A 51,837-nucleotide genomic window follows, 5' to 3' on the forward strand; every position below is an offset into this window, starting at 1 on the left:
AAAATCACTAGGCTTATTCGGCATGGCCCAATTTATCAAAATAATATCAGAGAGTTAAGAAAGTTATTATAGATACTTGACTAATCGTAAGAAAAAGAGCTGCATATGGAACTCAATGATCATCAAGAAAAAAGCCTCATTAGTTGAAGAAGGTCCTAAAGATTTTCATCTATTTAGATAACATGGTCTTCAATACCTTGGTTATAAATATTCAATATTGTAGCAAGATCAATTGTTGTGTTCTCTATCCTTTCAATTATTTTTTCTTCTGCTTTGTAACTTGCATACCGCCGATGATAAGCATGATAACCCCAATTACTGCCAAAATAATCCGAACTTAGAATGGACTCAATGAAAACACTGTTTCACCTTGCAAGTGCAAGCTGAATAACCTTTCATTCAGCCCCACAATCGCCATAAATGGCTTAAGAAACAAACTTAGCGCTAATAATACTATCCCAAAAATAATATTGTTATTCATTTATTCAAAACCTCTTTTCCAATTAAGATAAATGAAAATTAGTACACAATAAACGAGCTATCATTACCTTTCTAGAATTTTATTCGATATTGTCAATGTTTGCTTGATAATATCCACAACAAGTCAAAAATTCGCTGTAATAAAAAAATGTCCACCATCTACCGTATGAAAAGTAGCTCCCCCACCTGCATAATATCTCCAGTCACACATGTCATACATTATAGTACTGTAGTCGTTGCGACCATTAATGAATGTAATATCACAAGCGAACTTCTAATGCGTAATTTAAGCAATAGCTTAAATTATTGTTTTCTGGAGCCTCTCCGCAAATTCTATGCAAATTACCTACTATTCCTTAAAGAAAATAGCTATCTTCTTCATCATTAACACATTAGTGGCAGAAATAATTTTAGAATCTGCTATTCTCATCTCTTGCCACCCCATATTTTATCGTCAACTATTCTGCTGGTTTAGTTTAAGTAGAAAATGTCTCCACTCCTTATTGACGTAAAGTACCTTGTTAGTTGAAAAAGAACCATTATTTTTATGACACATCATTATCCTATTAAGACAAAAGCCAGCATTAATGCTGGCTTTTTCACTTATCTAAAAATTATTTCCTTTTACATCATTTTTTTGAGGTATGGAATCTTACGCCATACAAAATGACTTAGCAAAAAGCTTAGAATGATTCCTAAAAACACCGTTATAAGAAATTTAGTCCAGACTGATATTGGTAGGTCATTAAATGTATATTGAAGGAAGACAACTACTGGGACATGGATGAAATAAACAATAAATACATTGTTCGCTAACATCTTTGACCAACGATTAGCGCCGTTAACTTTCTCTCTAAATAAAATTAGAAGACCGATTACAAGTGAAATACACAGTAACGTCTCAATTAATGATCGAGCCAACGAACCGAAGTTTTGTCCACCCTTTAAAAGAAAAGGATCTATCGTATTTCCTCCAAAATACAAAATGGTCACTATTAATATTCCACTAACAAGCCAGATGTATCCTGCTCTCGCACTCATAGTTAAAAACCATTTGCGATGATAAGCCATAATGCCTAAACAAAAGAAACTCACATACTGTGGTACATGTGCAAATTCAGTTTGAATAAATCCTAAAAAAGCTGTCCAATGATCAATAGGAAACCATATCCTTGTAATAAAAGTCACTAAACTAACGACCAACCACAGGGAGAGAATCTGATAAACCTTAATGTTTCTATCAGACTTTTGTGTGAATTTCTTAGATGTAAAGAAGGTCCAGACCGAAAACACAATCGCATACACAAGTAAATGCTCTAAAAACCATAAATGGCCAAATTGCATATCAGGCCATGATGGCCCAGTCCAATTCGCGGGTTCATTACCAAGTCCAAAAAATATATTAACATAGTAAGATAAAAATGGGATAGGTTCATAATCTCTGAAATTAATGTAATATAAATACATCAAAATAGGAATCATCACGAGAAATCCCAGTAGTAATGGAATACCAATTCTAATAAGCCGTTCTTTTAAAAACCGTTTTGGCCCTTTTCTGGCGATTGATTGAGGGAGAAAATAGGCTGATAAAAAGAAAAACATACTCATAAAAAATGCTGCATTTACAGAGAAAAACCTACCCAACCAGTTGATGGATTCACCATCCAAAAAATACCACCAACCACCTGGTCCATAGGCTTGTCCAGCATGGTGAGCTACTACAAGCATAATTAAAGCTATTTTTATATTATCGATGAAACATAAATGATCACTCTCTTTTTTCACCTTTAAAACTCCTTTCCCATTAAAAATTATACTTTAAATAATAGTAACGTATATTTCACCATTAATGTAAAGAGATTACATTATAGGTTAATAATCTCTTATTCTTGATTAATCATTTTTTTGCATTATCGTCATTCTGTGATATAGATAATAAGTTAGTTCCTACTTCAACTAACCTGCTGCGTTAGTAGAATAAGAGGCGGATAGATTTTGCTCATAAATAAAAACTGAACTATATTTTATTAATATAGTTCAGTTTAAAAATATACTATGGCCGTTTATAAACCTGTAACATTATCAATTGGTATGGACTTATACCATAATGGTTGATTCAAATTAAAATAGTCATGATCTTCTAAAATGAGATGGATTCTTTCTAATGCATCATCAAAAGATTGTTCATCATATTTTTTCGTCCACACAATCGTAGAGACGATATTCATCGCTGCATAAAGGGCATATATTCGCCAAAATGTATCGTCTGGAGATTCTGTAAAATAACCATTTATTTGTCCAATACAAAATGGGATACTATGTCTTCTGCTAAACAAAGAAAGATTATAAAAATCATGGTATGGGTCACCAAAATCATAACCATTAAAATCAATTACGCCATTGTACGTGTTATTTTGAACGATGATATGGCCAAGATGAAAATCATCATGAAGTAATGTTATAGGTCGATCTTTAAGAAGGTGGAAATTGTTTTCAATAAAGTTTAGTATTTTTTGCTCTTTTGGCAGTTGATAACTACCTTTTTTATATTCATTTAAATAAAAACTGAATTTCTTTTTTTGAGCTTCTTCCCAGTGCATCGTTTGTGGGACATGGGCATATAGCTGATGAATTTTTCTTAATTCTTTCCCAGCAGCAAGACCTATATTAAATTGCGCCACATCAGAAAGATTCCAAATGAATTCATCTGCAGGGTATCCTTCAATATAGCTTAATACCATGACAGAAAGATTAGCCTCATTCAATAAAGTACATTCTAAGGCTTTATTCGTTTGTGCGCCTTGTTTTTCTAATGCTTGAAGCAATGAAAATTCGACGGTTCTTTTTTCGTGATATTGTATGTCTGATAATCGTATAAAGTATTGATTTTGCCCGACAGTAACTATGTATTTTTCATCTGGTGAGTATCCTTTTTTGATTTTTTTTATAGATGAATACCCTTTAAGGCTCGATATGTAGTCTATTACACTTTCAATTAACAAAGTCAATTCCCCTTTCTCTCAACAAGTAACAATGAAAATGATACTATCTAATAAAAACTTTGTAAGCAGATTTCTTGCTTGATCTTAAACTCTTGCCCCCGTTAGTTCATTAAGAAAAGCGATTCTTATTAAAAAATACGCACTGTTGTTTAAGAATGAATCTTTACCCATTCTTCACATCCACCACTTTAAAACGCTCACAAACAAGGGGCATATCTTCCGAAAATTCACGTCCGATTGCGTTTAACTCATTTCTGAAGAACTTTTCATGAGCTTCCCACCAATATGTATAGGTTCTATCTCCTTCTCCTTCTTCAATAGCAAACTCTTCAGTGACCTCATTCATAGGAGTTAGCGTAACTTCTACTGTTTTAATAATTGCTACAGGTTTATCATTGTTGTTTAAAATAATGCTGTAATCCTCTGTTGTTGGCAGTGGTTCATTCTCCAGTTCATAAAAAATATATCCTGAGCATGTTGCTGTTTTACTTCCATCTACCACCAATTGCGCGAGATAATCAGGATCGGCCCCAAATTGCCATGCACTAACAGACTGAGGTTGAGGTTGATTCTTCCAATATTCATTCCAGTACTCCTGAGCCGCTTGATTCATAGTATCCCTCCATATGCGTCTTCTATTTTAGTAACATTTTACCATAAATAGATTAAGCACTCTAAAAATCTAATTCCATTAAATTACTAAATGTTGAAGTCATACAGCACTCTTCAACTAACTTGCAGCGTTTTCTGCAAAATATTGAAAAGTCTTATTGTAACAATGCTCATATACCTTTGAATAAAATTTGCATAAATAATGTTCATACAAAAAGCCACAAACACTGATTTAACAGCAAACGTGGCTTTTAATATTACCAAACTTTCATTGGGTACTATATTTTATAGAAAATTATAAAAAATATCATTTCATTTAGAGTCTATTTCTAAATCTTTGGATAACCGTATTCTTCTCAATCCATAACAATACTAGCAATGTTTTATTAATTCTCTATGATATATTTTCCCCATTTCTTTGTTTGAACATCTTTATCAGTTGGGTGTTGGATTTCAACATACGACTCAAATATTAAAAATACATCTTCTTCATCCTCAACTGTATCTTCGATTGTTGTATCAAAAGCCGATGTGAATTTTTTTTGATTTTTTATATCATCTGGGTGTCTCCACATGGATTCACACTCAGAACATGCTATCAAAAGGTTGCCTGTTTTCTTCTCCTGTACTATTTCTACCCACCCCTGATTGCATAAATGGCGCCAGGCTACTTTATTTTTATAGTAGTTCAACCGACAACATCCTTTTTTAGCCTTATTTATGGATACACACATGTAAAGAATACAGCATTTAAATATTTATTAACTTAGTTTAATATCTTACCAATTCTTTTTTGCTCTTGTTCTAACAAAAGATTGTACTCATTAAGCTTTGCATTATCATTTAAATGCTCTGCAAAATACTTTGCTTTATAAAATTTTTTGAAAGAGTTATTCTCTTTTTCAATTTCTAGAAAAGCTGTCTTCAAATCTGTATTTTTTTTAAACCACTCTAATCCATTAGTTATGAAATCTTGTTTTATATCACTTATGACTTCCTCGATATTAGAGCCATCTGGTTGTATCCACCAAATATCGTTACGCTCTTTTTCAGCAGGATTGTCAAAGTCATTAGTGTATTTAGATTGGTCAAGGCTACAAAATAACTGTCTTTGTAACTGGCATTGATGGGATTTGGGTAGTAATTCACCTTTTGTTCCAATCTTTATTTCACCATCTTTAGGTAGAACAAAGTCATAATATATCCCTAATTCTACATACACAGACATCGGAGACCATCCTGTTACATCTGAAAAATACTTTCCAACAGCAGTTATGTCCAATACCAAAATACAGTGGTCCTTCCAACCCCAATTACGTCGAGTATTAACTTTTTCAAATCCATTATCCTTTAATACTGGTGATAAAATTTTTCTAATCACTTTATTTATTTCAGGAGAGCCAATCATTCTTAGTTCACCTCTGAATTTTTTGTTACAGTCTATTAAAAATTGTTTCTTATTCAACTAAACAGTTTCATTAGCTTAATAACCATGGAATATTCATTTGTATTTCAAACTGAATTGTTGGTATTGGAAGCCCTTCGAAAAATAATGATAAACCTTCACAAAAACCTAATTCAACACCATAATATTTTTCAAAGGTAGGTGATGAAACTTCACTACCTTCCTCTGTAGGCATCCACAGTTTTGGTCCCTCAATTATTCTTCCAACAATATGATAAAATGCACCATATAAATGTGTACCATCTTTATTCTCCATATATTCAGAAACCTCTCCTTCTTTTCGAGGATCAATACCAAGTAAATTAAAGAGTTCTTTAATTGCTGGAGGGAACTTGTCGCAGGCTAAAACAAAATTTGCACAAAAGTCACAATCACAACCTTCGGTGATTAAATGATGTTTCCTATAAAATTCCTTTGTTTTATTTACATCTACCTCGATAGTCCAGGAACCTATTGTTATTTGTTTCATTAAATCCACCTTTTAAACCATATCCTTTATTTTTAATCTTATCAGTACCACTTGTTGGAGGAACTCCTCCGCTCTAACTTCTTTCCATAGAATACTTGACCTATCAAATCTTAACAATGTATTGCCTTACTTTATATATGTAATTTTTTCCTGATTCAATTAACTGCATTGTTAGTCTAATAAGGTAAAGGTTGACGAAGCAACAAGCTAAAGCTACTAGTAAGCTTTACAGATAAAATATAATGTTTGGTGAAAATGAAGTACTAACAAAGAAAGTTTAACCGTTACAGGTTCTTAGATGGGGTTAATGAGCTTATGATGGTTGAAAAGTGGCGTAGAGAAATCAAATTCTCACAGATTTTGTCCAATCTTTCCTACAAAGCCATGTAGGAGTTTGTAGGAGCAATAAAGGAATCATAACAAAAGGACTTGTGTGTAATTTTACTCACAAGCCCTTAGATTGATGTGTGAAAAATATTGTTGAAAAGTCGAGAAAAGTCCTCTACTTAAATTTCTCCGTATCGCCCTCGGTCGCCTTTAATAAGCTAACCTTATTCAGCGTTCTTATTAACAATTGAATCTTAAAGCTTTTTTGTGTAATAGTATCGCTTTCCCGTTAACGGATAATCATTGAGTACAAATTCTTCTTTATAGCCTAGCTTCACGTAAAAATTAGGTGCTTGAAAACTAAAAGTATTTAGGGAGGCATATTTGCAACCTCTATTAATAGCAATCTTCTCAGCTTTACGCATCAATTCCGTACCAATATGCTGTCCGCGAAGTTTTTCACTTACCCATAAATACTCTACTTCTAACCAATTTCCATGTGTATCACCAATCAACCCCGCAACTCTATTTCCTTCTTCATCTTCTACAAAAAGACCAATATCTTTTACTACCTTTTCTTCAATGTTATCAAGATTGTATTTTAATAATTCTTGAAAAATATGTTCTTTTTCTTCTTTAGTGACCTTTTCTGATTCAATGTATTTCATTTATTTAACCCCTTTATACGATTTTAATAAGTTTCCTAATACCTTAATTCAACACTTCTGCCCCCTTCTAAACTGACAGAAAACTCTACTCACAATAAAATACATAACATAATAAAGTGTGATTCAAGCCTTTTTAATTAACTGTTTAAAGAAGAAGCATTTTTAAAATATTTCTGAAGTTTTGCACCTGATACAGCTTTTAATGCCAATACCCCTAATAAGAAGAAGGCAAATGATCCTATTAACCCCACAGGACGAATCGAAGTTAATTCAGCAGCTAAACCTATCAAAACCGTTAAAGCAACAATGAAACCTGCTTCAATGACACTAAAGATGCTTCCGAATCTTCCCATCATCTTCACTGGTACATGATTTTGATAGAAAGTCAAATACCCTGTATTTGCAAACGTTACAGCAAACCCGATTAAAAATACACCAGGTACCGCACTAAAAAAGCCACTAGAACTATAAAGTACTAAATAACCTATTGAGGTAAAAATGGTACCAATACCTATTAAAAGATTAACGGCAAGTTGTTTTGAAAATACTGAATTAATAATTGATCCAATTATTATTCCAGCTCCAAAAACACTTAATAAAAACCCATAATTGGTATCTGATATTGAAAGTACTCCTTTAGCAAATGCTGCCTCAAGAGAATCGATTGCGGTCATGAATATAGTAGTACCACTAAATAATAAATATATTTTTGTGACATAGGAATTGTCCTTACTAAAGTTAAAAACAACCCAAAAATCAGTTTTTATCATATCCCATGTAAATCTTTGCCCCTCTGTCTCTTTGAGTCCTGAATCAACATCTGGTAGCATCATGATAATCAGTGCAGAAAAAAATAAAGCCACTGCATTCACATAGATGGCAGTATAGGGAGTTCCCACCCAAAATAAAATCCCTGCGATGGCAGGACCTATTAGTGAACCACAAGAGTTGATAAAACTACGTAGTGCATTAAAGCGTTGCCGATCTTTTTCAGGTATTAGTTTAGTCATATAAACCATAGATGTAGGTTGAAAAATGGCACTTCCCATATTAATGATAAACGCTAGTACATAAACATAAAAAAGTGAAGGTAAAAATGGAATTAACGCAATACATATTGCTCGGAAAACATCTAATCCCATCATAAGTCGTCGTGTATTTACCCGATCAATTAAACTACCTGCCCAAGCATTCGAACATATAGTTGCAATTGGACCTAGTATATATAATAAAGCAATTGCAAGCGGGGAACCTGTTTCATTCAATATCATTAAATTCAGTGCAATTAGGTAAACCCATGCACCCACATTTGAAATGCCTATTCCTCCTAATAGTATGAAAGGATACTTCCATCTGGACATAATCACCACTCCTATTTTATTTTTTTGTAAAACAAAATAAAAAAACTCACCCCCAAGATTGTTATCTTGGGGGCGAGTCATATCGCGGTGCCACCCCAGTTCATTTCTACATTCCTGTAGAAACCTTATCAAGTACGGCTTTGTGAATAAATCACCTGCGATACCCTATCTCTATAACGTGAGAATACGTTGCATCATCATTGTTCCAACAAACAAATCCTATACACAGCTCAAAGGCTTGTTTCAACACATTTCCTATCCCTCTTTTTCAGCTACCAGAGGTCTCTGTAGATAGTACGTATGTTTACTCTTCTTTTCACAGCTTTTTATATGTAATTTTGTAAATTTTATACTATTACGAACTGAAATTCAATACAAAAATTTTAATCGTTAATCAAATATGGAATTATTTTCATTTACAGTATTGTTGTTACAGAAATTATTTACTTCATGCATACCATTATTCGTATTCAATTAATCCGCCCCGTTAGTTCAATAAAAAGTTTAACTTCAGTAAACAGATAATCATTTATTTATTCTAGCAACTAGGAAAAGGTCGGATATTTTTTCTACAACAGTTCGTTTATTTTCAATGATCCACTCAGTCTCTTCACCATATTCATGATCTAATAAATAGACAGGAGGATTATTTCCTTCGTGTATATTTATTGCGTAAGCATCACCAATTGCTATTTCTACTCCGATACAAATATAACCATTTTCAAATACTGCACATCCAGGAACAGCGTCTAAACATTCTTCAATAATACACTTTGGATTCAAGAATTCGATTCGTAATTGAGGATCTTCATCTTCTGCATAAAAAGGAACCACCAATTCACTATCACACACTTCTACCGTAGTCATTAATTCTATCAACCATTCCGGAAGTTTAATATCTAGTTTTTCATTTAGGGCATTTATTTCTTCATCTGTCGCTATCCTAGTGGATGTTCCAGACCTTTGAATCATTTCTTTAGCATTTGTAATTACTTCATTTACCAATGTGACTCCCCCATACAATTGAAAATATTTACCTCTTCTTAAATTAACGCTATGCTTAAAATTCTTTTTACATGATCCTTACTAAAAAGTCTGTCAAATACAGCCTTTCTTTACAGCTATTACACCCCATTAACAGCAAATTTCTTTCCATTATCCACTATTGCAAAACTAATTAAAAAAAATCCAGCTAAGAACTGTAGCAGCTCCAACAAATATAAGAATAGTTATTAAAAATGTTATTGAAAGACAACCAAAGATAATTAATTTATCTTCAAGTTCTGTTGGAACATCTGGTTCTTCTACTAATTTTTCTTTTACTTTATATAAAAGTGCTGTGTCTAATTCCAGTCCTATCAAAATTTCAATATCGCCTTTATACTTTAAAGCTCTTGCTATATTATTAATGTCATTTCCCATAGAGTTTTCAAATTCTATACACGCATGTATCATTATTGAGGTCTTATTCTTTTCTAAATACCAATATCGACCAGCCATTGCAGGATATTTTAACTCGAAATAAATATCTCCCAACTTTTTACGGAGTTTTAATTCATTTGGAAAGGTTGATATTAACCCGTGTAATCTATCCCTTGCCTTCCCCAAATCATCATTTTTTATATCCTCTTCTATTCGTTTTAAAGCCTTTGAAATTTCCTTTTTCAAATAAAAACACCCTCGTTTATCCTAATTCCTTACTTACTTTATAATAACCGTTTCCAATTAGGGTCTTTTTCGTCTTTTTCATTAGGTTTTCTTACAAATTCAATACACCTTTCTTCACAAGAACCAAATTCAATAAAGTTTTTTTGTGCTTGCCTTAAGGATGGAATATTAGCTCCTCCTTCACAATCAGGGTCATCAAATTGAACTCCATCATCTTCCCAATAACAAATTCCACATATATCATAAGTTCCTGGGGGCTCTTCGTCTAATGTTCTATATCCACAACAAGGGCAAGTATATTTCATATAATTTCTCCCACACTTTTTTATTTTTATCTTTTCATACTTCTTATCCAACTAAACTGCTTCGTTTGCACAAGAAGAAACAAGATGCTGCCGCTGCAACACCTTGTTAAACTTTTGCATCCTATAGTTCAACAATATTTTTTCTTTATAATTTCTATTGAAGTTTCATCAATACCAGTAATATTGGATATTGATATTGATTTTAATTCAATGCCCTCTTTTAATGCTTTTCGCGCAGTCGTTATGTTTTGTTTTATTTCAGAAATAATATTTTTTATGGATAAATGGTCAACAACTAAATATTCATCTAATACTCCCCCCATCCAAGTCGAATTCAATGGAGTATGTTCCAATTTCTTTATCAAAGTAAAAAAAATTCACAGTAAAGAACACAAATGCTTCAACCCTTGAGAAGTTATATATTAATTCAATGGATTTTTCTTCAACACTAATGAATTCTTCGTACAACTTCCCATTAAACGTGTCTAAATAGTCATATCTATCTTCCTCACGCCATTTCCTAAAACTTTCCCAAAATCCCTTAATTGTTTGATTTTTTGCATCGTGTTTTTGTTCCCATTCATGTAAGGTTTTAGCGTTCAAATCAAACACCTCTTTTTATTATCAAGTTATTTATTTTCACTTTATTTACATATGTAATTTTTTCCTTCTTTAACTAAACCACACCGTTAGCACAAGAAGAAAAATGGGGCTGTCTAAGCATTCCAATGATCTTCAAGCAAACCTCCTTGAGGATACTAAATTCAATAATTTTCTTTTTTCCAACTTTTATATTCTCGAAACTCTAAAAAGCTATAAACTAATATCGTTGATAAAATAGGGGCAACATAATGCTTCGGAGGTCCAAATATACAGTTAGCAACAATGAAACCTGTAATATAAAGTGCCATATATAAAAGATATGATTTTTTTCGATAGGTTAAATATAGTTTTACCTTACTCATTACTTTTCCTTTCACAACAAAATACTTACTAATTATCGATCTTGATCTATTCTGTTTAGTTTGTAAAAAACGTCTTCACTTATTGGAGAAATGCCACTGTTCTAATTTCTTACCAAAGAATACTTGACCTATCAAATCTTAACAATGTATTGCATTTATTCATATATGTAATTTTTTCCACACCCCACTCAACTTCTTAGTTAAGGTATATTTCTACACAAGTTATTGATATTCGACGAAGTAGTGAATTACTTTATTTATTAATCTCCTCAAAATCAAAATTCCAAAATTATATTTCGCTTAGATATACAAAAATCCATATTTCAGGAGGGATCTATATATGAAAAAACATACTACAATCGGAAAATTCATTTTGGGATAGGCTTCTTTATGTGTATGAGTGGATTTGGAACGTCACTCGGCCCTCTTAATTACAATTCATTTATTCCGAACAAATCTGCAGCACTACTATACATTTTTATTGGAATTGCTTTTTTGCTAACTTCAAACTTTATTAAAAATAGAACGTATCGATAACCAAATGTTTTTTCTTTACCTTCACATATTCACTCAATATAGGGATGTAATTTAATATTGTACTTTACTATATCTGCTCATATCAGTTCCTTAACTCTTAAGTGATGCCACCCTATAAAAAAAAGAAACCACCTCAAAAATAATGAGATGGTTACCTCTTTCAGTTAATTGATACTGTATTCTGGATCTGTTACTTCTTTTTTTAATATTGCTGCTTGCATTGCAGAAATCTGTCCCTTTTTTACTAATTCATTAATTGATTTGAACATAATTTTTTTATTATCTTTTTCAAATTTCAGTCGTTCTTTTTCCCTCTCTAACCACTCAATGGAAGTACGATGTTTGATAACTACTTTTTCAACAAATTGATTAAATTTCTCTTGTGCTTCAGATCTTGTATGTACTGAAAATAGTATCATATTAAACGGCCACTCAGGATTTCTTCTGTGCGAGGAATCAAAAAAAAGAATTTCCTCCTCCTCTGAATAATCTCCAAATTGAATATCCCACTTTCCTTGGTCATTTTTATAACCAATGGCCTCGATTCTCTCTTCATATTCTTCAGCGTAATAGTCAATATGCCAATGTGCGTTTTTCAAATGTTCCTGTATTTCTTCGGCATACGGTTCAAACGATGTCTTCACATCGATTAAATCCATTCCTTGAGAAAGGTTGTTACTTTGAATAGGGATAGGTTTAGGAAGTTCTTCATTATCATATAAGATTCCTGCTAAAGAGTAAGCTAAATCCTTTTCTGCATTTTTTATCGCAATAAGTTTGGTTTTGCCCCAGCACAAAGGAATATCCCACCCGTTTTCAGGAAAAAGAGTAGGGAAATAAACACCATATGTTTCATCAGCATCCTGTTGTATAAATGCTGGATAAACTAATTCTCCGAAATATAACATAGCTGCACACCCTTTAATCATAACTTCTCTTTACAATAAACTATTTTACGATAATTGCAATCAAATCTATTTCAACTTAATTGCCTAGGATCGTTCAATAAAGAAAAAAAGAGCTGCCCATGCAACTCTTTGATTTTCAAGGAAAGCACCGTCACTTTAATAACAATTTTATTTTCGTTTACAAAAAGAACAAATTGAAACACTATTTGAACTTAAACCAATATGTAGTAAATACTAAAATCAAGTTAAAAAAATAAAATGGAGACTATAATATCGACCTATATGTCCCTATTATTATTAGAACTCCTTTGATGCCATTTAAATTAAACTAAATTATGTTATCAATCACTGGTGGCAAGGTTGCACCTAGTATTATAAAAATAAAAAAGTATGGAACAAAATTAAATGCAAACAGCCCACTATAAGATTGATATTTTTTATCAGAAAGCCTTTCAGATACTGGCATGTATATTACTCCTTAGTCTTTTCCCTATTGTGAAATTTGAAAGGAAAAAGTATCTCCAACATCCGACGAACACCCACTTAAATAGTATTCAACGCCTTCATCATTATTTCTTGATTCTAAATTAGAACAAGACGTACTTTTGATTCCCTTTCCAGAACCCGCATATCCATCTTGTGAATCATCATAAGTATATTGAATTTCGTTGCCGTCATAATTTAATTTTAAAAAAATTGGGTCTCCTTCAATCGTGTACATTGTAATACGAACATCATCTTTTACACCTTTTTTAGCATTTTTTATAAAATTCTCGAATTTATCTAAGTTACTAATTTTTCCGTGAACATTGACTACATCGCCATTCTTCATTGCCTCTTCGGGGTGAGAAGATTTCTTCAGATTGTTAATTTCACTTTCCTGTTGGCAACCGAGTAAAAATATTGATAATAGTGATAAATACAGAATTAAACCAAACTTTTTCAAACATATCACTCCTTCTATAAAGGTAGTCGTATTTCTTTTGTTTTCGTTTCAAGATTATTATGTTTTAATTGCTGCTCCGCTTTAAAATAAAAAAAGAGCGTTTGAACAGCTCTACGCTTTGCTTCTAAAGCACCATGTTCGGATTATAAGGTCAACCAGAGAAATTTAGTTAACTATTTCATTTAATTTATAAGCTGGCGTAGAACGGAAGCACCCATGGAATGCCAAATTGCCATTCTCTCCTTAAAACGAATTATTTTTTGCAGCAAGATTAAATTTACTAAACGTTATTTTCTATTTTGTAAAAGGAAATTCAGTGTCTTTTTAACAACCTTCTTTTAAAACTTTTTGATTTTTTTAGAATTATATAAGTTATATAAAGAAAGCCATTAAAAAAAAGTAAAAAAATACACTGCACTACTGTGATGTACAAAATCATTAAAAAATCTGCGTGTAATACTAAGGTTTCACCAGGAGGCTTTTCTTTGAAACGAAACAATAACGGATAATAAGAAAGCAATATAAGCCCAAAGCATATGCTCATAAAATTCAAGTTTGAATTTACTAAACCATAGAACACTATTGATAAATACAATAGTTAAAGGAAAAATTATATATTTAAAAAGTACTATATCAATTATGTTAAATAGTATTGAATCATAAATGAATGGAGCTATACAAACAGGTTTTCTTTCTTATTTGATCTCTTTTAAATACCGATGTTATGCGGTCCCTTATATGATTACAACCAAATTTTTGCTAATTGTGAAACTCCTTTTATGATCTCTTCCTCACTTAAATTACCCAATCCAAGTAAAATGTGTGGATATTGTGGTTTATATTTCGAGAAAGTTTGTGAGCATGGATGAACTGCTATTCCGTGTTCATATGCGCTTTCTATTAGCATTTTTTCACTCATTTTTGTTTTAACTTCAATAATAACGTAAACTCCGGAGCTACTACCTTTTATTTCAACATCATTTTTAAAGTGTTTTAGTAATTCCCTATTCAATAGGTTCATTTTACGTTTATACAAAGCCTTCATCTTCCTTAAGTGTGAGTACCAATATCCTTCATTCATAAAGGCCGCCAATGTTCTCTGATGAATAGATGAGGATGTTTGCTCAAGCAAAGGAAGTATCTTTTTATATTCACTTACTAGCCTCTTTGGCAAAACCATATAACTAACCCGGATAGAAGGTAGCAATGCTTTTGAAAAAGTTCCTAAATAAACCACCCTATCATTAGAATCTAAGCTTTGAAGAGATGGTATAGGTTGATGAATGTAACGAAATTCACTATCGTAATCATCCTCAATAATATATCCTTCCACCCTTTTTGCCCATTGAATTAACTTTAATCTTTCATTGACGGGGATAGTTACTCCATATGGAAAGTGGTGAGTAGGAGTGACATATAAAAGTCTAGAAGGTGACTGTAAAAGGCGATCAACTTGAATGCCTTGTTCTGTTACCGGGATTGGATCTATGATAAATGACTGAAGCGCAAATAGGTCCCTTGCCACATTATATCCAGGGTCTTCTACTGCCAGATATTGATAGTCTTGCTTTAGCAACAGCGTCAAAAGTAATAACAAGTGTTGTGTACTACTGCCAATAATAATCTGTTCAGCAGAAGTATTAACCCCTCTTGATTGGAACAAGTAATCTACTAGTGCCTTTCTTAATTGAATATCGCCTTGCTTTTCTCCGTATGAAAACATGCTAGGGTCTTTAATAACTTTGTTTGTAAGCATTCTCCATGTTTTCAAAGGGAAGTTCTCTTGATCCACTGTCCCGATTTTAAAGTCAATCGTTTTTATGTCAGTTTGATTCTTTTCATGATGCTGTTCTTTAATAGGTTCATAATTAAGCGTCTCATCCGATATATTTGCATCTACAAAAAACCCCTTTTTGTTCTCACTTCGAATATACCCTTCCGATTGCAATTGTTCATAAGCTAGCTGAGTTGTGTTTCTGCTGACCTCTAGTTGGAGAGCAAGTTGCCTAATCGATGGCAACTTTGTATTCCACTCTAATTTACCAGATAAAATCTGAGTTCTTATGTATTGATAAACTTGTTGGTACATTGGAATATTATTTTCTCGATTGATATTAAAAATTAGCTCATTCATTATTGAAATACCTCATCTGTCATTTGTGTTTATTGTAAACTGTACCTTTTAGAAATGACAGTATAAATGAATAATGAATTTAGAAAAAGGTCACTGATAACATTATTTATGTACATATTTTGTGGGAATCAACTTGATAGCAGTAAGAATTCAAGGAACTTCTGTTATCTTGGAAGGTCTTAGCATAAGTTCCTCTGTTTCAGCGGGTGGTACAAGGAATTTAATATTTTGAGGAGGTGGAAATATTGGATAAACCTCGATTATGGACAAGAGATTTTATCAGTATTGCCATTACTAATTTTCTCGTGTTTACAACATTTTTTTATTTATTGGTCACATTACCGATATATGCTATACAAGAATTACATGGTGCCAAAACTGAAGCTGGACTTATTACTACAGTTTTTTTGATTGCCTCCATCCTAACACGCCCATTTGCAGGTAAATGGATCGAAAAGGCAGGAAAATATGTCGTTTTTATAAGTTCTCTCCTTGTTCTTTTCGCAGCTTCAACTTTGTATTTTATTCCGCAATCTTTGATTGGCTTACTATTTCTTCGTTTTTTTCATGGAATTGGCTTTGGGATGGCCACAACAGCCACTGGAGCAATTGTAGCTGATCTCATCCCTGAATCCCGTAAAGGAGAAGGAATGGGGTACTATGGACTAACGCTAAATCTTGCTATGGCTATTGGTCCCTTTTTAGGTTTGACTGTTATGCAACAAACAGCGACAAGTCTAATGTTTATCATCAATGCAAGTTTTGCTTTCTTTGCACTCGTTGCAGGATTATTTGTTAAGTTACCTAAGAAAACTTTTATGCAAGAACGGGAAATTGAACGAAACACAAGCATGAAGATTGGAGATTATTTGGAACGTTCCGCTATTCCTGTATCATTGGTGTCAGCTTTCTTTGGACTGATTTATTCAGGAATTATTTCCTTCGTTTCCTTATATGCTAAAGAGCAAAGCTTAGTGGAAGCTGCTAGTTATTTCTTTGTTGTGTACGCAGTGGTTCTTTTAATTTCACGACCTTTTACCGGAAAATGGTTTGATTTATTCGGGGCAAATAGGATCATTTATCCCGCTATTTTATGCTTTGCAGTCGGTACGTTCTTACTGAGTGTATCGAATACTTCCTTGTTATTTCTTGCATCAGCAGCCCTTATTGGTGTTGGATGGGGAACTGTATTTCCTAGCTTTCAAACTATTGCTATTCAAGTAGCACCTCCTAAAAAAAGAGCATTGGCTACGGCTACATTCCTTTCTATCTATGATTTTGGGTTCGGCATTGGCTCATTTATCTTTGGTATTGCCGCAGCTAAAATTGATTTTGGATCAATATATTTTTATTGTTCATTCCTTATCATAATCGGAATAGGTGTTTATTATTTACTGCATGGTAGACTATCTTCACATTCTATTGTGAAAAAGGTAAAGAAAGAGATTGCTTAGGGTTTTGACGTCAACAGCATATAATATATGATCATTTTCACGCTTTTGCCGTGTAAAATCGATTCTTCAACATATATCATGCTGAACTCGATGTTCCTACTGAAAATATACGTTTGAAAAGAATAAAACGCCACTTCTACTTAAACATTGAAGTGGCGTTTTGAGTACCCAGCGTTCGATCTCTCACACTTCCATATCTGCTAAACTCAGATTTCACATGACAAGATTCCACTACAATTTCCTTATCAAGCTTCCATAATCTCACTATCAGCATCTACTTTATGAACTTGTTAAAATACTTCTTCTAGTAAACATATCGGTTTTCCAATAAATATTGGTACTTTCGAAAAAATATGTAGATACTAATATGTGACTAAAGGTAGAATAATAAATGATAGATTATGACTAGATTATAGATTAAATGGAGGTTTTCAGGATGTTAAGAAATTTGTCTATCCTCTTACTGGTGTGTTTATTAGTAGGATGTTCGAGTAATGAGGGAGTTTCTAAGAAAAATGAAGAGGCTTCTGAGAAGCAAACAGCAGAGCAAGCTCTCCCTCAATCGAAAGAAGAATGGCAGAGTACGGTAAATACAAGTGAATGGTATGAGCAAACGAAATCTAAATTCCCTGTAGCGGCTGAACAATTTGTCGATTTTGATGGAGATAAAATCCCTGAATATATTTTGGGTTATAGTGATCAAACCAATTACGGCTACATCGTAGGGAAATATAATAGAACAAATAAAGCTTGGGAGAACTGGAGTGATCTACACTATGAATATCCAATTCATAACGAAATTGCATTCCATGGCGTACTGAATGGACCAGATGATAAAGAAATACTCATCGCGAGTGACTTTCAACCAGGCGTCAAAACGATTTCACATGAAGTAAACCTTATTAAGGCTTCTGATGATAATTCTCGTGTCATATTGGGCTTCAAAGCATATGCAGAAAATAGGGAGGATATAACTGTAAATCCCACTACAAATTCCTTTCATTTAGTAGGGACAGAAGTAAATCAAACCTATGTAGTAAAAGACAATCATCTATTAGCAAATAATGAAAAAATATTGCTAGAAACAGGACTTCCAATAATACATAATGAAGCATTTATGAAAGCATTAAATAATAGTTTCACCAAAACCGGGATTTCCTTTATGGACACTATTGGTGATGGCGTTCAAAAGAATAAGGCTATAGCGAAAGAAGAATCTTTTGAAGGTGTTTTATGCAAATCGTATGAAGATTACTCAATTTGCACTACATTTTACGATGGAAACATAAACAACGGACCAATTACACATGTTCTTTTATTTAACTTTAAAGAAGTAACGGCAAAAGATATTTCAAAAGCTATAAATCAAAAAGTGACAATAGAAACAAATGATTTCACGGATACTATTGACCAAATACTTTATTTCGCAACATTTACTGTTGATGATATAGTATTCCATGCTGAATTCGATGGATCTACTGAAAATGCGCTTTTGAAAAGAATAAGTATTCAAAACACTAATGAGCACTACGAATTTTAGTAGAATTGAAAAGAGTGTAACAAAACTCAAACGCCACTTCAACTTAAACATTGAAGTGGCGTTTTGAGTACGCTTCTTTAACTTACCATATCTTCTCCACCCATTCAGGATGATCTATATATGGATTTCGATTACCTTGGATTTCGTAAATTTTTTCATTTCTTTGTTTTTCATATTCATCTACGGGATCTTGCTTGTGCCATTGTAAAAGAACAGAAAGTTTACCGTGATAAGGAGCTGTTCCATTATTAACTTTGTCATTTAATTCAAGATCCACCTTATCTCCAGCTTCATAGCGAGTGGCCATATATAATAGTATACGTGCTACATCACCTTTTACGCGGTTAGGTGGTTCGAATGAATCTGAATCTTTCAAGCAACCATTACAGCCTGCCACTGGACTGCCACCATTGTCAAAGTCTAAATTTCCTCTTGAGCTATTAACTTGTACATCAGTTGGGCGTAAGTGATGGATATCTGTTCCTGGTCCATTGCTTGTCCCAAAGTTACCATGTGACTTTGCCCACGTATGCTCTCGGTTCCAGTTCCCTACATTGCCACCACTATTTGTTTTTGGACTAGATTTCCCAGAGTAAAATAAAATGACATTACTCGGATTAGCAGGATCTTCATCCGTATACTTCAATGCATTCCAAACATCATCATAAGAAAGTACCTTTTGTACGGAGATAATATCATGAAGAACCTTTTTCAGTGCTTGACCTTCCTTGTTATAAGCACCTGTATAATAATCATTAGCAATGACTGTCACGCTGAAACTTGTTGTGACACTTTTCTTTCCATCAGATGCTGTAACGCCAACAATATGACTACCCTCTGTTAAATTAACTGTTAATACCGTTCCATTTATCGTCCCTTTTGTAGCAGTAAATGAAAGTTTATCCCCATCAGGATCGGAAAAATGATTGGTTAAATCAATTTTAATTTCCTCACCAATAGCTACAGTTTTGTTAGTAATAGGTTCTTTAATGATTGGTTGATTGTTTTCAGCAGGCAAAGAAGGATTCACAATCGGTTTCCCCTTCGAATTTGTAAATTTAATTTGCTCAGGAGCTGCACCCTTTTTATAGATTATCGATTGTATATCCAAATTTTCAGCGCCTCTTATTTCACTGACATATGGACCTTCAATTGTGAGTGTTTTCACGCTATTGCCTTTAAGGTCGACAATCATCCCTGCTTTCACTGGACTAAGGATAACATCAGTCGTCTTAAAGCCTTCTCCATGTAGTTCTGCATAGCCACCTTTAAGGAACACACCTTTTGGAATAACAGATTGCGCATCTAAATGAAGTGCTATACTAGGTTTATTGATTGTTAATTTGTTCTTTTTGAAATTCTTATAGTCATATACTATTTCCGGTTTAATCGGTTCAACAGTTGAATCTTTATTAACATCGATTTGAACCATTACTGGATCATGGTCACTTGCACGACCTGCCATGTCTGTAAAATCAGCGTTAATATGGAGAATATCAACATCTGTTTTCTCTGCCAAATTGTTTGACACTAAAATATGGTCTAATACTTGTGAATTCCCCTGATATACATATGTGTAACGATCAGGAGCCTCTACCTTATTAATCATATTCGTCATCCATTGACCTTCATGGATTTTAAGCGCATCCGCAAATTGATAATCATTAAAATCACCTAAAGAAACAATGTTTGCATCTGGATTTTTTGATTTAACGTCTCCAACAAAATTAGAAACAATATTAGCGATTTTTTTACGTTGTACTTCACTTCCATACTGTGGAGGCTGAATCGAACCAAATAATGGGGTATCTCCACTTTTAGAATTCCAATGATTTGCGATCACAATTACATCTTCATCTTGGAATTCAAATTGCGCTGCTAAAGGTTTACGGCTACTTTTAAACGATTCATTTGCTGGATCAATACGCCCAGGGTTCACTGTTAATTTCCCATCTTCATAACCAACAGCTGTTGTCGCATCCCCTGCTGGAATACCATCCTTTAACTTCACTCGCTCTGGATTATAAAGGAAGCCAACTCGAATATTTGCATCTGGTGCTCCACCGTCTTGATTGTTAATTGGATCGATATTAACATACTGATATTCGACTCCACCTACACCTTTAATAGCATCAATTAATCTTTGATAACTTTGATCCGCTTTTGAATCACCTGCAGATGGACCGTTATTATCTTGCACCTCTGTTACACCAACAATATCAGGACTGCCCATATCAATACCAATTGCTCTTGCTAATTTTTTCGCTTTATCATCAGTAGTAGAAGTTTTGTTATTAGAGAAGTTCTCCAAATTATAAGAGGCAATTGTTAACTTATCTTCTTCCTTAACTATTTTTGTCGTCTCAGGTGATGTATTTCCTTTTTCATGAGCTGCCTTCATCTCATCTAGAGAAGCATAGATTTTAAAGTTTTGATAGGAATAGCCTACGATTCCCGTAATTGGCCCTTTAAATTTATCACCTGTAGCCACTTCAAAATCACGTGCAGCGCCATTCGGTTCTAGTCGGAATTGAACTCTGTTTGGATTTGCATTTTCTTTCTCATGTAATACCCCACCGTGAATTGTGTTTGTTGGTTCACCCTCAAGTACTGTTACTAAATCCCCATGCTCTTGTGGTGCTACCGCTTTCACGTTTTCAACTTCTACTCTCATGCCTTCGATACTTTCCCAAAAATCAATAGCGTCGATTGTTGGATTAAAAATCCCAAGATTATCACTGTCGATTTTACTAAAGGACATTTTTAACTTATCGATTCCAATTGCTTTTGGTAAGGCTACATTACTTTTAATGACCTCCACTTTTCCTTCTTGATCGTCACGCACATTAATTTGTGTTGTTTTTAAATCTGTTTGCTGCCTGTCATCATAACCATCGTATGCATATTCGCTTACTTTACCTTTAACAGATACTAAATCCCCAACCTTTATTGGCCATGGTTTCTTTCCACTGTACAGAAAAATACCTTCAGAAGTGTTCGGATCTTGATCGGCTAATTCATCTGGTGTTTGAATCGTATAATACCAATTATTATTTAACGTGAATGAATAAGTTACGATCCCTTCAATTCCTTCAACTGTTTTACCATCAAATGTTGTAGCATGCCCTGCACCTTGAATATCATGAATTTGTAATTTATCTGCAATGTTATATTCAAATGTAGTTATTTCACTAAACGTGCCATCTTTAGCTTTAACGATTGTTTTTAAAGTCGTATTTTTGCTAATTTCAATTGGTGTCTCATATTTAAGACTTTTATCAGTTGGCTCTGTACCATCTAATGTGTAATAAATTTCTGCATCTGCTGTCGATGTTGTTAAAGTTACTGTTGTTTTCCCAACAAACGTCCCACTTCCAGGAGATGCGCTAGCAGGCTTTAGTGCTGCACTATCCACTACGATATCTGCTTCTGATCGAGGAATCACCTGATAGTCTTTATCGAACTGTTGAACAATTCCAGTGATAGATTCATAGTTTGTACCAACAGTTAAGCCTAGCGAATTTGTCTCATCTCGCACAAGAAAATTCGTTCCGTCATTTGCAGTAAAGTTCGCCCATCCTGCACCTTGTTGAACATCTGTAAGCGTAACATTTTTCACTGTTACTAACTGCGATTCACTCTCTTCATTCACTTGAGCCCCCGCTACTACCTTTGGAGCAGGTACCCCAGCATTTTCAACTTTTTCAACGATTGTAGCACCATCTAATTGTAGTAAACCACGATAGTCAACTAACTTCCCTTTTAACGTAACTTCATCCCCGACAGACATAGCTAGACTAGTAGGTCTTACCGCAATACCACCTGTCTCATCTTGGACCGAAAACGTATTTTTCAAGCCTGCTGCAACTCTACCTTTGATCGTTACCGTTTCACCTACACTTTTATTCCGAGCATCTCCAATTGAGAGAATTGCCGGTACTTCGGGGTCAACAGGACCACCTGTATTGCCATCCATTACGTGTTGGCCTAAATTGGAGAAATTATCTACCGGTAATGAATCCCATTCCGATGCTGCATTAAAAGGATCATTAACAGTTGTATCACCCGTCAAAACTGAACTCTTTCTTACTAAAGTTACATCTTTAGCAAAATCTGCTGAAGAACCAACTTGTCCAATGGAATCGACTATTTCACCAGATTTCCTTAATACGACTGGATCATTTCCATTGAAATTAATAACCGTTATGTTTTCTAGATTTCCTTTTGCTTTAATGTTTGGATCTGCATCTTTATGATGTAAAACATACGTAGCACCGTTTTCTAGAGTACCTGTCAAACTCACTTTATTCTTCGCGGTAGCTTCTCCGTTCGTATGAAGTTCTAGCGTATAATTACTTAAATCAACCGCGGCACCTGTACCATTATAAATTTCAATCGCTTTATTGAAGGAAGTTCCTTCAATATACTCTGAAATGATTAAATCCTTTGCAAGTGTTTCAGCATTTACTGTAATGGGTGCTACAGGTGCGACAATACTTGCGACTAGAGTTGTTGCTAAAAAGGTATTTAACGGCTTCTTCCAATTCTTCTTTGACATCAGGTCAATTCTCCTTTCAATTTAAAGAATGTCAGTTTTTTTGCAAAAGATACTTCCGGTTTAGGTCTATACCGTACAGACGACAATTATCGCGTACGCCATGTCGTAAATGGTCGAACTATTCAAAACATATTTCCCCATTACATATATATGTAATCATATTATTATTAATTCACTATTTTTATAGTATATATATTATGTTAATGATTTGTAATAATAGAAAACACATCTACTACAGGGATTTTAACAATTTATAACATAATTTTAACATATAAATAAAATTTGACACTTACCTAATAGGCTTAATTATAAAAACGGGCTAATGGATTTACGCCAAAAGAAAATAGTCTCTTAACCACTTACTGGTCAAGAGACTATTTTCTATCTTTCTACTACTTTTGTATCAAACTATTATATAAAGGTAAAGCGGCTCGTCGAACGTTCCTAGAAAAGCAACCCGCCAGAGGTAGTGGCTGGGTAAATCCTTTGGATCAGAAACCCTACAGCATACTATGAGGAGCTTAGTACTGACATATTCTCCAATCTATCGAGGATTTCCATGTATAAAATAATAGTCAAACCTAGCACCGATTTTTCTATATTGATAATAATTTTTTTAGCTTATGGTTTTGTACATTGATGAGGAATTGTTGATTTCCGAGGAAAGCGCCACCTCGAAGTGAAAATCAACATTTGCTTAAAGATACACTTTAATTAATTTTTTAACGACGTGCTGAAGGGCAGATGAAAGTCTATTCATCTGCCCTTCTATTTATTTTTGTTTCTTTTTATAAATGATTGTTGCTACAACTAGTACAAGTAAAACTGCTTGTCCAATCATAGTTTCTACTGTTGGATAGAAACCAATGATGTTGACAACTGGCAAGCCATCTACAATAGTTGTTGAAACTGAATCCCTTAACTGCAATGTATGCAAGCTGACACCAATAATTTTAAATGCCAATACGTAGATTAACACCGTAGCTACAGCGAAAAATTTATGAATTGGAATTTTTCCACTTGCTTTAAATAATACAAATGCAAAAATAGCTAATATTAAAAGTGCTACTACGATCCCTAGCACAAACTGAGATGTCTCCATTTTAGGTGCAATTCCTGCATAGAAGACAAGTGTTTCTGCACCTTCACGGAAAACAGATAAAAAGCTAATTGATGCCATGGCAAACACCGAGCCAGTAGAGATGGCATTGCCCATTTGTTTGGAAATATAGCGATTCCAACTCACCACACTCGATTTACTATGGAGCCAAATACCAACTCCAATCATCATTGCAGCGGCTAATAAACCAATATAACCTTCCATGAGCTCTCGACTCGTATCAATTGTCGCTGATTGGAAAATTGTCGACATTAAAACAGCTGCTACTGCTGATAAAAAGATCCCAACAAATGCACCAACATATATCCATTTGCGCATTGTTTTTTGTCCAGACTTCTCTAAGAACGATACTAATGCCATAATAATAAGCAGTGCCTCTAAGCCTTCTCGTAGTAAGATTAATGCAGCATCCCACAGCGTGTAATCTGAGTCACCTTGAATCAGCTCAATTTCAGTGCGGAAAGTATTAAGCTTACTTTTAACTGCTTTAACATCTACGTTAGACTTCAATAAGTCACTAACGATGATTGGCATATCACTTTCAATTTTTGTATACAGGCTGCCGTTACGTGTTGAAATATCTATTTCTACACTTGGCCAAATTTTAATGAACTCTCGAATTTTATCTGAGGCTGCCTTGTAGTCACCTGCATCGATAAAATCATTCGCCTCATTAATATAAGCAATTAATGTTGCTAAAGAATACTCTCCTTCTACAACTTCCGCCGTTTCATTACCTGCTACAAAATCTTCAATTGTTTGTTTTAATTCTGCATATTGTGATTGCATTAATGCTACATCTGGCTCTTCAGAAGCAAGTGTGATCCGTATAAAGGCCATCTGTGTTTCAATCTGCCCGTACATGGCAATACTTTGCTCTCGCACAGGACGTTCAATTTTTTTCCATTTCGTATTGAAATCCTTATAGGCTGCGTCGATTGTAGCTAAATCCCTACTTGCTAAGGCATCTTCAAATGCTTTCATGACAGGTTTAAATTTCGTGCCAAATTCTGCACGCTGCGCCGCTTCATCTACAGGATTCTCAAGCTTTTCTAATGCACGTAAGGCATTTGACAATTCAGATAGTGCCTTTAAACGTTCATCCTTAGTAGTAGCTTCAACTGCTTGTGCAAGAATATTATCAACTTTTTCTTTTGCTTTCTTTTGCTCTGATGTAACCGACGCCCAGTCTGTTGCAAACTGTTCAAGGGCTTGCTCAGCTTCGGATTCTTTATCCTGCTTCGTATTCATTAGCGCATCACTAATAGAAATGTATAAGTGACTATATGATTGCGCTGCCTGCACTGGTGCAGCAAGTGCCAATAACAAGCAAAGTACTAAGCTACAGCGCGTTAAAAAGTGCTTCACCTATATAACTCCCCTTTTGTACACCAGGGAAGCAAGCGAACACTGCGCTGCCTCGATGTGTAGTATACTCATTCATTTTATCCAAACGTCCTAAGCTATTTTGAACTGTTATAAATTGGGCTGGGTCTTTTTGAAAAGAAACAAACATGAGTCCCGCATCATGCGCACCTGTATTCGTCATAACACCTGATGCATAAGAATACGAACGACGTAACATACGCGCACCTGATTTACGTGCCAAATGTACGTGTGACGTATCTGGCATAATGTACTCACCGTTGCTATCCTTCGCCTCTACATCGAAATCATCGAACTCTTTCTTTTTACCAAAAGGTGCACCACTATCGCGATAACGACCAAATGTTACCTCCTGATCTTTCAAAGATGTGCGATCCCATGTTTCAAGATGCATTTGAACTTTACGTGCGACTAAATAAGAGCCGCCTTTTAGCCAGCCTTTATCAACCCATACAACTTTATTTAAATCTTTGTCATCGGCAGTCGACGGATTTCCAGTGCCATCCTTGAATGCAAATAAATTTCTCGGTGTTCCTCCACCAGCTGGGAATGAGTTAAAGCCTGCTTGAGACCATTTAACTTCTACCTTACCAGATGCTGCACGAACTAAGTTACGTACTGCGTGGAATGCCACCTGTGGATCATCCGCACATGCCTGGATACAAAGATCTCCACCTGTAAGTTCTTTTTGTAGTTGATCTTTTGGGAAATGTGGTAAATCATTTAATTCTGCAGGCTTCAAATGTTGAATCCCAAGCTTATCAAACAAAGATGGGCCAACACCAATTGTGATCGATAAATTTGAAGCGTCTAAACCTTCTGCTTCACCTGTATCTCCTGTAGGAACTCTAGTATTTGTTGTTAAATCTACCATTAATTCACCATTCATTAAACGAACAACAAGAGGTGTCCATTTTTTGAACAACTCTTGTAAGTCTTTCTTTGATGTAAATAAAACATCTAAAGAAGCAAAATAAATATTTGTCTGAACTGGTGTAATAATGCCAGATTGATGTTTTCCATAAAAATCAACTTTATTACGTGCAGTCGTGCTATCCGCAACAGGCTCGAACACATCGTAGCCCATTACTTTCATAACACCACCTAAGCCAGAGGCACCGATAGCTATACCAGCTGCTCCGATACCTGTTAGCTTTAACATGTCACGTCTCGATATTTTTTTATTCATCCATTTTTCATCATTTGACGCTGTCATTTATTATCACTCCAAAAATTACTCTAAAATAATACCCATTTGACTTAATGGTTCACCAAGTTGATTAACTGCTGCTGAAAGTGCTTTTGTGTCTTCATCAGTTAATTTTTCGTAAGAAACATATCCGCCATCAGCAGTCGCATGCTTCGCTAATAAATCATCTACTGCTTTAAATTTTTCATCTAATGTAGCAACTAAGTCTTTATCTTTCGCTTCTAATTTAGAACGTAGGATTTCAAAGATTTTTTCTGCACCTTCAATGTTTGCTTTAAAGTCATAAAGGTCTGTATGAGAATAGATTTCTTCTTCACCAGTGATTTTTGATGTCGATACTTCATTTAATAAGTCAACCGCACCTGTAATCATTAAATCAGGTGTTACTTCTACAGTTTGAACTAATGCGTGTAATTCTTTAGCGTCTGCTAGTAATTGATCTGCAACTGCCTCGTAGCCTGCAGTTTTGTTTTCTACCCAAAGCGCATGTTCTAGCTTATGATAGCCCGACCATGCTTCTTCGCCTTTGCCTTCTTCTTTAATATCAGCTAAACGACCGTCAATACGTGGGTCAAGGTCACCAAAGCTCTCTGCGATTGGCTCCGAACGCTCGAAATACATACGTGCCGGCGCATAAGCTGCTTTTGCCTCTTCAATTTTACCAGCTTTAAATGCTTCCACAAATTTTTCCGTTTCTACTAAAAATTGATCCATTTGCTCTAATGCAAATGTTTGATAGGCTGCTAGTTCAGCAGATAAATCAACTTTTGTAGCTTTTTCTGCTTGCTCTGTTGCTGGCTTATCGTCTTTTTTAGCTTCATCTGTATTTCCACAGCCAGTCATTAGAATACCTCCTGCAACTAATACTGACAATAATGATGTTTTTTTCATGCTAAGTACCTACTTCCGAAATAGTTTATATCGAGAATGATAATGATTATCAAGTGCAATTGCAAGAAGTATTTTTATTTATAGAAAAAAACGACATTTTATAGTCGATCTAATTAGATAACTAGATAAATGGCGTTTTTTCCACAATATAATCATTCTAAACTACGAAATTTTTGCTTGATTTCTATTTTCATATTTTCCATATAAGAAATAATAAAGGATAATTGACACTAAAATAACAAATACCATCGCAAAGAAAATGGCACTGTACCCCGAAGTCGGAACGAAGAATCCTAAGAAATAAGGACCAACCCCTAAACCTAAATCATATAAAATAAAATATGTCGATGTCGCAAGTCCTAAACGCTCATTTGGTGTAACCTTAATCGCTATTGCTTGCGCTACTGAATTGAAATTGCCATAACCTATCCCTATGCAAGCTGCGGCTAGTAAAAATACAACACTACTAGTCGCCGAACTAAAAGCATACATTCCTAGTGCAAAAATAACTAAACATGGATAGATAACAATGTTTGCACCTCTAGTGTCTAGTAATTTTCCTGTAAAAGGACGTGTCGCTAAAATAACAATTGCATATATAATAAAGAAATAACTTCCTGCTGTTACCAAATCAAGCTCTTTCGCGTAAAACGTCATAAATGACATAACCCCTGAATAGGCAAAGCCAATAACGAGCGCCACAAAAGCAATTGGCACGGCACGCATTTCGATAAAATTAGTGAGCTTAAAGCCTGTTTTCTCCGCCATTTCTTTGGCCTTCTTCGGTGCATCTGGAACGGTTACGATAAAATACAACAAGAAGCATACAATAGCTAATACGGAATCGACAGCAAAAATCATCCGATAATCTTCAAACAGCTGCGTTAGAAGAATACCTACAAACGGTCCGATAGCAGTAGCTAAAATAGCACTCAAGCTGTAATAACCGATACCTTCTCCTCGTCGATCAGAAGGTAAAATCTGTGCAATAATTGTCCCTGTCGCCGTACTAGCCATCCCAAGTGCAATACCCTGTACTAAACGATTGACCATTAGAAGTGGCAAATTCGTCGCGATAAAATAAGACATCGTGGATAGCATAAACAATAATAATCCAAAAAATAATGTTTTTTTACTACCCCAATCCCCAATAATACGCCCTGTCCCGAGACGCCCAAATAAAGTACCAATAATAAAAATACTCGATACAAGACCTGCCGTACTAGTCGAAGCCCCAAAATGCTCAACCGCATAGCCTGCAATCGTTACCATCAATAAAAAGAATATTAATGTAATGGTAAAATTAATAAGTGAGACGATTAAAAAGTCCTTCGTCCAAAGTTTATGTCTAGTTGCTTCCACTTTTTTCTCTCCTACCGATTGATGTTTGCACAAATGTTCGCTAACACTTGTGTCGCAATTTCAATATCCCGCTCCGATACCCCCGCGAGTGCCTGTTCCATAGTTGGTTTTAAATGCGCTTGAATTTCTTGCACAATCTCTTCACCATCAGCCGTCAATTGTACAAGCTTTTCGCGCTTATCCCTACCCGCTACCGTTTCCACGTAACCAAGCTCCACAAGCTTTTGCACAAGCCTCGTCACACTCGGCTTTTCAATAAACATGAAATTCGCAATATCCACAAATGTATGTGGCCCTTTATCCATCAATAACCGAAGAAGAGCCCATTGAGAGCTATACAGCTGATATTTACCCAACTGCACATTTATTAGATTGATAAACGGTCTATACATTAAGCGGTACTGATTAAAAAATTCTTGTTCGATCGTCAACATTACCACTCCTTTTTAGTTAGTTAGCCTAACTAACTATACGCTTTTCGTTTTTATTTGTCTAGTAGGAATTAGTCGGGAAATTCGGGTTTTGGGTCGGGCTTTTCGTCTTTCTTGGCTTTCTATCCACGTTTTTGAGTGCTCTATCCAGCTTTCTACGCTTTCTATCCACGTTTTTGAGCTCTCTATCCGGCTTTCTACGCTTTCTTTTTCCACGACTTTGAGCGCTCTATCCAGCTTTCTACGCTTTCTATCCACGTTTTTGAGCGCTCTATCCAGCTTTCTACGCTTTCTATCCACGTTTTTGAGCGCTCTATCTAGCTTTCTCGCCTTTCTATCCACGTTTTTGAGCTCTCTATCCAGCTTTCTAGGCTTTCTATCCACGTTTTTGAGCGCTCTATCCAGCTTTCTACGCTTTCTATCCACGTTTTTGGGCGCTCTATCCAGCTTTCTACGCTTTCTATCCACGTTTTTGAGTGCTCTATCCAGCTTTCTACGCTTTCTATCCACGTTTTTGGGCGCTCTATCCAGCTTTCTCCGCTTTCTATCCACGTTTTTGAGCGCTCTATCCAGCTTTCTCCGTTTTCTATCCACGTTTTTGGGCGCTCTATCTAGCTTTCTCGCCTTTCTATCCACAGCTCAAAGCGCTCTATCCATCTTTAATCCAATATTTCCTATGTCTTTTTTTCCCCTCAGCATTCAAAGGTAATTTCTGCAATAGTCTATACGCTAGATCGGGTGAATCTATTGCGAAAAAATCACAAAAGCTTTTATTCGTTAACGAATCGCCCACTAATAACTTGTAATCATCAAGCGTTCTGAGAATAGCATCCTGATCTACTAATCCGCAGCGTTGACAAGTCCATTTTTTATTGAAATAGCTCATTTGCTGTCCATTTGAACAACGTACACATAACACACCTTTTAGAAGATCCTGTACAGGAACGGTTATTTCTCTTTTAATTGGCATATGCCTGGTTAATAAATTAGTAGCAAAAAGAGAGAGATCATCAGCTTCTAGTATCATCTCATTATGCTGTTTAAGACATTTTCTTACATAGTAACGTAATCCTGAAACATGAAAAATTGGTTGTCCTTTTAAACTTTCTGATAAAATAGCATTTTTCGTTGCCAAAACGACTGCATAATGAACAGGAATCTTAACTTTGTAATGCTGTAATATCCCCTTTATCCAGTCGGCGTGTCGTCTAACTTGATGAAAAGGATCAATCATTCCCTCAACATCACCTTCTGCAGTAGTCCTTGTAAATTGAGTAAATGACTCATCGAATTCAAGGAAGCCTGTTATGTTTTTTATTTCTAGGATTAATATAAAATGAGGACACACTAATATAGTGTCTATTTGATGTGTAGTCCCGAAGTGATTGACTATTTGTAAATCATGAAGGAAATAATGTGGGTTGGGCAAATTAATTTCAAGCCATTCTACATCTACTCGCTTTTCTCCAGCAAAGCCAGCTTGTATACGCATTAACCTATTAAAATAATTCATGTAGTCTACATGTGTACTAGGCAACCTTCTTACCAAAGCTTCTAGCATTTTTTGCATTTGTGATTGCTGTCGTGCTAATAAAATCATTGTCTCTCCCCTCCTGTATTTATTATATAAATAATTACATGTATAAACAGAGGTTCCAAAAAACTTGAAATACAAGATGTGAAAATTAAATTTATAGCCCAATTTTATAGATAAAAAGAATGGAAAAATCGCCTTGTTCTTGCATCGACTACTACTTTTCTGCCTCATATCTCCACTTTGACGACGCTACTATCCATCAATCTTGGCTTTCTATCCACGACTTTGAGCTCTCTATCCATCATTCTCTTCTTTCTATCCACGTTTTTGAGCTCTCTATCCATCATTCTCTCCTTTCTATCCACGACTTTGAGCTCTCCCTCAACTTTCTATCCACGACTTGCTGCAGCACCTTCTATCCACATCTTTGAATTCGCAGAACTACGTTCGTTCAAAAAAAACAACCGAACAGCCTAAGCCATTCAGTCGTTTTTTCGTAGTAAATATAAAAAATATGGGGCGCCGATACAGGCTACAACAATACCTGCTGGCACGGTCGCACTCGAAATAGCTACGCGGCCAATTGTATCTGCAAGCATTAGTAAGCTGGCACCAATTAATAATGTGAGTGGTAAAAAGAACTGGTAGCGCGGTCCGACGAGCTGCTTTGCAATATGGGGAGCCATCAGACCGATAAAGGCAATGCCTCCTGTGATCGATACAGCTGCCGCAGCTAATGCGACAGAGACTACTAATAATTGCAAACGCTCTCGTTCGATGTTTAATCCTAAGCCAACCGCTGTTGGTTCAGTCATTGCCAGCACATTTAACACATTTGCTTTATACAAAATAAATGGTATGCCTAGCACAAGCCAAGGCAATAAAGCCCAGAAAAATGGCCAGTCTGTTCCCCAAACATTCCCCGCAAGCCATTGTGCGATAAATTGCACATCACTACGCTCAGCAGAGGAAATTAATATCATCATTACACCTGCTAAGGCAGATGCTACACCTACCCCGACTAAAATAAGTTGGATCGGCTGTACACCCACATTACGCTTATATGAAAAAAAGTAAATGAGGAGTGCCGTTAATAAAGCGCTGGCAAATCCGACAAGTGGTAACACATACGCGAAATGAGGTAAATCACCATCAACAAGGATATAAAATAGCGTAATTCCTATACCTGCTCCAGCATTAATCCCAATAATACCCGGGTCCGCTAGATCATTACGTGTTACCCCTTGCAAAACGGCACCAGCTAATGCTAACGCCATCCCTGCTGCTGCTAGCACAAATAATCTTGGCAAGCGAACAGAAAACAGTACGAATGATTCTTTGAAGCTGCCGTCTCCAAGTAAAATCGGTATTATGCGATCAATCGAAACTGAAGCTGCTCCCATTGAAATACCCATTACAAAAATAGCTATTGTTAATAGCATCCAAACCATGAGCCATCTACGTTGTTTTTTTCGTCCGATTTTAAACAATTTGACGACCTCCCTTTCGAACAAGAAGTAAGAAGAACGGAAGGCCGATAATTGAAATAATTGCAATTACCGGTGTTTCATATGGGGCATTAACCATTCTACCTGCAAAATCTGCAGTGACCATTAACCATCCACCGATAATAGCGCTCATCGGTAGGACAAATCGATAGTCTGTTCCAACAATTGCTCGGACAATATGTGGTACCATTAACCCCACAAATGCTAAATTGCCTACTAGCGCAACTGCGGAGCCTGCAAGAACAACAACGACAAACATCATAATTCCTTTAATGGCTGTTGTTTTTTGTCCTAATCCGACAGCTACTTCTTCATTTAAACTTAAAATGGTTAGCTGACGACTAAACACAAAAGCTACCCCTAATCCTATTACAATAACAGGAACAATTATTAATGCTTGCCATGTAGTGCCAATTAAACCACCACTCGTCCACATCGAAACATCTTTTGAAATTTTAAATAATATTCCCGTTCCATCTGCTATTGCTTGTAATAGAGCGGATACGGCTGCCCCAGCTAAGACTAACTTTAATGGAGAAAAGCCATTCTTCGTTGAAGCGCCTATACCATAGACAACAATCATCCCTACACCCGCACCTATGAAACATGCAAAAATAAACATATAGTACGAGGTATTTGGAATAAACGCCATCGTCAATGCTAGTGCCGCATTCGCACCTGCTGTTAGACCAAGGAGACCTGGATCTGCTAATGGATTTCTAGTAACTCCTTGCATAATAGCCCCAGCAACTGCAAGTGCACTACCTACAAAAATAGCAGCAATAATACGAGGAAATCGAATTTCACGTAATACAGAGTAGTGCTTGCCACCGTCTTGTCCGACAATCGCTTGATAAACATCTTGAATACTCGTATTAGCCGCGCCTATACAAAGCGAGATCGTAACTGTTACTGCTAATAAGATCAGTGCAAGCAATACTTGAAGCCAAAACGGGAAATTTCGAAACTTTATCATTTGCCTTCGCTACTCTCTACTGAAATTATTGTAAAAATTTCTTTTCAAAGAAATCTAGTTGATATTCTAAAGTTTTTGGATCATTAAAGTAAAATTCGTTGCCACTCACTTCAAATAAATGACCATTCTTCACCGCTTCTAAATCTTTAAACCACGGAGCATTTTTAATGGCGCTATCCTCGCCTTTAAACGTACTAAAGATCACATAGTCACCTGCATATTCATTTAATACTTCTGTAGAAATTGCAAAATAACCTGGTTTTAAAGCATCTTGTTTTACTTTTTCAGGCATTTTCAAGCCCATTTCTTTATATAAAATTTCTGTTCCTCGACCCCAGTTATCTCCATACACATACATTTGTTTATTAAACATTTCTGCGACAGTAACCGTAGCATCTTCGCCGATTTTTTCTTTAATTTTTGTACCCGTCTCTGCAGCACGTTCTTTAAAATCTTTTACCCAATCAGTTGCTTCTTTTTCTTTGTTCACCACTTTACCGATTTCGATGAATTGCTGTAAATAATCCACTTTACCATAAGTGAACAACACAGTTGGTGCGATTTCTCCTAATTTATCTGCATTTTCAATACCATTTAAACCAATAATTAAATCTGGCTCAAGCTCGATAATTTTTTCGATATCCGTATTCTCAACAACTACTGCATCTTTAATACCATCTTTGAAGTTTGGATTATCTGCAGCCCATGAATCAATACCGACAACATTAACGTCAAGCTGTAGTAAATGCCCAACAAATGAAGATAATACAACTACACGTTTAGGATTTGCTGGTACTTCAACAGGGCCAGCTTCTGATTGATACGTAATCGTTTCTGCAGATGCCTTATCTTTAGAGCCCTCATCCGTCTTCTCTTCTTTATTGCCGCACGCTGCAAGCACTAGTACGACCATCATAAACATTGGTAATAACCACTTTTTCATAAATCTATCTCCTTTTACACTGTTTGTAGTAAGTTATATGTAATGCACATTGGTTTATCAGTTCGAGGATCCTTACCAATGACTGCATCAATATTAAACACTTTTTCTAATACTTCAGGTACTATAACTTCCTCTGCAGTACCAAACTTCACTAGCTCTCCTTTTGATAGCGCAACAATATAATCTGAAAAGCGTGCTGCCTGATTTAAATCATGTAACACCATGACAATTGTGCGTCCTTCTTCTTCGTTAAGCTTGTTAAGTAATTCTAAAACTTCTAACTGATGGGCCATATCTAAATAAGTTGTTGGCTCATCTAAAAAAATTATATCGGTCTCTTGAGCTAATGCCATCGCGATCCACACCCGTTGACGCTGTCCACCTGATAAGGCATCAACTGTGTTCAGACGAAAGTCATCCGTTTTAGTTACCTTTAAGGCCCAGTCAATCATTTCTTTATCCTTTTGCGATAAATTACCGAAGCCCTTTTGATATGGAAATCGACCGTAGGATACAAGCTCTTCCACTGTTAAACCATGTGCACTTTCCGGACTTTGTGGCAATATAGCCAGTTCTTTCGCTAATTCTTTTGTATTCATCTCGGAAATATTTTGACCATCCAGTATGACTTGTCCACTCTTATGCTTCAATATCCTTGTAATAGCCTTTAAAAGTGTAGATTTACCACACCCATTGGAACCAATGATAGTCGTTATTTTACCGTCTGGAATTTGTAACGATAAATCATGCACAATCGTTTTGTCCTCGTAGCCGATACGAATCGATTCAACTTGTAAACGCACGACGTAACCTCTCTTTCCTTTTTGTTCTTTCCATGCTATGATAGCGATTAACCGACAATGATAATCATTATCACTAGAATTAGTCTAGTTTTCTTATTTAGTTTTGTCAAATACTTTTTTATTATTTTTTTAGGATGTGGTGATATAAATGCAACATTTATACGATGTAACAATTATTGGTGGTGGTCCTGCAGGCCTATACAGCGCCTTTTATAGTGGTTTACGAGGATTGAAAACGAAATTACTTGAGAGTCAACAACAGCTTGGTGGTAAAGTTTTACTTTATCCCGAGAAGCTAATTTGGGATATTGGTGGTCATCCCCCTGTATTAGGCGAACAATTTGTGAAACAGTTAATTGCACAGGCAAAAACGTTTCATCCAACCATTGGTACAGGTACAAAAATCGATTTTATCGAGCGCCAAAATGATATTTTTGTTCTTCATACTGCGCAAGGAGATAAACATTATTCTAAAACCGTTCTTTTAGCCGTTGGTGGTGGTATTATTAATCCTCAAAAGCTTTCACTAGAAGGTGCAGAAAAATATGAAATGACTAATTTACACTATACCGTGCAGTCATATCAACGTTTTGTGGACAAGGAGATCATTATTTCGGGAGGCGGAAATGCTGCGATCGACTGGGCAGTTGAACTAAGTCCTATCGCCAAAAACGTAACTGTTGTTTATCGTAAAGATACGTTATCCGCTCATGAGGCAACAATTCAAGAAGCTTTAGATGCTGGCGTAAAGATTGAGTGTAATACGACTATTACAAAATTAACTGCCGATGCCGAGAAAACAGCCATCCAATTAGTGACATGTGAAAATACAAAAACAAAACAAAGCTATACGCGTCAAATTGATGAAGTCATCGTTAGTCATGGCTATAACCGTGAAGCATCATTAGAATTGGAGCAAACAATTACCATTCCTAAAAAAGATGATTACTATTTTGAAGGGAAAGCAACAGGAGAAACAGCACAGCCTGGAATTTTTGCAGCAGGTGATATATTAGCGTTTGAAGGAAAAATAAATCTCCTTTTAGGGACTTTCCAGGATGCAGCCAATGCCGTGAATTCTATCAAAACATATTTAGAGCCTACTGCCTATCGCCAAGGGGTCGTGTCATCACATAATGAAGTATTTAAAGAGAAAAACCGTTCTATTATCGAAAAACAACTTTCAGCAAAATAAACATTAAATGAAATAATCAATAACCCCTCTTAAGCATTTACTCTCTTAAGAGGGGTTTTATATAAGTTCAACTAAAAAAATTATTTTACATTCTATCTTAAGAAATTCATAAAAGCCCCCATTTGTCTTAACATATTAACTCCATATGTTATTGTTCCCGCGTGGCCCATAATTGTATTTAAATGTTGTGGTAATCTTCCAAATCTAGAGGTTTGGGGTTGCTGGTAAGGATTAAAAAAGGGTTGCCCTTGTCTTCCTTGCATAGGAGGGCCAAAACCTTGTCTATAGCTTGGTGGAAATGGTCTCATTCTAGAATTAGGCGGATAAAATGGCATCAATTCACCCCCTATCAAATATCTTTTAACTAGTATACGTCTGTATTTTTTTATTGTTTAGACTATCGGAGAAGTTGCTCAAAAATAATATACATATTGAAGTCCATTCATTAGTGAAGGTTCTTGATAACAACTTTGTCTCTTGCTGGAACCATACTATTTTAAATTTCATATTATACAAAAATACGAATAAAGAAGGGATTCCGATTCAAAATTCGAAATATCTAGAATTTCTGTCCAAATTTGGTGTAGGCGGTGCGCACCCTGGTGGTCTTAATTTAACAAAGGAACTATTCAAGGCCGAGAACATTGGTGAAAATCCATATATTTTAGATGTAGGCTGTGGTACAGGCCAAACCGCTGCCTATTTGGCAGAGACGTATGAAGCAAAGGTAACAGGCATCGATATTAATTCTGTAATGGTCGCAAAAGCTAAAAAGAGAATGAAAAAAAATCGCTTACCCGTAAAAATAATGCAATGTTCAATAGAACAAGTACCTTTATCCGATCATACATTTGATTATATTATTTCTGAATCTGTGCTTTCTTTTGTCAATAAACCTAATGCACTTAAAGAAATCTTTCGTTTATTAAAGAATGGCGGTCGGTTTATTGCCATTGAATTTACTATTCATCAACCGCTTGAAGAGAAAATTGAAAAAGAAATCAAAGAGTTTTATGGATTTGATTCGTGTTCAATGAAAAAGGATTGGGTAGACTTATTTAACCAGGCTGGTTTTAAACATATTCGTATACAAAAAAACAAATCGATTTTCTCAGTACCTGAGCTTAATCACTCAGAGCATATTGAACCTGAACTTTATGAAGTAATGGATAAACATTTTGAAATGATCTTAAAGTATGAAGGGCTATTAGATTATAGAATTTATTCATGTACTAAATAGTAGTGTGTCACGTTATTCAAAAAGAAAGCATTAATCGCAACTGCTTTCTACATGAAAAGAGTAGGAAACTCGTATTCAATGTCAAGTCTCCTACTCCAATATTATTTCCTTTGTATTATCGACTGAAATTAATCCTCCGTGTCTCCTTCTCTTCTCTTAGTCATTCATTTTCATGTTCTGATTTTTCGTAGCTGCATGAATGCCCTCAATAAAGGTATTGATTAGGATTGAAAAGCTTTTATTGATATCTAGTGGCAACCCGAATCCCCCCATCTGTTCAATCGAAGAGAATCCATGTAGAATACTCCGTAATCCTCTGACTATATGAATCGCAGTTTCTTCTTGTAAATGATAGACATCTAGCACTTGAAGTACTAGTTGTACGACAGACTCTTGGGCTTGCTGTAATTCTTGATCATTCGCATCTGGAAAGCGAGAACTAGCATCATATAACCCCGGATGTTCTCTAACAAGTTGAAGATATGCTTGACTAATTGCACGAATGGCGTCATCACCCGAACGTCCTACTGCAGCTTGTAGCATATATTCATGTAGTTTTTTTACACCTTGAATGGCTAATTTCTGTTTCAATTCATTTAAGCCATCAAGATGGTTATATAAGGACGGTGGCCGTACTTCCAATTTTTCAGCTAATAGTCCAATTGAAAGTTGGTCCAATCCTTGCTCATCAGCTATCTCTGTTGCCTTTTGTAAAATAATAGATACATCCAACTTCATTCGACGGGACATTTTTTTCACTTCCTATTTAGATGATAAAAAAGCATTTTCTGCTTTAGCAATGGCTATGTTCAATCGCTCCTGCGGTTGCTTTAACATCTTCCCATGCCCTACAGCAAGTAAACTCGGATTCAGATTGCTTAATTTTTTTGCACTTTTTAGAGCTGTCTCTTTATCCCATGTAGCAAGAGCAGGAAACGGAAACAATGGGTTCAGCATTCCTGTTACTATTAGCTTTCCTCTTGTTACAAGGGCATCACCTGCTATTAAACTTCTATTACGCGTATCGAAAAGAGAAATGGAACCAGGTGTATGCCCTGGAGTTGCAATCACTTCTAAAGAACCAACACGATCCCCTTCTTCAAGTAATACATCCGGTTTAGTTTTAATATTTTTTGGAAGGCCCCCACGAATAGGGGTGTTTTTTTCATTTGGTAGCAAGGAACTATTCCCTCCCAATAGAAGTGCATCTCTAGAAGAAATGTACACTTTACTATGTGGTAATAATTCTTTTAACGTATCTAGCGCTCCAATATGATCATTATGTGCGTGGGTAAGGATTATTCTCGTAATCGGTTTTCCGATATTTTCAGCAGCTTTTATTATACTTTTTGCACTATATGGTAATGCTGCATCGATCAGTGTAAGCTCATTTTCTTCTTCTACGAAATAACAATTAACAGGAAAAATCCTCGGCATAAAGGACAATTGATACACTGTGCCACTATTTTCAACTTTCATTCTACATCAAATCCCCTCTGCGAACTAATCGTATTTCAATTTTAACTAATTATATTAGTTTTCGCAATATTTATTTTATAAATAACATTCTTATTTTCATTACGCTAATTTCGAAAACAATAGACGAATCGATCTGTGTCCCACCTTCCGAGATGGCCTTCCTTTGCTTTTGAGACACCTTAAATGACACCTGTCATAAAGAACCTTTGACTGGTGTGAATATGTTTTTTCCTGTTGTTTTCTTATCATAATTATAAGAAAACACAGAAAGAGTGATTACATGATGAAAGTTCAACAAAGATTACCCTTAATCGATATGTTACGTGGCTTTGCTGTATTAGGGACACTTGGCACTAATATTTGGATTTTTGCTTATCTTGGTGATATTTCGTATATCACAACGAGCAATTATTCAGGTTGGTGGTCATTGAACGATTTTTTACGAATGGTAGTCTTATTTTTCGTAAACGGTAAACTTCTTGGTTTATTAACAATCATGTTTGGTGTTGGTTTGGAATTAAAATATCAGCAAGCTTTACGAAAAGGAAATGCTTGGCCAGGAATGTATATTTGGACAATAGTCTTTTTATTTATGGAGGGGCTTATCCACTTCACGTTAGTCATGGAATACGATATTTTAATGAGCTATGCTGTGACAGCCATCATTGTTGTCTTTATTGTTAAATTTGGTGATAAAGCGATTAAACGCGCTTTATACGTTTTTGGTAGTTTCCACGCAGTAATGATTTTGCTAATTTTAGTTAGTTCATTGCTTGGTGCCAACGCTTCCCTTACTGGCGTCGATCCTGTTGTTAGTCTTTATGAAAATGGTACTTGGTTTGAACAAATACAATATCGTTTAACAAATTTTCTTTATTATAGAACGGAAGCTATTTTTATTATCCCGATGAATATCTTTTTATTTTTACTTGGGGTTAAGCTGATGAGAAATGGTGTATTTTTGCAAAATGACAAAGGACGCCAGGCGCGACAAAAGCTATTTAAAATCGGTATTTTTATTGGAGTACCTTTAAACCTTCTAATCTTTATTCCTGGTGGAGTATTTGATTTACCTGTTCGGTATTTATTTGCACCAATCCTATCTATTGGTTATATTGGAATATTAGGTAAAGTGTTAGAATATAAGAAGCTTGATTGGTTATGGAAGAGATTTGGTGAGATTGGGAAAATGTCTTTAAGTTGCTATGTCCTTCAAAATACTATGGCATCTATTATTTTCTACGGCTGGGGCTTAGGTTTAGGCGGGAAATTGAATAGCATTGAAGTTATTGGTATTTGGTTAACCCTTTCCCTCTTCCAACTTTTCATTGCACATATTTGTATCAAGCATTTTCATGTTGGACCAATGGAATGGATTCGAAAAAATGCCATTCAAAGTGTCACGCAGAAATAATCGACAAAGGTTGGTGTGAAATATAAAGATTTATCCAAGAGATCAGGCGATACATTATCTAATTATTGATGTAGTTTCGTTAATTTTTTTATTCACCAAAGTATTAGGATCGCATTCTCAACTACCATTATTGGCTAAAATAATAATCCTTATGTTATTTTTAGTAGCTTTCTATATTGCTTTATGGAATAAAGATTGGCGTTTACTTTTTGCTTCCTTAATAGGCTTTACTCTTATTATCATACTAGGTATTTATGAAGGATCTGCTATGTTATTTTTTGGATTTATTTTTGCTGATTTAATTGGGCGAGCTAAAAAGAAATGGCATATTGCTTTAGGAATGATTGCCATTGCCTTTATGTTTCTTATCGTTATTTGGTTTGAATCAGGAGCATCATTTAAATTAGAATCCCAAGCATTAATACCCATTATGATTATTCAGCTACTATTTCCAATGCTAATTTACTACGTAGAAAAATCAAAAAAATTACAATCGGAATTAACAGAAGTAAATACCCAGCTTGTTCAACAAGAAGAAAGACAACGTATTGCAAGGGACCTTCACGATACGATCGGTCATACATTGACAATGATCAAAATTAAAACCGAATTAACTACAAAATTAGTCGATAAAGATACGATGCGTGTGAAAGATGAGTTAAATGATATTTTAGCAACGACACGAACTGCGTTAAAGCAAGTAAGAGAATTAGTTTCCGATATGAATTTTATTTCGTTAGAAAGTGAGCTTATTCATTGTAAACAGCATTTACAAACAGCGGATATCTCAATAAATATCAATAATAACTGTCCAAAGCTTCTCCTAGCGAGTGTAGAAGAAACGATGCTGTCCTTATGTCTGCGGGAAGCAACTACAAATATTATTAAACATAGTCAAGCAAAAAAATGCCAAATCGATATCAATACTATAAATGGAATTTTAAAAATAAACATCGTTGACGATGGTGTCGGCTTACATATCCAAGGGTATGGGAATGGACTTTCATCGATGAAAGAAAGAATGAATGCTCTTTTAGGAACTGCTTCCATAGAGAATTTACCGACAGATGGAACAATTGTGACGTTAACACTGCCTATCCAACACTACAGATTGGAGCAAACTACATGATACGAGTATTACTAGCAGAGGATCAACAAATGTTACGTGGCGCCTTGACTTCCTTGTTGTCGTTTGAGCCTGATATAAAAGTGATCGCAGAAGTTTCAGATGGTCAAAAAGCGTGGGAATTTATTCAACATGAGCTACCAGATGTATGTGTTTTGGACATCGAAATGCCGAATCTTTCTGGGCTTGACCTTGCTGAAAAAATTAAACAGGCAAATTTACCGTGCAAGGTGATGATTGTTACTACCTTCGCACGTCCTGGCTATTTACAAAAAGCTATGGATTGTGGGGTACATGGTTATTTATTAAAAGATGAACCTATAGACTATTTAATCGAAACAATAAGAAAAGTCATGAATGATGAAAAGGTCGTCAGCAGAGATTTAGCCGCTACGTTGTTTATGAAAGAACAGAATCCACTAAATGAACGTGAAATTGCTGTTCTGCAGCTTGTCAAAGAAGGACTCACAACAAATGAGATTAGTAAAAAACTATTTTTAACGAAAGGTACTATTCGAAACTATTTATCTACCTCTATTCAGAAACTACAAGTAGAGTCTAGACAACAAGCTACTCAAGTCGCCAGTGATAAAGGGTGGCTTTAAATAAAGAAAAGCGATACTGCATTCCTTTCTAACAGGATACAGTATCGCTTTAGCATGTTAATTAGCTTCTTTTTTATTTTTAGACACCAAATTTATAATTAATTCTACAAGGACGACAGCAATTAAAGAAAGTCCAAATAGTGGCATCAGTATTCCTAAAATGATCATAAAAATGATAAAAGGAATAGATACTTTTTGAGAGATTTTAGGTGGTGCAGATAAAATACCTTGTTTTTTTCGCAGTAGCCATGTTCTGAATCCCCAAGCAATAACTACTAAAAATGCTAGACATACTAGTAAATTGATTAATTTATTTGGCCAACCAAACAAATGACCTTCATGTAAAGGAATACCCCAAGTAAACCATTTAGCAAGAATACCATAGTCCTCATAGCCAACCTTGTCTATAAATTCCCCGCTATATTGATCAAAATACATTGTCGTTTCATCATCTGGGCTAACATCAAGACCTGTGACACCTGTATTACTAGATTTAGCAACTGTATAGACACCGTCTTCGCTAGTAGGATAAATAATAGCGTATGGTTTTGAGATATTCATTGCGTCAATTTCTTGTTGTAGCTTTTCCACAGTAAGTTGGTTAGGGTTAGCAACAAAGCCTGTATTTCCTCCCCCGTGATGGGCTGCATGTGCCGAGTCTGACGTTGGAGGAGTTTCTTGGCGAGTAGCCCAAGGAATCTCACTTACATCAGATGTAGGTGGCTGCTGTTGCAATAATGGCGTTCCGAAAGAAGGATAATCTTGTGAAGCTTGGTAAATGTATTTCCCCATAAACGCAGACCATGGTAAGCCTGTGAAAATAATAACTAGCATTGGAATCGTAATAATTGTCCCAAGAAGGGCATGGAATTTTCTACTCTTTTGACGTTTGTTTGTTTGCTTTGTTTTCTTTAGTAATTTTCCATTAAACGTCATGTAAATGCCTGAAAGCATTAAAAAGATAGCCCAGCACGCAGCTAATTCAACTAAATAATTGACAAACGTTCCCCCAATAAATAAGGAGCTGTGGATATTTCTAATAATATTCCCAAATGTGTAGCCAGCATCTTGACCACCAATAATTTGATTATGATCATCTAAAAACACATATTTTTCTTTGCCATCTGCATTTTTCATCGATAAACGTGTATTGTATGGCTCTTCTAACTCAATAATTTTATTTGTTTTATAGCCAGCATATGATTCTTCTGCAAGTTTAACAGCATCATCAATAGATTGTACCTCGGTTTTTCCACTTTCACCAAAAAAGTATTTATCATATAACTGATTTTCAACATCAGTATAAAATAAATAGCCTATACCACTTAATGTTAGCGAAATAAGCAGTGGCGTAATAAATAATGCGGCATAAAAGTGCGTTCGCCAAAAGCTCTGATAAAATGTGTTTTTCATGTTGTATTCTCCAATCTATAAATAATCAATTTCGCCTTGGCGTAATTGCGGTCCGGATTTTGAATTGTGCATGCACAATTCAAAATCCGTGGCATCCGCCGGAGGCATTATCTTCATTCAGTAGATGCTTGGGCATCAACAAAAAAAAGATCCACATCTGCATTCATCCACACCTACAAAGATGGAAGTCGTCATAAAAAACATTTACTGAATGAAGATAAGCACAAAATTATTATATAGGTAAAAAGTGAAATATAAATGAAGTACTAGAGATTATTTTATGACAATTATATGTATTCCTATTAATATAATCAGTTTATAAGAAATAAAAAGTAGCCAAACGCAATCATTTCAGGTTTGGCTACTCTGCTTTTCTATAAGGTCATCTAAGTTTTTTGACTTATAATTACGGCATTATCACCAATAACACCTCGTGCAAGTAAATGGATGAATTCAGGGAATATATTAACTTAGTTTCACTTTATCCCATTAGTTCTTTCATTACATTTTTATATGCTGTTAAAATATCATTTTTATGAACAGCATCCTGCCCTACATACTCGTCAACTAGCTCCCCTAATGTTTGAGAAGTACTTGAATACTGCTTTTCCATGATTTCAAATTTTAACAGACTTTCATAATACTCGATTACTTGTGGATTCATGTGTAACACTCCTTCATTTTTAGCATAAAAAAACATCTTTCCCTCTACAGAAAGATGTCTATTATGACAAATACACGACATAATACGGTGATTGCCACGGTGAAAAAGGCTTTCTATTAGCAATAGAAGCTACCTGTTCAGCAATCATCGTACTATGAGCATGCAGGAGAAGTTCTCTAGTCACACTCAACACCCCCTATCCTCGTAGGTTTTTTGGTTGTACTAGATAAAGGCAGGTCTCCTGGCTTATGTTCATCACACTTTTCACCTTCCCATTACAAGTTGTAACAGTGGTCTTTTGAAACGTGCTCCCATTTACAGTTGCGGGACAGCGTCGGATTTGCACCGATCTTCCCTTTTAAACAAATCAAAATATGATTTGTACCTCTATCTTATTATTCCGTTTTTATTATTATACCATAGTGGTTTGTGTACATTGACACCTTTATATCAGTAGTAAACACAATGCTTATCATTCATTAGATTTTATTGTCAAGTTGGCACTACATAAAGTCAAATTAAAATAAGACCACCCATTCACGGAGTGGTTTTGTTATTTGTTATTTGTTATTTGTTATTTGTTATTTGTTATTCAATTAAAGTGCCTGTTACTTGACGATTTCTATGTATAAGCAATTCTGCAACGATTAAATTCGGCAACCAACAAAGCCAAGCTATAATAGCGTAACTGAGATTAAAATTTTCAAATCCAAATAGTACAGTAAACAAAACTAGCCAAATTCTTAATGTTACAGCTGCAAAAGTTAAGGAATAATTTCTTATCATCCACTTTTGATGTTCATAAATTTTTCTATGTTTAATTTTTGATAGCGCTTGAGATGCTGTTATCATCCAGAATATAGATAGGAAACCAAAACCCAACTGTGACACAAAGCCACCTGTAGCATAAAATGCTAAATATAGCCCTGAAACACCGCCGGATAAAATACCTATCATATATATTTTCCCTAACATTCGATGCCGATTTATATTTTTTTCTCTAAACTTCGAGAATAATGTAAAGGGACCTATTACTAACGCTGTTACACTGAATACAATATGTATATAAAGCATAATGTACCAAAACGAATTCAATGTAGAAATAAACATAAGTTTCAATTTAACAAACCCTGCCTGATGTGCATCCATAATTAAATATTGAACAATGGAATACCCAGATATTAGAATAGCTAAACTACTAAATATAAGCCAAGTTTTTTTATTCATTTTTCTGTCTCCTAGTATTTAATTTTCATAAATAATATCCCCGTTACTAATATTAGTTCTTCCTCCCTTCTTTTAATTGAATTATCAAAGAACCCTCTTTCCTCTGTTCATATTGTAATATTAAATTTTATAAGATTTGCTCTTTACATAGTAAGTGGTAATAAAATGGATATAAGAGGTCTTATACTATAAATAACATCTTAATTATTTTTATTTTTCATTTCAGTATCCTTATTTAATGAGTGTGCTATTTGTAAAAGTGGTCTTTTTCTTATCTCCGCACAATACACACTCTTATACGAGACTCTATTACGGGGTTCTTCTTATCAACAGTTATATTAACAGTTGTGGAAGGTTTTTTAATTGATTGTTCTATAAAGTCATACATAGTCATTTGTTTTTGTTCTTTCATATCTTATATTCCCCTCTCTACCATTCCAGCCAATTGTCTAAGTTTGGTCTGCTGTTTATTTGTGTACGATCATCACGTTCTTCTAGCCAGTTATAAAACGGTACTGGACGTTCTCTATTTGGTGTTTCTTCTATATATGATGATTTACTAGACTTAATACTTAACCGCTCTACAGCCTTACCATATGCCCCTACGAATACGGCTCTTAATGTACTAGCAACCGTCAGTACACCTTCTTTAATATCCATAGCAATTTTGAATAGAACGTTCTTAGCTTTAATGAAGTCAGTTGCACTTTGAACCTGAGCAGCTAATACACATTTATGTAATTCGTCTTTTAAGTTATTTGCTAATGGTAGTGAATGCATGAAATCAAATAGCATTACCTGGTACTCATTCATGTATTCTTTTTTCTTTTCAGCTTGCAAAGCTAATTCATTTTCTAGATTCATAATATTATTTGCTTGTTTAGAACTTAAAAGATTAAAAGAACTAGATGGTTGGTTTTCAAATTGTGGATGGCAAACAGCTTCATTACTAGCTTCATCGACTGTCTCTCGTTGGGACACGCTCGATGGGACATAAGGTAAAATACGATAAATACTAGCACCTTTTATGCCGTTTAATTTTGTTCCTGGCACTTTCTCAATAATTCCCAACTCGGCTAATTTCTTAATCGAACGATAAACTGTCTTTGTGCTAATTTCTAATGATGTAGCTATGGTACTCGCTTTTAAGTGACACACTCCTGTATGTTCCAATGAATGAGAAGCAAGTTTGAAAACAATTGCTCGTTCTGATTCTGTTAAGTCATAATAGTGAACCACCATATGGTCCTCCACACTCTTATCCATATCTTTTACTGAGTCGAATGTTATGTATTGTGCTAGATATTCGAATGCCATTTGTTTCTCACCTCATCTGCAATTTACTTAAAAGAAATCAGAATTTAAAAAAATATAAATGCACACTTATTATTTCGATTAAGTAAATCATAATTTCGTTTAAGTAAAATGCCAACATTTAATTTCTTTTAAGTAAATTATGGTTTATAATAAAATTAACATCATAATATGAGAGTTGGTGAATAATGGGCGCTGAATTAAAATCTAACCTTGGAGAGCTATTGAAAAAACGTGGCTGGGATCAAAAGAAACTTGTGGAGATAACAGGTTTAAATCCTCGTACCATAAGTGAATTAGTTAATGATAAAACTATTCGTATTAATAAGAACGCACTAGAAAAAATAGCTGATGCCCTAAATATTGAAGATATCTCCGAAATCATTCAATTTACGAAAACAGATAACTAATCACAGTTGTCTGTTTTTTTGTATGTACTTTTCCCTAAAAATTTCCTAGAATGGTAATATAGAGGGAGGATTTTAAAATGAAAAAACTATTTTTTGCTGGAGCATTATCAGCACTTTTACTCGCTGCATGTGGAGAGGAAGAAAAAACTGCTGCTGAAGAAAAAGATGCTGCGGATAAAGTTGCCGAAACTAAAGGAGAAAAATTAAATAAAAAATTGAAAGCTGAAGCGATTAAATTAGATTTTGTTAAAGCTAATGGTGATGAAGTTAAGCAATATTCAAAGGTAACTATCAGTGGAAAAGTTACTAATATCACCGAAGAAGGTGTTGGTGGAACATTTACTGTGACTACTACAGAAGATGGTGGCTATGGTATGTTTTCGGTGAAAAATTTTACTTTAATAGATGTTACTAAGGATTCTGAAGTAACTGTTTACGGAACGTTTGAAGGAAAAGATGATTTAGGTGCCCCTTTAATTCATGCTACTATCATAGAATAATTATTTTAAGTCACTCAAATGAGTGGCTTTTTTTATTAAAAATAAACGATTTTTATTATGGTAAATGAGTCTCATTTTGGTTAAAGTTGTTTTCTGAGGTTATTTAAAGAAATTAACTTCGAAAACTTTGAAGGAGGATACATAAGTGAGTAAGTTATTGAAAAATGGTTTTATTTATCTAGTATTAACGTTATTAGTACTAGTTAGTATTAGTGTAGAAAGTGCATCGGCAGCAGAAGTAGTTGATTATGAAGAAGGGGTAACTAATTTAAATAATACTCCTGAAAATAGTGCAGTAATAGGAGATTCACTTCTTACCCCAGAGTTAGGGTGGAAAAGATATGATGGGAATAACCCTAAAATAACTATTGGAAATCTTACGGATTATTCTGTTCCCACTTTTGAGAAGTTTTACAAAGGAACAACAGCGTTTTTCGGAAATAATAACACTGCATCTTTTATTATTAGTGGAACTAAATTTAGAATTTTTGGAGCGATTTATCATAACAGAAGTTCAAGCGTAGAAGTCAGTATAGATGGTAACGTTGTTGATACATATTCTTATAATACTCAATTGAATCATGCAACTGTATACCAGAGATTAGTCTACGAAAAAAATAATTTATCTTCTGGTACACATTTAATTGTAATTAAAAACCTTGATATAACAAAACCCTTCGAAATTGATGCAATTGACGTCGATGGACAATTATTATCTTCAGGTGAAGTTCCCGATGTTCAATCCATCACATTAGACAAAAATAATTTAGAACTACTAGAAGGAAGTCAAGATAAATTAACGGCTACAGTTACTCCAGATTCTGCAAAAGTAATATGGTCTTCTAGTGATGAAAGTATTGCCACTGTAGATCAAGATGGTAATGTAACTGCAGTTCGTGAAGGTGAAGCAAGTATTACAGCCAAAATTGAAGGCACTGATATTACAGCCACTAGTACAGTAATTGTTAAGAAACCAAGCAATGAATCTTCAAATGCTATTTTAAGTATTACATTAGTTAACGGTATAACAAAAGAGTATGACGTTACCAATAAAGTATTAAATGACTATTTGAAATGGTTTGATAGTGCACAAGGTACTTCAACATTCAAATTCACTAAAACTATTTCACCTTATAAAAAGGTAACTGAATATATCGTACATGATAAGATTGCTTCATTTGAAGTAAGAGAATATTAATCAAAAATGACCAGGTACTCACTTTCAATTGAGCGCCTGGTCTTTATTTTGGTGACTTAATAATAAATTTTCAACCTGCGTTTTGATTGCTTGGTTGGCATATCGAAGAACAACATCATTCCCTGCAGTCGCTACATGTACATCACTAAAGTATTCGTCTATCTTTTCCCACTTCACGACTCTGATTTTAGCTTTGGCTAACAGCCTCTTTGAGTTGTAATAATCTTGTGTTATGTCCTTTAGAAGCTTTTCGAGGATTGGCAAGTAGACCTTACTCATTTTTAGATTTTCTATCACTTTGAAATCACGCTGTAATGATTGAATCGCCATATCTAAAATCACAAACTTATGAAATAATTGACGTTGTTCAATATTCAACATACAATCCCACTCCCATGCAAGAACATTCGTTTGTATTATTTTAGAACAGTTGTTTGTATTTTGACAAGGAATAATTTGTGGAAATAAAAAAAGCCCAGGCTCAAATTAATGAGTACCTGGGCTTTTTTTGAAGTTTAGGTTTAGGAAAAATATGAAATCTTACATTAATAAACAACACAACAACCTAAACAAATTCCACTCTACTAATGAGTGGTTTTCTTCATTAAAAATTAAAGTTTTACGATGTTTGCAGCTTGTGGTCCACGTTGGCCATCTTCTACTGAGAATTCAACTTTTTGACCTTCTTCAAGTGATTTGAATCCGTCACCTTGGATAGCTGAGAAGTGTGCGAATACATCTTTCCCGCCTTCCATTTCGATGAAACCAAAACCTTTGTCTGCGTTAAACCATTTCACTGTACCTTGTGCCATTTATAATGACCTCCATTAATTGTATTAAATAAAATCATACTACTTTAAAAGAAAAAAATTCACATATTACAAAAAGTATCTAACAAAACACGATTACTCTTTGTAATATGTGAATTCATTGTTCCCTTGCAAACGATTTTATTACATCAACTATATGTTAAAAAATCATATTTGTCTAGTGTAAAAGCGAACTCATTAACTATAAACTAAGTAAATTATGATGAATATATTTGGGTACCGTACTAAAACGAACTATTTCTTATTATTTTCACGTTGAACAATGATAAGCTTCAAACCTTCATAATCACCATTTGTCATAGTTCCAGAATCAAATTTATCTAGCCATGACTTATCAATTAGCTTTTTATCTACTGTTTATTTAATGTGGTCTCGTACTGCAGCCTCTGTTGTCTCATTCGAAAATTTCATTGTATTATCATCCTTTACAATTGGTTTTGGCTTATTGTCTTCCTCATTTTTAATAGTAAACCAAGATAATGTCTTAGATCCGTTAAGTACATTTAAATCCACGTTACCTTTGATTCCTGCAACTGTCCCCTTCTCCGTGAACTGCCATAAATCACATGGATAATCAAGCTTTAAACCCGGCGCACTCGTGAGGCTGTAGCGCGGAATCCATAGGAAATCATAGTTTTTAACCGTGTCCATCTGGTACGGCTTGAAAAAATGGTGTCCTGTGTATAGTCCAACCTTGACGCCTTTGCCTTTTAAATAATCGACAAATGCTTGTGTACATTTTACGATATTTTGAACGCTTGCTCCGAAACTTTCCTCAACGTCCACAACGTAAAATAACGGCTTATGCGCTTGCGCTCGTTCGTAGAAGTCTTTCGCCTGCACCAATGCCTCAGCTTTATTTTTGAATGTTACATAAATGTATACTGCGAATGGCACGTTGTACTTTTTACATCCGTTAATATTTCGTACATATTTACGGTCAATAGTACTCGTTCCATATTGGGTGCGGATAATAGCTAAATCAACTTCTTTGCTTGCCTTTGACCAATCAATATCTCCCTGGTGATGTGATATATCAATAATTTTGCTCATTTCGTTTCACCGTCCTTTGGCTTGTCATCATTATCAATTTAAAGCTGTGTAAATGCATTCGTTAAAAACTTTGGTACTTTGATTCCCAGCTTACCTAAATTTTCAATCATGCTGATACCTTCCATACCAATAAGGAAAAGAATCATAGCGTTTCGCATAAAATTCCCACTTTCGGTTGCTAAATCTAATTGCACAGCTGCGATTACCATTAATACCATAGCCGTCTTTTTGATTAAGCCCTTAAACATCTTTTTACTTTCAGTTTTCTTGAACACCAAACTAACCATAAATCCAAGTGTATAGTCGATGATCATAAATATAACTAACGCTTTTATTAAGTGGTCAATACCTCCAATAAGGTATCCTATCCATGCCATTGTACCGCCAATAAACGATGTATATAACGTATCTGTTTTCATCTGACACCTTCCTTTTCTGCATAATAAAAGCCCTCCACTTTTTTTGAACTGCTCCCCAATTATTAGACACTCAATCTAACAATTGGAGGTGCAGTTTTTGTATGGTTAAATTTAAAGAAAAAGTGAAATTAGAAGCTGTTCAAAGATATTTATTTGGGAATGAAAGTTTAAGAACAATCGGAGA

52 protein-coding genes, 1 riboswitch and 1 other annotated feature are annotated in these 51,837 nt (G+C 34.9%); of the genes, 10 read left to right on the forward strand and 42 right to left on the reverse strand.

The genetic code is table 11. The features are described from left to right. Window positions 1-1,104 precede the first annotated feature (1,104 nt). The 18 genes from ACQKN4_RS22475 to ACQKN4_RS22560 all read right to left on the reverse strand — a co-directional run bounded on the left by ACQKN4_RS22475 (window position 1,105) and on the right by ACQKN4_RS22560 (window position 15,847). On the reverse strand, window positions 1,105-2,265 hold the full coding sequence (locus ACQKN4_RS22475) for an acyltransferase family protein (protein ID WP_079560209.1): 1,161 nt from the start codon (window positions 2,263-2,265) through the stop codon (window positions 1,105-1,107). Window positions 2,266-2,543: 278 nt separating this feature from the next. Beyond that, the gene (locus ACQKN4_RS22480; RefSeq protein ID WP_427484852.1) at window positions 2,544-3,482 is read right to left on the reverse strand and encodes an aminoglycoside phosphotransferase family protein; all 939 of its coding nucleotides are present in this window, start codon (window positions 3,480-3,482) and stop codon (window positions 2,544-2,546) included. A 163-nt stretch (window positions 3,483-3,645) separates the two neighbouring features. After that, window positions 3,646-4,095 carry an ASCH domain-containing protein gene (locus ACQKN4_RS22485; RefSeq protein ID WP_427484853.1) on the reverse strand — a complete coding sequence of 150 codons (450 nt, stop codon included), beginning with the start codon at window positions 4,093-4,095 and terminating at the stop codon, window positions 3,646-3,648. A 385-nt stretch (window positions 4,096-4,480) separates the two neighbouring features. After that, window positions 4,481-4,786 carry a hypothetical protein gene (locus ACQKN4_RS22490; protein WP_427484854.1) on the reverse strand — a complete coding sequence of 102 codons (306 nt, stop codon included), beginning with the start codon at window positions 4,784-4,786 and terminating at the stop codon, window positions 4,481-4,483. 74 nt (window positions 4,787-4,860) lie between these two features. Then, the gene (locus tag ACQKN4_RS22495) at window positions 4,861-5,559 is read right to left on the reverse strand and encodes a DUF4304 domain-containing protein (protein WP_427484855.1); all 699 of its coding nucleotides are present in this window, start codon (window positions 5,557-5,559) and stop codon (window positions 4,861-4,863) included. A gap of 13 nt (window positions 5,560-5,572) precedes the next feature. Then, on the reverse strand, window positions 5,573-6,028 hold the full coding sequence (locus tag ACQKN4_RS22500; RefSeq protein ID WP_427484856.1) for a hypothetical protein: 456 nt from the start codon (window positions 6,026-6,028) through the stop codon (window positions 5,573-5,575). Between the two features lie 581 nt (window positions 6,029-6,609). Continuing rightward, a complete protein-coding gene (locus ACQKN4_RS22505) occupies window positions 6,610-7,023 on the reverse strand; it encodes a GNAT family N-acetyltransferase (RefSeq protein WP_079560202.1) in 414 nt (137 codons plus the stop codon). A gap of 137 nt (window positions 7,024-7,160) precedes the next feature. Further along, window positions 7,161-8,384, reverse strand: a complete 1,224-nt coding sequence (locus ACQKN4_RS22510) for an MFS transporter (RefSeq protein ID WP_079560375.1) — start codon at window positions 8,382-8,384, stop codon at window positions 7,161-7,163. 65 nt (window positions 8,385-8,449) lie between these two features. Then, window positions 8,450-8,713, reverse strand: a binding site (T-box leader). A gap of 196 nt (window positions 8,714-8,909) precedes the next feature. After that, complete coding sequence (locus ACQKN4_RS22515; protein WP_079560201.1) at window positions 8,910-9,389, reverse strand: SMI1/KNR4 family protein; 480 nt, start codon at window positions 9,387-9,389, stop codon at window positions 8,910-8,912. Between the two features lie 168 nt (window positions 9,390-9,557). Next, window positions 9,558-10,052, reverse strand: coding sequence for a DUF6584 family protein (locus tag ACQKN4_RS22520; RefSeq protein ID WP_427484857.1), 495 nt, complete (start codon window positions 10,050-10,052; stop codon window positions 9,558-9,560). Between the two features lie 38 nt (window positions 10,053-10,090). Next, on the reverse strand, window positions 10,091-10,357 hold the full coding sequence (locus ACQKN4_RS22525; protein WP_079560200.1) for a CPCC family cysteine-rich protein: 267 nt from the start codon (window positions 10,355-10,357) through the stop codon (window positions 10,091-10,093). Between the two features lie 128 nt (window positions 10,358-10,485). After that, window positions 10,486-10,680: a hypothetical protein gene (locus tag ACQKN4_RS22530; protein WP_427484858.1), complete on the reverse strand. Its 195-nt coding sequence runs from the start codon at window positions 10,678-10,680 to the stop codon at window positions 10,486-10,488. Continuing rightward, the gene (locus tag ACQKN4_RS22535; RefSeq protein WP_427484859.1) at window positions 10,661-10,960 is read right to left on the reverse strand and encodes a hypothetical protein; all 300 of its coding nucleotides are present in this window, start codon (window positions 10,958-10,960) and stop codon (window positions 10,661-10,663) included. The genes ACQKN4_RS22530 and ACQKN4_RS22535 overlap by 20 nt, the downstream gene beginning before the upstream one ends. 161 nt (window positions 10,961-11,121) lie before the next feature. After that, window positions 11,122-11,322: a hypothetical protein gene (locus ACQKN4_RS22540; protein WP_427484860.1), complete on the reverse strand. Its 201-nt coding sequence runs from the start codon at window positions 11,320-11,322 to the stop codon at window positions 11,122-11,124. Between the two features lie 701 nt (window positions 11,323-12,023). Continuing rightward, window positions 12,024-12,767 carry a type II toxin-antitoxin system HicB family antitoxin gene (locus ACQKN4_RS22545; protein ID WP_427484861.1) on the reverse strand — a complete coding sequence of 248 codons (744 nt, stop codon included), beginning with the start codon at window positions 12,765-12,767 and terminating at the stop codon, window positions 12,024-12,026. Window positions 12,768-13,095: 328 nt separating this feature from the next. Beyond that, window positions 13,096-13,233 (reverse strand): hypothetical protein, encoded by a 138-nt coding sequence (locus ACQKN4_RS22550; protein ID WP_427484862.1) that lies wholly within the window; start codon window positions 13,231-13,233, stop codon window positions 13,096-13,098. 24 nt (window positions 13,234-13,257) lie between these two features. Continuing rightward, entirely contained in the window at window positions 13,258-13,713 is a 456-nt protein-coding gene (locus ACQKN4_RS22555) for a DUF4362 domain-containing protein (RefSeq protein ID WP_427484863.1), read from the reverse strand. 742 nt (window positions 13,714-14,455) lie between these two features. Continuing rightward, window positions 14,456-15,847, reverse strand: a complete 1,392-nt coding sequence (locus ACQKN4_RS22560) for a PLP-dependent aminotransferase family protein (RefSeq protein WP_079560196.1) — start codon at window positions 15,845-15,847, stop codon at window positions 14,456-14,458. Window positions 15,848-16,092: 245 nt separating this feature from the next. Between ACQKN4_RS22560 and ACQKN4_RS22565 the strand changes: the two genes are divergently transcribed. Both ACQKN4_RS22565 and ACQKN4_RS22570 read left to right on the forward strand, forming a co-directional pair. Next, on the forward strand, window positions 16,093-17,301 hold the full coding sequence (locus tag ACQKN4_RS22565) for an MFS transporter (protein WP_427484864.1): 1,209 nt from the start codon (window positions 16,093-16,095) through the stop codon (window positions 17,299-17,301). A gap of 436 nt (window positions 17,302-17,737) precedes the next feature. Continuing rightward, window positions 17,738-18,841, forward strand: a complete 1,104-nt coding sequence (locus ACQKN4_RS22570) for a hypothetical protein (protein ID WP_079560194.1) — start codon at window positions 17,738-17,740, stop codon at window positions 18,839-18,841. 82 nt (window positions 18,842-18,923) lie between these two features. Here ACQKN4_RS22570 and ACQKN4_RS22575 read toward each other — a convergent pair whose 3' ends face one another. The 13 genes from ACQKN4_RS22575 to ACQKN4_RS22635 all read right to left on the reverse strand — a co-directional run bounded on the left by ACQKN4_RS22575 (window position 18,924) and on the right by ACQKN4_RS22635 (window position 35,566). Beyond that, window positions 18,924-23,399, reverse strand: coding sequence for an endonuclease (locus ACQKN4_RS22575; RefSeq protein WP_427484865.1), 4,476 nt, complete (start codon window positions 23,397-23,399; stop codon window positions 18,924-18,926). Window positions 23,400-24,171: 772 nt separating this feature from the next. Then, on the reverse strand, window positions 24,172-25,887 hold the full coding sequence (locus ACQKN4_RS22580) for an FTR1 family iron permease (RefSeq protein WP_427484866.1): 1,716 nt from the start codon (window positions 25,885-25,887) through the stop codon (window positions 24,172-24,174). Continuing rightward, window positions 25,862-27,121: an iron uptake transporter deferrochelatase/peroxidase subunit gene (efeB, locus tag ACQKN4_RS22585; RefSeq protein ID WP_079560191.1), complete on the reverse strand. Its 1,260-nt coding sequence runs from the start codon at window positions 27,119-27,121 to the stop codon at window positions 25,862-25,864. Before efeB ends, ACQKN4_RS22580 begins: the two co-directional genes overlap by 26 nt. Window positions 27,122-27,139: 18 nt before the next feature. Further along, complete coding sequence (efeO, locus tag ACQKN4_RS22590) at window positions 27,140-28,006, reverse strand: iron uptake system protein EfeO (RefSeq protein WP_079560190.1); 867 nt, start codon at window positions 28,004-28,006, stop codon at window positions 27,140-27,142. A 162-nt stretch (window positions 28,007-28,168) separates the two neighbouring features. Further along, window positions 28,169-29,368 (reverse strand): MFS transporter, encoded by a 1,200-nt coding sequence (locus ACQKN4_RS22595; protein WP_079560189.1) that lies wholly within the window; start codon window positions 29,366-29,368, stop codon window positions 28,169-28,171. Window positions 29,369-29,379: 11 nt separating this feature from the next. Then, the gene (locus ACQKN4_RS22600; RefSeq protein WP_240518204.1) at window positions 29,380-29,802 is read right to left on the reverse strand and encodes a MarR family winged helix-turn-helix transcriptional regulator; all 423 of its coding nucleotides are present in this window, start codon (window positions 29,800-29,802) and stop codon (window positions 29,380-29,382) included. 33 nt (window positions 29,803-29,835) lie between these two features. Then, the gene (locus ACQKN4_RS22605; RefSeq protein ID WP_427484867.1) at window positions 29,836-30,435 is read right to left on the reverse strand and encodes a hypothetical protein; all 600 of its coding nucleotides are present in this window, start codon (window positions 30,433-30,435) and stop codon (window positions 29,836-29,838) included. 13 nt (window positions 30,436-30,448) lie between these two features. After that, a complete protein-coding gene (locus ACQKN4_RS22610) occupies window positions 30,449-31,399 on the reverse strand; it encodes a nuclease-related domain-containing protein (protein ID WP_427484868.1) in 951 nt (316 codons plus the stop codon). Window positions 31,400-31,563: 164 nt separating this feature from the next. Further along, a complete protein-coding gene (locus ACQKN4_RS22615; protein ID WP_427484869.1) occupies window positions 31,564-31,701 on the reverse strand; it encodes a hypothetical protein in 138 nt (45 codons plus the stop codon). A 117-nt stretch (window positions 31,702-31,818) separates the two neighbouring features. Then, window positions 31,819-32,826 carry a FecCD family ABC transporter permease gene (locus ACQKN4_RS22620; protein ID WP_427484870.1) on the reverse strand — a complete coding sequence of 336 codons (1,008 nt, stop codon included), beginning with the start codon at window positions 32,824-32,826 and terminating at the stop codon, window positions 31,819-31,821. Further along, window positions 32,819-33,820, reverse strand: coding sequence for a FecCD family ABC transporter permease (locus ACQKN4_RS22625; RefSeq protein ID WP_427484871.1), 1,002 nt, complete (start codon window positions 33,818-33,820; stop codon window positions 32,819-32,821). The genes ACQKN4_RS22620 and ACQKN4_RS22625 overlap by 8 nt, the downstream gene beginning before the upstream one ends. Window positions 33,821-33,845: 25 nt before the next feature. Next, the gene (locus tag ACQKN4_RS22630; RefSeq protein WP_427484872.1) at window positions 33,846-34,763 is read right to left on the reverse strand and encodes an iron-hydroxamate ABC transporter substrate-binding protein; all 918 of its coding nucleotides are present in this window, start codon (window positions 34,761-34,763) and stop codon (window positions 33,846-33,848) included. Window positions 34,764-34,777: 14 nt separating this feature from the next. Next, window positions 34,778-35,566, reverse strand: a complete 789-nt coding sequence (locus tag ACQKN4_RS22635; protein ID WP_079560181.1) for an ABC transporter ATP-binding protein — start codon at window positions 35,564-35,566, stop codon at window positions 34,778-34,780. Window positions 35,567-35,714: 148 nt separating this feature from the next. Between ACQKN4_RS22635 and ACQKN4_RS22640 the strand changes: the two genes are divergently transcribed. After that, on the forward strand, window positions 35,715-36,761 hold the full coding sequence (locus ACQKN4_RS22640) for an NAD(P)/FAD-dependent oxidoreductase (RefSeq protein ID WP_427484873.1): 1,047 nt from the start codon (window positions 35,715-35,717) through the stop codon (window positions 36,759-36,761). 388 nt (window positions 36,762-37,149) lie between these two features. After that, window positions 37,150-38,001, forward strand: coding sequence for a class I SAM-dependent methyltransferase (locus ACQKN4_RS22645; RefSeq protein ID WP_427484874.1), 852 nt, complete (start codon window positions 37,150-37,152; stop codon window positions 37,999-38,001). Between the two features lie 156 nt (window positions 38,002-38,157). Here the strand turns inward: ACQKN4_RS22645 and ACQKN4_RS22650 are convergent, their stop codons facing one another. Beyond that, window positions 38,158-38,751, reverse strand: coding sequence for a WHG domain-containing protein (locus ACQKN4_RS22650; protein WP_427484875.1), 594 nt, complete (start codon window positions 38,749-38,751; stop codon window positions 38,158-38,160). A 12-nt stretch (window positions 38,752-38,763) separates the two neighbouring features. Next, the gene (locus ACQKN4_RS22655; protein WP_079560177.1) at window positions 38,764-39,480 is read right to left on the reverse strand and encodes an MBL fold metallo-hydrolase; all 717 of its coding nucleotides are present in this window, start codon (window positions 39,478-39,480) and stop codon (window positions 38,764-38,766) included. Window positions 39,481-39,763: 283 nt separating this feature from the next. Between ACQKN4_RS22655 and ACQKN4_RS22660 the strand changes: the two genes are divergently transcribed. The 3 genes from ACQKN4_RS22660 (at window position 39,764) to ACQKN4_RS22670 (ending at window position 42,625) form a co-directional block, all read left to right on the forward strand. Next, window positions 39,764-40,894 (forward strand): DUF418 domain-containing protein, encoded by a 1,131-nt coding sequence (locus ACQKN4_RS22660; RefSeq protein WP_427484885.1) that lies wholly within the window; start codon window positions 39,764-39,766, stop codon window positions 40,892-40,894. Window positions 40,895-41,024: 130 nt separating this feature from the next. Further along, window positions 41,025-42,023: a histidine kinase gene (locus tag ACQKN4_RS22665; RefSeq protein WP_427484876.1), complete on the forward strand. Its 999-nt coding sequence runs from the start codon at window positions 41,025-41,027 to the stop codon at window positions 42,021-42,023. Next, on the forward strand, window positions 42,020-42,625 hold the full coding sequence (locus ACQKN4_RS22670) for a response regulator transcription factor (RefSeq protein ID WP_079560176.1): 606 nt from the start codon (window positions 42,020-42,022) through the stop codon (window positions 42,623-42,625). Before ACQKN4_RS22665 ends, ACQKN4_RS22670 begins: the two co-directional genes overlap by 4 nt. Before the next feature lie 57 nt (window positions 42,626-42,682). Here the strand turns inward: ACQKN4_RS22670 and ACQKN4_RS22675 are convergent, their stop codons facing one another. The 5 genes from ACQKN4_RS22675 to ACQKN4_RS22695 form a co-directional block, all read right to left on the reverse strand. Beyond that, entirely contained in the window at window positions 42,683-44,038 is a 1,356-nt protein-coding gene (locus tag ACQKN4_RS22675) for a PepSY-associated TM helix domain-containing protein (RefSeq protein ID WP_427484877.1), read from the reverse strand. Window positions 44,039-44,519: 481 nt separating this feature from the next. Next, on the reverse strand, window positions 44,520-44,702 hold the full coding sequence (locus ACQKN4_RS22680) for a hypothetical protein (RefSeq protein ID WP_079560371.1): 183 nt from the start codon (window positions 44,700-44,702) through the stop codon (window positions 44,520-44,522). Between the two features lie 61 nt (window positions 44,703-44,763). Continuing rightward, on the reverse strand, window positions 44,764-44,886 hold the full coding sequence (locus ACQKN4_RS22685; RefSeq protein WP_276207739.1) for a hypothetical protein: 123 nt from the start codon (window positions 44,884-44,886) through the stop codon (window positions 44,764-44,766). Between the two features lie 30 nt (window positions 44,887-44,916). Continuing rightward, window positions 44,917-45,106: riboswitch (cobalamin riboswitch) on the reverse strand. A 184-nt stretch (window positions 45,107-45,290) separates the two neighbouring features. Continuing rightward, on the reverse strand, window positions 45,291-45,929 hold the full coding sequence (locus ACQKN4_RS22690) for a DUF2306 domain-containing protein (protein ID WP_427484878.1): 639 nt from the start codon (window positions 45,927-45,929) through the stop codon (window positions 45,291-45,293). 429 nt (window positions 45,930-46,358) lie between these two features. Further along, window positions 46,359-47,246 (reverse strand): helix-turn-helix domain-containing protein, encoded by an 888-nt coding sequence (locus ACQKN4_RS22695; protein WP_427484879.1) that lies wholly within the window; start codon window positions 47,244-47,246, stop codon window positions 46,359-46,361. A gap of 185 nt (window positions 47,247-47,431) precedes the next feature. Between ACQKN4_RS22695 and ACQKN4_RS22700 the strand changes: the two genes are divergently transcribed. The 3 genes from ACQKN4_RS22700 (at window position 47,432) to ACQKN4_RS22710 (ending at window position 49,351) form a co-directional block, all read left to right on the forward strand. Next, a complete protein-coding gene (locus ACQKN4_RS22700) occupies window positions 47,432-47,653 on the forward strand; it encodes a helix-turn-helix domain-containing protein (RefSeq protein WP_036167099.1) in 222 nt (73 codons plus the stop codon). Window positions 47,654-47,730: 77 nt separating this feature from the next. Then, the gene (locus tag ACQKN4_RS22705; protein ID WP_427484880.1) at window positions 47,731-48,153 is read left to right on the forward strand and encodes a hypothetical protein; all 423 of its coding nucleotides are present in this window, start codon (window positions 47,731-47,733) and stop codon (window positions 48,151-48,153) included. 145 nt (window positions 48,154-48,298) lie between these two features. After that, a complete protein-coding gene (locus ACQKN4_RS22710) occupies window positions 48,299-49,351 on the forward strand; it encodes an Ig-like domain-containing protein (RefSeq protein WP_427484881.1) in 1,053 nt (350 codons plus the stop codon). A gap of 24 nt (window positions 49,352-49,375) precedes the next feature. On the opposite strand, the gene ACQKN4_RS22715 is transcribed toward ACQKN4_RS22710, so the two are convergent. From ACQKN4_RS22715 to ACQKN4_RS22730, 4 genes are all read right to left on the reverse strand, one after another. Then, entirely contained in the window at window positions 49,376-49,732 is a 357-nt protein-coding gene (locus ACQKN4_RS22715) for an aconitate hydratase (protein ID WP_427484882.1), read from the reverse strand. 230 nt (window positions 49,733-49,962) lie between these two features. Then, window positions 49,963-50,163 (reverse strand): cold-shock protein, encoded by a 201-nt coding sequence (locus ACQKN4_RS22720; RefSeq protein ID WP_049664906.1) that lies wholly within the window; start codon window positions 50,161-50,163, stop codon window positions 49,963-49,965. 375 nt (window positions 50,164-50,538) lie between these two features. Further along, a complete protein-coding gene (locus ACQKN4_RS22725; RefSeq protein ID WP_427484883.1) occupies window positions 50,539-51,234 on the reverse strand; it encodes a GH25 family lysozyme in 696 nt (231 codons plus the stop codon). Between the two features lie 38 nt (window positions 51,235-51,272). Continuing rightward, complete coding sequence (locus ACQKN4_RS22730; protein WP_427484884.1) at window positions 51,273-51,653, reverse strand: phage holin family protein; 381 nt, start codon at window positions 51,651-51,653, stop codon at window positions 51,273-51,275. Between the last annotated feature and the right edge of the window lie 184 nt (window positions 51,654-51,837).

It is taken from the genome of Lysinibacillus sp. NPDC093692 (genome assembly GCF_050280125.1).
In the GTDB taxonomy this organism is placed as follows: Bacteria; Bacillota; Bacilli; order Bacillales_A; family Planococcaceae; genus Lysinibacillus.

Excerpts from the sequence above, each read along its gene's own strand:
- ACQKN4_RS22485 (WP_427484853.1), bottom strand. The coding sequence starts at position 4,095 with ATGAATCAAGCGGCTCAGGAGTACTGGAATGAATATTGGAAGAATCAA.
- ACQKN4_RS22500 (WP_427484856.1), bottom strand. The coding sequence starts at position 6,028 with ATGAAACAAATAACAATAGGTTCCTGGACTATCGAGGTAGATGTAAAT.
- ACQKN4_RS22505 (WP_079560202.1), bottom strand. The coding sequence starts at position 7,023 with ATGAAATACATTGAATCAGAAAAGGTCACTAAAGAAGAAAAAGAACAT.
- ACQKN4_RS22510 (WP_079560375.1), bottom strand. The coding sequence starts at position 8,384 with ATGTCCAGATGGAAGTATCCTTTCATACTATTAGGAGGAATAGGCATT.
- ACQKN4_RS22525 (WP_079560200.1), bottom strand. The coding sequence starts at position 10,357 with ATGAAATATACTTGCCCTTGTTGTGGATATAGAACATTAGACGAAGAG.
- ACQKN4_RS22530 (WP_427484858.1), bottom strand. The coding sequence starts at position 10,680 with ATGGGGGGAGTATTAGATGAATATTTAGTTGTTGACCATTTATCCATA.
- ACQKN4_RS22540 (WP_427484860.1), bottom strand. The coding sequence starts at position 11,322 with ATGAGTAAGGTAAAACTATATTTAACCTATCGAAAAAAATCATATCTT.
- ACQKN4_RS22545 (WP_427484861.1), bottom strand. The coding sequence starts at position 12,767 with ATGTTATATTTCGGAGAATTAGTTTATCCAGCATTTATACAACAGGAT.
- ACQKN4_RS22550 (WP_427484862.1), bottom strand. The coding sequence starts at position 13,233 with ATGCCAGTATCTGAAAGGCTTTCTGATAAAAAATATCAATCTTATAGT.
- ACQKN4_RS22560 (WP_079560196.1), bottom strand. The coding sequence starts at position 15,847 with ATGAATGAGCTAATTTTTAATATCAATCGAGAAAATAATATTCCAATG.
- ACQKN4_RS22570 (WP_079560194.1), top strand. The coding sequence starts at position 17,738 with ATGTTAAGAAATTTGTCTATCCTCTTACTGGTGTGTTTATTAGTAGGA.
- ACQKN4_RS22575 (WP_427484865.1), bottom strand. The coding sequence starts at position 23,399 with ATGTCAAAGAAGAATTGGAAGAAGCCGTTAAATACCTTTTTAGCAACA.
- efeB (WP_079560191.1), bottom strand. The coding sequence starts at position 27,121 with ATGACAGCGTCAAATGATGAAAAATGGATGAATAAAAAAATATCGAGA.
- efeO (WP_079560190.1), bottom strand. The coding sequence starts at position 28,006 with ATGAAAAAAACATCATTATTGTCAGTATTAGTTGCAGGAGGTATTCTA.
- ACQKN4_RS22600 (WP_240518204.1), bottom strand. The coding sequence starts at position 29,802 with ATGTTGACGATCGAACAAGAATTTTTTAATCAGTACCGCTTAATGTAT.
- ACQKN4_RS22610 (WP_427484868.1), bottom strand. The coding sequence starts at position 31,399 with ATGATTTTATTAGCACGACAGCAATCACAAATGCAAAAAATGCTAGAA.
- ACQKN4_RS22625 (WP_427484871.1), bottom strand. The coding sequence starts at position 33,820 with ATGATAAAGTTTCGAAATTTCCCGTTTTGGCTTCAAGTATTGCTTGCA.
- ACQKN4_RS22630 (WP_427484872.1), bottom strand. The coding sequence starts at position 34,763 with ATGAAAAAGTGGTTATTACCAATGTTTATGATGGTCGTACTAGTGCTT.
- ACQKN4_RS22640 (WP_427484873.1), top strand. The coding sequence starts at position 35,715 with ATGCAACATTTATACGATGTAACAATTATTGGTGGTGGTCCTGCAGGC.
- ACQKN4_RS22650 (WP_427484875.1), bottom strand. The coding sequence starts at position 38,751 with ATGTCCCGTCGAATGAAGTTGGATGTATCTATTATTTTACAAAAGGCA.
- ACQKN4_RS22655 (WP_079560177.1), bottom strand. The coding sequence starts at position 39,480 with ATGAAAGTTGAAAATAGTGGCACAGTGTATCAATTGTCCTTTATGCCG.
- ACQKN4_RS22660 (WP_427484885.1), top strand. The coding sequence starts at position 39,764 with ATGAAAGTTCAACAAAGATTACCCTTAATCGATATGTTACGTGGCTTT.
- ACQKN4_RS22670 (WP_079560176.1), top strand. The coding sequence starts at position 42,020 with ATGATACGAGTATTACTAGCAGAGGATCAACAAATGTTACGTGGCGCC.
- ACQKN4_RS22675 (WP_427484877.1), bottom strand. The coding sequence starts at position 44,038 with ATGAAAAACACATTTTATCAGAGCTTTTGGCGAACGCACTTTTATGCC.
- ACQKN4_RS22680 (WP_079560371.1), bottom strand. The coding sequence starts at position 44,702 with ATGAATCCACAAGTAATCGAGTATTATGAAAGTCTGTTAAAATTTGAA.
- ACQKN4_RS22690 (WP_427484878.1), bottom strand. The coding sequence starts at position 45,929 with ATGAATAAAAAAACTTGGCTTATATTTAGTAGTTTAGCTATTCTAATA.
- ACQKN4_RS22695 (WP_427484879.1), bottom strand. The coding sequence starts at position 47,246 with ATGGCATTCGAATATCTAGCACAATACATAACATTCGACTCAGTAAAA.
- ACQKN4_RS22700 (WP_036167099.1), top strand. The coding sequence starts at position 47,432 with ATGGGCGCTGAATTAAAATCTAACCTTGGAGAGCTATTGAAAAAACGT.
- ACQKN4_RS22705 (WP_427484880.1), top strand. The coding sequence starts at position 47,731 with ATGAAAAAACTATTTTTTGCTGGAGCATTATCAGCACTTTTACTCGCT.
- ACQKN4_RS22715 (WP_427484882.1), bottom strand. The coding sequence starts at position 49,732 with ATGTTGAATATTGAACAACGTCAATTATTTCATAAGTTTGTGATTTTA.
- ACQKN4_RS22720 (WP_049664906.1), bottom strand. The coding sequence starts at position 50,163 with ATGGCACAAGGTACAGTGAAATGGTTTAACGCAGACAAAGGTTTTGGT.
- ACQKN4_RS22725 (WP_427484883.1), bottom strand. The coding sequence starts at position 51,234 with ATGAGCAAAATTATTGATATATCACATCACCAGGGAGATATTGATTGG.
- ACQKN4_RS22730 (WP_427484884.1), bottom strand. The coding sequence starts at position 51,653 with ATGAAAACAGATACGTTATATACATCGTTTATTGGCGGTACAATGGCA.